Annotated in this window: 53 protein-coding genes (1 of these 53 running past the window's edge); 31 read left to right on the top strand and 22 right to left on the bottom strand. The window is 61.5% G+C overall.

Annotation, left to right across the window (positions count from 1 at the left end):
• On the bottom strand, positions 1–1,495 hold the 5' portion of the coding sequence (locus HX801_RS08700) for an ATP-dependent DNA helicase RecQ (protein ID WP_177021897.1). It extends 443 nt beyond the left edge of the window; the window shows 1,495 of its 1,938 coding nt (coding positions 1–1,495); its start codon is at positions 1,493–1,495; its stop codon lies off the left edge, out of view.
• A 209-nt stretch (positions 1,496–1,704) separates the two neighbouring features.
• Between HX801_RS08700 and HX801_RS08695 the strand changes: the two genes are divergently transcribed.
• The 5 genes from HX801_RS08695 to HX801_RS08675 all read left to right on the top strand — a co-directional run bounded on the left by HX801_RS08695 (position 1,705) and on the right by HX801_RS08675 (position 4,254).
• Complete coding sequence (locus tag HX801_RS08695; RefSeq protein WP_003213201.1) at positions 1,705–1,875, top strand: YhfG family protein; 171 nt, start codon at positions 1,705–1,707, stop codon at positions 1,873–1,875.
• A complete protein-coding gene (locus tag HX801_RS08690; protein ID WP_177021896.1) occupies positions 1,875–2,468 on the top strand; it encodes a putative adenosine monophosphate-protein transferase Fic in 594 nt (197 codons plus the stop codon). Before HX801_RS08695 ends, HX801_RS08690 begins: the two co-directional genes overlap by 1 nt.
• Before the next feature lie 109 nt (positions 2,469–2,577).
• On the top strand, positions 2,578–2,742 hold the full coding sequence (locus HX801_RS08685) for a hypothetical protein (RefSeq protein WP_177021880.1): 165 nt from the start codon (positions 2,578–2,580) through the stop codon (positions 2,740–2,742).
• A 168-nt stretch (positions 2,743–2,910) separates the two neighbouring features.
• Positions 2,911–3,288, top strand: coding sequence for a DUF1493 family protein (locus HX801_RS08680; RefSeq protein ID WP_177021895.1), 378 nt, complete (start codon positions 2,911–2,913; stop codon positions 3,286–3,288).
• A gap of 114 nt (positions 3,289–3,402) precedes the next feature.
• Entirely contained in the window at positions 3,403–4,254 is an 852-nt protein-coding gene (locus HX801_RS08675) for a DMT family transporter (protein ID WP_087692724.1), read from the top strand.
• Between the two features lie 57 nt (positions 4,255–4,311).
• On the opposite strand, the gene HX801_RS08670 is transcribed toward HX801_RS08675, so the two are convergent.
• Complete coding sequence (locus tag HX801_RS08670; RefSeq protein WP_177009301.1) at positions 4,312–5,853, bottom strand: phosphoenolpyruvate carboxykinase; 1,542 nt, start codon at positions 5,851–5,853, stop codon at positions 4,312–4,314.
• Between the two features lie 179 nt (positions 5,854–6,032).
• Positions 6,033–6,935, bottom strand: coding sequence for an Hsp33 family molecular chaperone HslO (gene hslO / locus HX801_RS08665; RefSeq protein ID WP_102367891.1), 903 nt, complete (start codon positions 6,933–6,935; stop codon positions 6,033–6,035).
• Positions 6,936–7,060: 125 nt separating this feature from the next.
• Here hslO and HX801_RS08660 point away from each other — a divergent pair, with 125 nt between their 5' ends.
• A complete protein-coding gene (locus HX801_RS08660; RefSeq protein ID WP_177021894.1) occupies positions 7,061–7,861 on the top strand; it encodes a phosphatase PAP2 family protein in 801 nt (266 codons plus the stop codon).
• A 42-nt stretch (positions 7,862–7,903) separates the two neighbouring features.
• Here HX801_RS08660 and HX801_RS08655 read toward each other — a convergent pair whose 3' ends face one another.
• A complete protein-coding gene (locus HX801_RS08655) occupies positions 7,904–8,311 on the bottom strand; it encodes a S4 domain-containing protein (RefSeq protein WP_177021893.1) in 408 nt (135 codons plus the stop codon).
• A 116-nt stretch (positions 8,312–8,427) separates the two neighbouring features.
• Between HX801_RS08655 and HX801_RS08650 the strand changes: the two genes are divergently transcribed.
• Genes HX801_RS08650 through rimK form a run of 3 tightly spaced genes read left to right on the top strand, consistent with a single transcriptional unit; the run spans position 8,428 to position 10,608 of the window.
• Positions 8,428–9,207 (top strand): EAL domain-containing protein, encoded by a 780-nt coding sequence (locus tag HX801_RS08650; RefSeq protein WP_177021892.1) that lies wholly within the window; start codon positions 8,428–8,430, stop codon positions 9,205–9,207.
• Between the two features lie 34 nt (positions 9,208–9,241).
• Complete coding sequence (locus HX801_RS08645) at positions 9,242–9,706, top strand: ATP-dependent zinc protease (RefSeq protein ID WP_371132397.1); 465 nt, start codon at positions 9,242–9,244, stop codon at positions 9,704–9,706.
• The gene (rimK, locus tag HX801_RS08640; RefSeq protein WP_003213178.1) at positions 9,703–10,608 is read left to right on the top strand and encodes a 30S ribosomal protein S6--L-glutamate ligase; all 906 of its coding nucleotides are present in this window, start codon (positions 9,703–9,705) and stop codon (positions 10,606–10,608) included. The genes HX801_RS08645 and rimK overlap by 4 nt, the downstream gene beginning before the upstream one ends.
• 124 nt (positions 10,609–10,732) lie before the next feature.
• On the opposite strand, the gene HX801_RS08635 is transcribed toward rimK, so the two are convergent.
• The gene (locus tag HX801_RS08635) at positions 10,733–12,046 is read right to left on the bottom strand and encodes an ATP-binding protein (protein ID WP_003213176.1); all 1,314 of its coding nucleotides are present in this window, start codon (positions 12,044–12,046) and stop codon (positions 10,733–10,735) included.
• Between the two features lie 116 nt (positions 12,047–12,162).
• Positions 12,163–12,903: a two-component system response regulator OmpR gene (ompR, locus tag HX801_RS08630; protein ID WP_003213175.1), complete on the bottom strand. Its 741-nt coding sequence runs from the start codon at positions 12,901–12,903 to the stop codon at positions 12,163–12,165.
• A 357-nt stretch (positions 12,904–13,260) separates the two neighbouring features.
• Between ompR and HX801_RS08625 the strand changes: the two genes are divergently transcribed.
• From HX801_RS08625 to tauD, 7 genes are all read left to right on the top strand, one after another.
• On the top strand, positions 13,261–15,585 hold the full coding sequence (locus HX801_RS08625) for a Tex family protein (protein WP_102367889.1): 2,325 nt from the start codon (positions 13,261–13,263) through the stop codon (positions 15,583–15,585).
• Positions 15,585–15,968 carry a PaaI family thioesterase gene (locus HX801_RS08620; RefSeq protein ID WP_177021891.1) on the top strand — a complete coding sequence of 128 codons (384 nt, stop codon included), beginning with the start codon at positions 15,585–15,587 and terminating at the stop codon, positions 15,966–15,968. The genes HX801_RS08625 and HX801_RS08620 overlap by 1 nt, the downstream gene beginning before the upstream one ends.
• Before the next feature lie 214 nt (positions 15,969–16,182).
• Positions 16,183–17,766: a glutamate--cysteine ligase gene (gshA, locus tag HX801_RS08615; protein ID WP_008435798.1), complete on the top strand. Its 1,584-nt coding sequence runs from the start codon at positions 16,183–16,185 to the stop codon at positions 17,764–17,766.
• A gap of 246 nt (positions 17,767–18,012) precedes the next feature.
• Positions 18,013–18,990 carry a taurine ABC transporter substrate-binding protein gene (tauA, locus tag HX801_RS08610; protein WP_177021890.1) on the top strand — a complete coding sequence of 326 codons (978 nt, stop codon included), beginning with the start codon at positions 18,013–18,015 and terminating at the stop codon, positions 18,988–18,990.
• 18 nt (positions 18,991–19,008) lie between these two features.
• Positions 19,009–19,788, top strand: a complete 780-nt coding sequence (gene tauB, locus HX801_RS08605; protein ID WP_023659332.1) for a taurine ABC transporter ATP-binding subunit — start codon at positions 19,009–19,011, stop codon at positions 19,786–19,788.
• Positions 19,785–20,621, top strand: coding sequence for a taurine ABC transporter permease TauC (gene tauC, locus HX801_RS08600; RefSeq protein WP_003213163.1), 837 nt, complete (start codon positions 19,785–19,787; stop codon positions 20,619–20,621). Before tauB ends, tauC begins: the two co-directional genes overlap by 4 nt.
• Before the next feature lie 21 nt (positions 20,622–20,642).
• The gene (gene tauD / locus HX801_RS08595; RefSeq protein ID WP_003213162.1) at positions 20,643–21,479 is read left to right on the top strand and encodes a taurine dioxygenase; all 837 of its coding nucleotides are present in this window, start codon (positions 20,643–20,645) and stop codon (positions 21,477–21,479) included.
• Positions 21,480–21,626: 147 nt separating this feature from the next.
• Here tauD and mgrA read toward each other — a convergent pair whose 3' ends face one another.
• From mgrA to HX801_RS08580, 3 genes are all read right to left on the bottom strand, one after another.
• Entirely contained in the window at positions 21,627–22,664 is a 1,038-nt protein-coding gene (mgrA, locus tag HX801_RS08590; RefSeq protein ID WP_003211877.1) for an L-glyceraldehyde 3-phosphate reductase, read from the bottom strand.
• A gap of 109 nt (positions 22,665–22,773) precedes the next feature.
• Positions 22,774–24,102 (bottom strand): OprD family outer membrane porin, encoded by a 1,329-nt coding sequence (locus HX801_RS08585; RefSeq protein ID WP_177021926.1) that lies wholly within the window; start codon positions 24,100–24,102, stop codon positions 22,774–22,776.
• A 161-nt stretch (positions 24,103–24,263) separates the two neighbouring features.
• Positions 24,264–25,154, bottom strand: a complete 891-nt coding sequence (locus HX801_RS08580) for a LysR family transcriptional regulator (RefSeq protein WP_008435806.1) — start codon at positions 25,152–25,154, stop codon at positions 24,264–24,266.
• A gap of 119 nt (positions 25,155–25,273) precedes the next feature.
• Here HX801_RS08580 and HX801_RS08575 point away from each other — a divergent pair, with 119 nt between their 5' ends.
• On the top strand, positions 25,274–26,005 hold the full coding sequence (locus HX801_RS08575) for an SDR family oxidoreductase (protein WP_177021889.1): 732 nt from the start codon (positions 25,274–25,276) through the stop codon (positions 26,003–26,005).
• Positions 26,006–26,182: 177 nt separating this feature from the next.
• Positions 26,183–26,431: a hypothetical protein gene (locus HX801_RS08570; RefSeq protein ID WP_177021888.1), complete on the top strand. Its 249-nt coding sequence runs from the start codon at positions 26,183–26,185 to the stop codon at positions 26,429–26,431.
• Positions 26,432–26,434: 3 nt separating this feature from the next.
• On the opposite strand, the gene betT is transcribed toward HX801_RS08570, so the two are convergent.
• Together betT and epsC are read right to left on the bottom strand one after the other, a co-directional pair.
• Complete coding sequence (gene betT, locus HX801_RS08565) at positions 26,435–28,396, bottom strand: choline transporter BetT (RefSeq protein ID WP_003211865.1); 1,962 nt, start codon at positions 28,394–28,396, stop codon at positions 26,435–26,437.
• A gap of 449 nt (positions 28,397–28,845) precedes the next feature.
• Positions 28,846–29,772, bottom strand: a complete 927-nt coding sequence (gene epsC / locus HX801_RS08560) for a serine O-acetyltransferase EpsC (RefSeq protein ID WP_003211862.1) — start codon at positions 29,770–29,772, stop codon at positions 28,846–28,848.
• Between the two features lie 166 nt (positions 29,773–29,938).
• On the opposite strand from epsC, the gene HX801_RS08555 reads away from it, so the two are divergent.
• The 12 genes from HX801_RS08555 to HX801_RS08500 all read left to right on the top strand — a co-directional run bounded on the left by HX801_RS08555 (position 29,939) and on the right by HX801_RS08500 (position 41,866).
• Positions 29,939–30,931, top strand: coding sequence for a D-cysteine desulfhydrase (locus HX801_RS08555; protein ID WP_003211860.1), 993 nt, complete (start codon positions 29,939–29,941; stop codon positions 30,929–30,931).
• A 231-nt stretch (positions 30,932–31,162) separates the two neighbouring features.
• Positions 31,163–31,957 (top strand): cystine ABC transporter substrate-binding protein, encoded by a 795-nt coding sequence (tcyJ, locus tag HX801_RS08550; protein WP_003211859.1) that lies wholly within the window; start codon positions 31,163–31,165, stop codon positions 31,955–31,957.
• Positions 31,957–32,622 carry a cystine ABC transporter permease gene (gene tcyL, locus HX801_RS08545; protein WP_003211857.1) on the top strand — a complete coding sequence of 222 codons (666 nt, stop codon included), beginning with the start codon at positions 31,957–31,959 and terminating at the stop codon, positions 32,620–32,622. The genes tcyJ and tcyL overlap by 1 nt, the downstream gene beginning before the upstream one ends.
• A 3-nt stretch (positions 32,623–32,625) precedes the next feature.
• Positions 32,626–33,372: an L-cystine ABC transporter ATP-binding protein TcyN gene (gene tcyN / locus HX801_RS08540; RefSeq protein WP_177021887.1), complete on the top strand. Its 747-nt coding sequence runs from the start codon at positions 32,626–32,628 to the stop codon at positions 33,370–33,372.
• 337 nt (positions 33,373–33,709) lie between these two features.
• On the top strand, positions 33,710–34,495 hold the full coding sequence (locus HX801_RS08535; protein ID WP_177021886.1) for a hypothetical protein: 786 nt from the start codon (positions 33,710–33,712) through the stop codon (positions 34,493–34,495).
• 184 nt (positions 34,496–34,679) lie between these two features.
• Positions 34,680–35,921, top strand: a complete 1,242-nt coding sequence (locus HX801_RS08530) for an SfnB family sulfur acquisition oxidoreductase (protein WP_008435817.1) — start codon at positions 34,680–34,682, stop codon at positions 35,919–35,921.
• Between the two features lie 25 nt (positions 35,922–35,946).
• Complete coding sequence (locus HX801_RS08525) at positions 35,947–37,140, top strand: SfnB family sulfur acquisition oxidoreductase (RefSeq protein WP_003211848.1); 1,194 nt, start codon at positions 35,947–35,949, stop codon at positions 37,138–37,140.
• Positions 37,140–38,492: an LLM class flavin-dependent oxidoreductase gene (locus tag HX801_RS08520; protein ID WP_177021885.1), complete on the top strand. Its 1,353-nt coding sequence runs from the start codon at positions 37,140–37,142 to the stop codon at positions 38,490–38,492. The genes HX801_RS08525 and HX801_RS08520 overlap by 1 nt, the downstream gene beginning before the upstream one ends.
• 143 nt (positions 38,493–38,635) lie before the next feature.
• Positions 38,636–39,451 carry a MetQ/NlpA family ABC transporter substrate-binding protein gene (locus tag HX801_RS08515; protein WP_003211844.1) on the top strand — a complete coding sequence of 272 codons (816 nt, stop codon included), beginning with the start codon at positions 38,636–38,638 and terminating at the stop codon, positions 39,449–39,451.
• On the top strand, positions 39,448–40,566 hold the full coding sequence (locus tag HX801_RS08510) for a methionine ABC transporter ATP-binding protein (protein ID WP_102367883.1): 1,119 nt from the start codon (positions 39,448–39,450) through the stop codon (positions 40,564–40,566). Before HX801_RS08515 ends, HX801_RS08510 begins: the two co-directional genes overlap by 4 nt.
• Positions 40,556–41,200 (top strand): methionine ABC transporter permease, encoded by a 645-nt coding sequence (locus tag HX801_RS08505; protein WP_003211840.1) that lies wholly within the window; start codon positions 40,556–40,558, stop codon positions 41,198–41,200. The genes HX801_RS08510 and HX801_RS08505 overlap by 11 nt, the downstream gene beginning before the upstream one ends.
• Before the next feature lie 39 nt (positions 41,201–41,239).
• Positions 41,240–41,866, top strand: coding sequence for a bifunctional 2-polyprenyl-6-hydroxyphenol methylase/3-demethylubiquinol 3-O-methyltransferase UbiG (locus HX801_RS08500; protein WP_177021017.1), 627 nt, complete (start codon positions 41,240–41,242; stop codon positions 41,864–41,866).
• A gap of 94 nt (positions 41,867–41,960) precedes the next feature.
• Here HX801_RS08500 and HX801_RS08495 read toward each other — a convergent pair whose 3' ends face one another.
• The 4 genes from HX801_RS08495 to HX801_RS08480 all read right to left on the bottom strand — a co-directional run bounded on the left by HX801_RS08495 (position 41,961) and on the right by HX801_RS08480 (position 49,485).
• The gene (locus tag HX801_RS08495; RefSeq protein ID WP_177021884.1) at positions 41,961–44,144 is read right to left on the bottom strand and encodes a glycoside hydrolase; all 2,184 of its coding nucleotides are present in this window, start codon (positions 44,142–44,144) and stop codon (positions 41,961–41,963) included.
• A 120-nt stretch (positions 44,145–44,264) separates the two neighbouring features.
• Positions 44,265–47,318 carry an efflux RND transporter permease subunit gene (locus HX801_RS08490; RefSeq protein WP_087692737.1) on the bottom strand — a complete coding sequence of 1,018 codons (3,054 nt, stop codon included), beginning with the start codon at positions 47,316–47,318 and terminating at the stop codon, positions 44,265–44,267.
• A complete protein-coding gene (locus tag HX801_RS08485) occupies positions 47,315–48,385 on the bottom strand; it encodes an efflux RND transporter periplasmic adaptor subunit (protein WP_177021883.1) in 1,071 nt (356 codons plus the stop codon). Before HX801_RS08485 ends, HX801_RS08490 begins: the two co-directional genes overlap by 4 nt.
• Positions 48,382–49,485, bottom strand: a complete 1,104-nt coding sequence (locus HX801_RS08480) for an efflux RND transporter periplasmic adaptor subunit (protein WP_177009308.1) — start codon at positions 49,483–49,485, stop codon at positions 48,382–48,384. Before HX801_RS08480 ends, HX801_RS08485 begins: the two co-directional genes overlap by 4 nt.
• A gap of 122 nt (positions 49,486–49,607) precedes the next feature.
• Between HX801_RS08480 and HX801_RS08475 the strand changes: the two genes are divergently transcribed.
• A complete protein-coding gene (locus HX801_RS08475) occupies positions 49,608–50,768 on the top strand; it encodes an AAA family ATPase (protein WP_102367880.1) in 1,161 nt (386 codons plus the stop codon).
• A gap of 117 nt (positions 50,769–50,885) precedes the next feature.
• Here HX801_RS08475 and HX801_RS08470 read toward each other — a convergent pair whose 3' ends face one another.
• The 7 genes from HX801_RS08470 to HX801_RS08440 form a co-directional block, all read right to left on the bottom strand.
• Positions 50,886–51,761, bottom strand: coding sequence for a transporter substrate-binding domain-containing protein (locus HX801_RS08470; protein ID WP_177021882.1), 876 nt, complete (start codon positions 51,759–51,761; stop codon positions 50,886–50,888).
• Entirely contained in the window at positions 51,758–52,534 is a 777-nt protein-coding gene (locus HX801_RS08465; RefSeq protein WP_003211829.1) for an amino acid ABC transporter ATP-binding protein, read from the bottom strand. The genes HX801_RS08470 and HX801_RS08465 overlap by 4 nt, the downstream gene beginning before the upstream one ends.
• On the bottom strand, positions 52,531–53,190 hold the full coding sequence (locus HX801_RS08460; protein ID WP_177021881.1) for an amino acid ABC transporter permease: 660 nt from the start codon (positions 53,188–53,190) through the stop codon (positions 52,531–52,533). The genes HX801_RS08465 and HX801_RS08460 overlap by 4 nt, the downstream gene beginning before the upstream one ends.
• Entirely contained in the window at positions 53,171–53,836 is a 666-nt protein-coding gene (locus HX801_RS08455) for an amino acid ABC transporter permease (protein ID WP_003211825.1), read from the bottom strand. Before HX801_RS08455 ends, HX801_RS08460 begins: the two co-directional genes overlap by 20 nt.
• 559 nt (positions 53,837–54,395) lie before the next feature.
• Positions 54,396–55,178 (bottom strand): MetQ/NlpA family ABC transporter substrate-binding protein, encoded by a 783-nt coding sequence (locus HX801_RS08450; RefSeq protein ID WP_003211822.1) that lies wholly within the window; start codon positions 55,176–55,178, stop codon positions 54,396–54,398.
• A 232-nt stretch (positions 55,179–55,410) separates the two neighbouring features.
• Entirely contained in the window at positions 55,411–56,331 is a 921-nt protein-coding gene (locus HX801_RS08445) for a sigma 54-interacting transcriptional regulator (protein WP_003211821.1), read from the bottom strand.
• A 48-nt stretch (positions 56,332–56,379) separates the two neighbouring features.
• Positions 56,380–56,961 (bottom strand): alpha/beta hydrolase, encoded by a 582-nt coding sequence (locus tag HX801_RS08440; protein ID WP_003211820.1) that lies wholly within the window; start codon positions 56,959–56,961, stop codon positions 56,380–56,382.
• Positions 56,962–57,098 lie beyond the last annotated feature (137 nt).

The raw sequence follows: 57,098 nt of genomic DNA, 5'->3' as shown, positions 1-57,098 counted from the left end.
CCTGTGGATCGAAGTCGGTATTCAGCAGGGCGTAAACCTCGGTCATCTGCCGGCTTTCCATCTCGATCAGGCCTTGTTCCTGAAAGTAATCCAGGGCCTTCACCACCCGGTTGCGCTCGGCCTGGTGCTGTTGATACAGCGCGTCGAAGTCCACCGTCGCCCAGGTTTTCGCCCGTTTGCAGACCTGGATAATCGCTGCGACAAACTGCTGCCGCTCGCCGGTAAAACGCGCCAGCAATGCCTCTGGTTCAATCAAATACTTGAAGCGGTATTCGGCATAAAACGCGTAGCGCGGCGCGATCACAGCCTTGAGTTCAAGCTGCACGAGCAAGGTCTTCAGCGGTAGTTCACGGATGTTGCTGTGGTCCGACAGTGAGCGGAGCATAAACTCCCACTGTCCATCGGCACGGACCGCCTGTATTTCCTCCAGGACTCGGCGAATACCTTCCTGTTCCGGCGTATCGCCGTACACAAAGTTTTCCAGGATATTCAGGCTGTCGCGGTTGGCCAGAACCAGACACTCAGACGGCTGCCCGTCACGCCCGGCACGGCCGATTTCCTGGCTGTAGTTCTCGATGGATTTGGGCAGGTCGAAGTGCACCACGTTGCGGATATCGCTTTTGTCGATGCCCATGCCGAAGGCAATGGTGGCGACGATGCAGTTGGATTGACCGCCCATGAATCGCTTCTGAATGGCCTCCCGCTTATCGTGAGCCAGGCCCGCGTGATAAGCCTCGGCCTGGATTCCATTGCGATTCAAATGCTCGGCAATCTGCTCCGCGGTTTTTTGCAGCGTGACGTAGACGATGCTTGGCTGATTGGCTCGCTCCTGCATCCACGTCACCAGCCGTCGTCGCTTGTCCTGGCCACTGACGGGCTCAACCAGCAGGTTGAGGTTGGAGCGGTAGAAGCCGGTGGTGATCACATCGTCAGGGGCAATGGCGAACTTGGCCTGCATGTCGGCGATCACCTTGGGCGTCGCCGTGGCGGTCAGCAGCAGCGCCTGGGAGATGCGGAACTGGCGTTGGTAATCCGGCAGCTTCAGGTAGTCCGGGCGAAAGTTATGGCCCCATTCGGAAATGCAGTGAGCCTCATCCACCACCAGCAGCGAGATCGGCACGCTTTGCAGGAAGTTGCGAAAGCGCTCGTTCTTCAAGCGCTCCACGGAAACCATCAGGATCTTCAGCTCGCCCGAACGCGCCCGGGCCATGACGTCATTGGCATCATCGCGGCTCTGGGCCGAGTCGATGCTGCCCGCCGAGATACCGTGGCGCTGCAGGAAACCCAACTGGTCCTGCATCAGCGCCAGCAACGGCGACACCACCAGCGTCAGGTGCGGCAGCAACACGGCGGAAAGTTGATAACACAGGGACTTGCCGGAACCGGTGGGAAAAATCGCCGCCGCCGAACGGCCGGCCAGCACGGCACTGACCACCGCCTCCTGGCCCAAACGAAACTGTGGATAACCAAAGACCTGTTGGAGGGTGTTGTGCATAAGCTGTCACTCCATTGACCGCTGAACGAGCCCAAAACATAGACCAGCGCATTCAGCGAATCGAGAAAGGTCGCAAGGAAAAAAGAGTCTGGATGATACACAGCCTGGGAAGTGGAGTAGGCACCCGTAAGAATCGTTCCAACCTTACGCGGGACGCATCTCGAAACTCATTGCGCTACAATCAACCTTCGCACCGAGAGGACGCTGTCATGGCCGAACTGACGTTTGAGCAAAAGCAGGATCACTACGACAAGATCCGTCGTTCCAACTACCTGGCCAGCCTGCGCCTGGAAGGGTTCGACACCCAGCCCGCCGACGTCGACAAACCCCTGCCGACCCGCGAAGCCGTCCTCGCCAAGTACCGCAACACCCCACGCTGATGCTCGACAAATATGGCGTGGGCCAGGACCCGTACTGCTACCCCGGTAGCAGCGTCCTGCGTAACCGCCTCGATTTGTTCGACGAAGAACGCCTGCACCAGGCCGAGCGGGAACTGTCTGAAATCGCTGTCGGCAGCCTTCCGCTGTATCCCCCGCCCTACGACCTGGAACGCCTGCAATACATCCACCGCACCCTGTTCGCAGACATTTACGAATGGGCCGGGGAACTGCGTACGGTCAACATCCAGAAAGGCGACACGCTGTTCTGCACACCGGAGCGTATCCCGCCTGAGGCGAGCAAGATCATCCAGCACATGGCGCAGGCGAACTGGTTTGTCGGGGTGACGCAGGCGGAGTTGGTGACGCAAATTGCCGAGGCCTATGGCGACCTCAACGTGATCCACCCGTTTCGCGAAGGGAATGGCCGGGCGCAGCGGATTCTGTTCGAGCAGATCATCGTGAATGCCGGGTTTTCAGTGAACTGGTGGCTGGTGAAGAACGCAGCGTGGATACCGGCGAACATCGATGCGGTGGCGTGTGATTATCGGGGGTTGGAGGCGATTTTCGAGCGGTGTATCAGCACCCCGCGCTAGCCCCGATCGCTCCCTACGCTCCGCGTGGGAATGCCGCCAGGGACGCTCCGCGTCCCGTCATCCGCGCACGACCCAAGCCATGAACACTGGTGACGCGGAGCGTCACGGAATGCATTCCCACGCGGAGCGTGGGAACGATCAGTACATCACCAACGCCCTGTACCTGCTCGTCCAGGACGGTTGCGATCTACTGGAAGCCGCCCAAACCGGCATGATGCAACTCACCACCACCGACGCCGTAAAGCGAACGCCATCTGAGCAGTCGCAGAGCTAGAAATGTGGGAGCTGGCTTGCCTGCGATAGCGGAGTGTCAGACAACACCTTTACCACTGAAACACCGCCATCGCGGGCAAGCCCGGCTCCCACATTTGACCTGTTTCGTTTGAAGGATCACGGTTCGATCGATAAAGTCAGTCGCCCTGCCCACTCACGCGTAACCACCATGAACCTGGCCCCCAACTTTCCTGAAGACTTTGCCATGCAACAGCTCTTGCAACTGCTGCATGAAGAAATTGGCCTGCCTGAACATAAGACGCTGCGCCTTGAAACGGCCATCAACCTGGACCTGGGTTGCGACGGCGCCGAAGCCAATCAATTGATGGAAGCGCTGGAGCAAGGCTTCGCTGTCGACTTGAACGACTACGACGCTTATCGTTACTTCCAACCTCCCGTATTCGACGTCTTCCTGAAACACCGTGCCAAAGGCCGCGGCGACAAAATCCCGCTGACCATCGGCATGCTATACCTCGCGATCAAGACCCAACGCTGGGACACCCAAACCCTGGAAAACCTGAGCGAACACAAACCCCAAACACGCTGAAGATCAACTGTGGGAGCCGGGCTTGCCCGCGATGAGGCCCGGACAGTCAGCACACCTATAAGCCAATACACCGCAGCCTTCAAAAAATAACAAGGACCTTACATGGACGTACTAATGGGCCTGCTGGCCGCCCTGCTCTGGGGCGGCACGGACTTCCTCGTGGGCCTCAACGCCCGAGCTGTCGGCGTCAAACGCGCGGTGTACTTCGGCCAGGCGCTGGGCTTCCTGATCATGACCCTGCTGCTGGTCATATTCCCGGCCTTCCTCGTCAAATCCCTCGCGGCGCCTTTGAGTGTCTGGCTCCTGGGAGCCGCAGCAGCCCTGCTGACCGTCTCCGGCGCCCTTGCGCTGTCCAAGGCCTTCTCGCTGGGCAAAGCGGCCATTGTCGCGCCGCTGGTGACGTCCTACGGTGTCGTGACTACTTTGCTGTCATGGGCCAGCGGCGAACACATCAGCCTGATCCAACTCGGCTGCATCGCTCTCTGCGTAATTGGCGTGATCCTGTCCAGCATTCACAAGGACAATGGCGTCCCTCACAACAGTTCCAGCCGCTCAATCGCCTACGCGATGCTCGCAGCGTTGCTCTACGGCACAAGCTTTTGGGTGCAGGGCCGCTACACCCTGCCGACGCTTGGCCCGGTCACGATGCTTTGGCTTGGGTATTTGGTTGGCCTGTGCGTCCTGGTGTTGATGGTGCTTAAGATCAAAGACGGCCTGAAAATCCCACCGCTGAAAAACTGCGCAACGCTGACCAGCGCGAGCCTGATGAACCTGGGTGGGTTCTCGGCGTTCTCGTGGGGCGCAATGGCGGGGTCGGTTTCCGTGGTGACGGTGATCAGCACCCTGTCCGGTGGGATCGCCGCGATTCTGGGGTTTGTGTTTTTCAAGGAGCGGCTGTCAGCGGTGCAAGTGACCGGTGTGGTGCTGGTGTTAGTGGGAGCCGTGGTTCTGCACCTCGTCGACTGATCCTTCGCCCACAAAAAAGCCGCCCACTAGGGGCGGCTTTTTCACAACGGCCGAATCTTACAACTTCGGACCCGCAGCCTTGATCGCATCGCTCACTTCAAACTTCTTGAAGTTCTCGATGAACAGACCCGCCAGCGCTTTCGCCGCTTCATCGTAGGCAGCCTTGTCAGCCCAAGTGTTACGTGGGTTCAACAGGCCAGTCTCGACGCCCGGTACAGCCAATGGCACGTCCAGGTTGATGGTGTCCAGGTGCTCGGTCTCGGCACCAATCAACGCACCGCTCTGGATCGCTGCAATCACGCCACGGGTGGTCGGGATGTTGAAGCGCTTGCCAACGCCGTAGCCGCCGCCGGTCCAGCCGGTGTTGACCAGGTAGACCTTGGAGCCGAAGCCGCGCACGCGCTTGATCAGCAGTTCTGCGTATTCACCAGCCGGGCGTGGGAAGAATGGCGCGCCGAAGCAGGTGGAGAAGGTCGACTTGATGCCGCCGCCCGAACCCATTTCGGTCGAGCCCACCAGAGCGGTGTAGCCGGACAGGAAGTGGTAGGCCGCTTGTTCTTCGCTGAGGATCGACACGGGCGGCAGTACGCCGGTCAGGTCGCAGGTCAGGAAGATCACAGCGTTTGGCTCGCCACCGAGGTTTTTCTCGGAACGCTTGGCCACGTGCTCCAGCGGGTAGGCGGCGCGGCTGTTCTGGGTCAGGCTGACGTTGGTGTAGTCGGCGTGCTTGGCATCGTCGATCACCACGTTTTCGAGCACGGTGCCGTGCTTGATGGCTTTCCAGATCACCGGCTCGTTCTTCTCGGACAGGTCGATGCACTTGGCATAGCAACCGCCTTCGATGTTGAACACCACACCTTCGCCCCAGCCGTGTTCGTCGTCGCCGATCAGGTAGCGGCTTTCGTCGGCGGACAGGGTGGTTTTACCGGTGCCCGACAGACCGAAGAACAGGGTCACGTCGCCGGCTTCGCCGATGTTGGCTGCGCAGTGCATCGGCAGCACGTCGGAGGCCGGCAGCAGGAAGTTCTGCACCGAGAACATGGCTTTTTTCATTTCACCGGCATAACGCATGCCGGCGATCAGGACTTTTTTCTGGGCGAAGTTGAGGATCACGCAACCGTCGGAGTTGGTGCCGTCACGCTCTGGCACGCACTCGAAGTTGGCCACGTTGAGCACTTGCCACTCGTCACGACCGGCCGGGTTGTACTGGGCCGGGTTGATGAACAGGCAACGACCGAACAGGTTCTGCCAGGCAGTCTGGGTGGTCATTTTCACGGCCAGGTAGTGGTCTTCTGCAGCCCCTACGTGAACGTGGGAAACGAAATGCTCTTGCGCGTTGTTGAATGCCTCGACGCGAGCCCACAGGGCATCGAACTTGTCGGCCGGGAACTTGCGGTTGATCGGGCCCCAGGCAATGGCAGCCTGGGTGGAAGGCTCTTCAACGATGAAGCGGTCGACTGGCGAACGGCCGGTACGGTGACCGGTTTCTACGACCAGCGCACCGGTATCGGCAAGCACGCCTTCACCGCGCTGCAGGGCTTCTTTGACCAGATCGTCAACACTCAGATCGGTGTATACGGCGTTATTGGCTTGCGTCATGAGGTTCCCCGTCGGCCAGTGGCCGAGTGCTCCAAACGTTTTGTAGTAGAAAGTTGCGCACTACTACCGCGAAAAAAGTGGGCCGGATTATGCCAGAAAAGCCCAAAAAGAGTAGGGCCCTCCGGTCAGAACGGCGGAAATCCGGCGTTTGTCAGGTGATTTACCTGTGCTTAAACGTTTTAGTGGCGGGTGCCTGAAGGGGTATCTACGCCCGCGCCGGCGAATAATTGAGCAATATCGGCAGCGTCGAACAGGTAGCGCTGGTTGCAGAACTGGCAGTCGATCTCGATGTTGCCACCGTGTTCCACCACCAGGTCCTGCGCATCTTCCAGGCCCAGGCTGACCAGGGCAGTTGCCGAGCGCTCGCGGGAGCAGCTGCAGTGGAAGCGCAGGGACTGCACGTCGAACAGGCGCACGGCCTCTTCGTGGTAGAGGCGGTGCAGGATGGTTTCGTTATCCAGGCCCAGCAACTCTTCGGCTTTCAGGGTGCCGGCCAGGGCGGTGATGTGGGCCCAGCTGTCGGCGCGGTCTTCTTCGTCCTTGATGCGGTCGGCCGGCAGTTGTTGCAGCAGCAGGCCACGGGCGCGCTTGCCGTCGGCGTTGAGCCAGAAGCGGGTGCCCACTTGCTGGGACATCACGAAATAATTGGTGAAGCAGTCGGACAGGGTTTCGCCGTCGAGGTCGACGATACCCTGGTAACGCTGGCCTACCGTCGGGTCGACGGTCAGGGCCAGCACGCCGTCTGGCATCAGGTCAGCCAGGGTCGCATCGGCGGCGATGCGGTCCGCGTCGTAGCGGGCCAACCCACGGATTTCGCGCTCGCTGGAGCATTCGATCATCAGCAGCGGGATCGGGCCTTCGGAACGGGCCTGCAGGATCAGCAAGCCATCGAACTTCAGGGTGCCCACCAGCAGCGAGGCAGCCGCCATCAGTTCGCCGAGCAATTGCGCGACCGGCTCCGGATAGGGGTGCTTGGCGAGGACTTCGGCATAGCTGCGCTCCAGGGCGACCAGTTCGCCGCGGGCGTCGCTGTCGTCGAAGATGAAGCGTTGGGTGAAGTCGGTATCCGGTAGATCAGTCATAGGTCTGGGTATCTGAATTGATGACAAAAAGATGACAAGGTTTATAGAATTACACGCTTTAGCACCGTTTTGGTGCGGCCTTCTGTGGGAAAACGAAGCGCTTTAAAGCAAAGAGGAAACAGTTTATGAACAATCCGGGTTTGTTCCAAGCCAGGTGGGACCTCGGGCGATTGGCCCTGTGTAATTTACTCGCTGTGGGGCTGTTGTGTTTCTGGCTCTGGCCGGCGGGCCAGGCGCTCTGCACGGTTTTCGACGAGTGGCTGTTTCATCTGCTCAATGACCCGCTGGCAAGCAGCTCGGCGTGGCTGCATGTGTGGGCGGTGGCCAGTTTGCGGCCGTTTGACGCGGTGGTCGGGGTGATTCTGCTGACGCTGTTGGTCCGTGGCGACTGGGTGTTCAAGGCGATTGAAGTGCGCCAGGCGTTTTTCGGCTTCCTGGGCATTTTGCTGCTGTTGCTGTTTATCCGCATGCTGTTTTCCAAGCTGGCGGCGCAAATGGGCTGGCAACACCATAGCCCGTCGATGGTGATCAGCGGCGCGATTCAGATGAGCGACTATTTCCCGGGCCTGGAGAAGACATGGGAGTTGAAGGACCGCTCCAGCCAGAGCTTCCCGGGGGATCATGCATCGGTATTGCTGATCTGGGGGATGTTCATGACCGTGTTTGCCAAGCGGATCGGGCAGGTGCTGGTGATCTGGGGCTTGGCGCTGCTGTTCATGATGCCGCGGCTGGTGGCCGGTGCGCATTGGGGGCAGGACGATTATATCGGTGGGGTGTTGCTGGCGCTGTTGGCGTTGGGCTGGGGTTACTACACGCCCTTTGCAGCGAAGGTTTCGCGGGGGCTGGTGCGAGTGACGAGCCCGGTGTTTGAGTTGTTTCGGCGAGTACCGCTGGTTAATCGCTTGAGCGTGATTCGCAGCGTTTGAGTTGAAATAGCAGGAGCCGACCTGGCTCCTGCGGTCTGCCGATTAATCATCATTGCCACTGCCGCGAAACTTGAACAGGTCGCGCCGCTGCTTCTTGCTTGGCTTGCCGTCGGTGGTCATGCCCAGGGAGCCGGCCTTGCGCATGGCCGCCGCGTTTTCGCGCTTGGCGATGCTGGCTTCGGTCTCGGTATACAACGCCTGCGCCTCGGGAGCGCCCCTTCGCACAATTGAAAGGGCCTGGACTACGACGGTTCGCTCATCAAACCCGGCACGGATCTGAAACTCATCGCCGACGCGTGGCTCCTTGCCGGGCTTGCAACGCTCGCCGCGCCAATGCACCTTGCCACTCTCGATCGCCGCCTTGGCCAAGGCACGGGTCTTGAAGAAACGCGCCGCCCACAACCACTTGTCCAAACGGACTTTTTCTTCCTCTTCCTGCTTCTGAACCACTTGAATTCCTCGCTCTGAAAAATGTCGCAACTTTACCGTTGAAACCCTTCAACGCATAAACCCTTGAGCTCACCTAAGATACGCCAGGTAGCATCCTGTTTTCGCGAGGTTAACGTGTGACCGACTTTCCCATTTCACTGACCTCGCCCAAACAAGCCTGTGCGGGCTGCCAGCAAAGTGAGCCGCTGGGCTTTGAGTTCGCCTTTGCGTATCAGCCTATCGTGGACCTGCGTGACCAGTCGGTCTTTGCCCATGAAGCCTTGGTGCGCGGCGTGAATGGTGAGGGCGCGATGTCGGTGCTGGATCAGGTCAACGACAGCAATCGCTACCGTTTCGACCAGCAATGCCGCACCCGCGCGATCGCCACCGCTTCGACACTCAACATGCAGACGCACCTTTCAATCAACTTCATGCCCAATGCGGTCTATCGACCAGAACTGTGCATCCGCAGCACCCTGGAGGCGGCCCGCGCGCATAATTTTCCGTTGGATCGGCTGATTTTCGAGACCCTGGAAAGCGAGCATGTAGATAACTATCGCCATTTGACGAATATTCTGCGTGAATACCGCGAATTCGGCTTCAAGACCGCCATCGACGATTTCGGGGCGGGCTATTCGGGGCTGAATCTGCTGGCCGATTTCCAACCTGACCTGATCAAACTCGACATGGCGCTGATCCGCGATGTCGACCGTGATCGTGTCCGTCAGGTGATCGTCCGGGGGATTGTCACAATCTGTGAGCAGTTGGGCGTTACTGTCATCGCCGAGGGCATCGAAAGTGCCGGCGAGCGGGACTTTCTCGCCGACTGTGGAATATTTCTGATGCAGGGCTACTGGTTCGCCAAGCCTGCATTCAAAGCCCTGGCCGAGGTATCACCCGCCGCTTGGGCGAATTAATTGCCGGTTATTCATATTGAAGACATTTGACCATTTGACCGTTGTGGGTCTGCGTGAGTGGGTGGCACTTCCCGACTTGGGAGTGGCAGGCCTGCGCGCCAAGATCGACACCGGCGCCAGTACCTCAAGCCTGCATGCCACCGAGATCGAGCCATTTGAGCGCGACGGTGCAAAGTGGGTGCGCTTCACCGCGCACCTGGGCAGCGTGGTGCAACTGCGTCACCGGCGCTGCGAAGCACCGCTGGTGGCGATGAAAACCATTAAAAGCTCCAACGGCCAGGCCCAGGTGCGGTATGTGATCAGCACCACCCTGGCCCTGGGCGATCGGGTATGGCGGGTGGAATTCACCCTCGCCTGCCGCAAGGCCATGCGTTACCGCCTGTTGCTGGGCTCCAAGGCCCTGATTGACGGCCAACTGGTGGTCAGTCCCGGCGTCAAATACGTTCAAGACAAGCCGGTGTTCCCGGTCTCTACTACCTCTGCCACAGGTGCTGCATGAAGATCGCTGTGCTGTCGCGTAACCCGCGTCTGTATTCCACCCGTCGCCTGGTCGAGGCCGGCACCGAACGTGGCCATGAGATGGTGGTGATCGATACGTTGCGCGCCTATATGAACATTGCCAGTCATAAGCCGCAGATCCACTACCGGGGCAAACCGCTGGAAGGCTTCGATGCGGTGATCCCGCGTATCGGTGCTTCCGTGACGTTCTATGGCTGCGCGGTACTGCGCCAGTTTGAAATGATGGGGGTGTCTCCCCTCAATGAATCGGTGGCTATCGCCCGTTCGCGGGACAAGCTGCGCTCGCTGCAGTTGCTATCGCGCCGTGGCATTGGCTTGCCGGTCACCGGCTTTGCGCACTCCCCGGATGACATTCCCGACCTGATCGAGATGGTCAACGGCGCGCCGCTGGTGATCAAGGTGCTGGAAGGCACCCAGGGCATCGGCGTGGTGCTGTGTGAAACCGCGACTGCGGCCGAGTCGGTGATCGAGGCGTTCATGGGCCTCAAGCAGAACATCATGGTGCAGGAGTACATCAAGGAAGCCGGCGGTGCGGATATCCGCTGCTTCGTGGTGGGCGACAAGGTGATTGCCGCGATGAAGCGCCAGGCCAAGCCGGGTGAGTTTCGGTCCAACCTGCACCGTGGCGGCAGTGCCAGCCTGATCAAGATCACCCCGGAAGAACGCATGACCGCACTGCGGGCAGCCAAGGTCATGGGGTTGAGCGTGGCGGGTGTGGATATATTGCGCTCCAACCACGGGCCGCTGGTGATGGAGGTGAACTCGTCACCGGGCCTGGAAGGAATTGAGACCACCACCGGCAAGGATGTGGCGGGGATCATCATTCAGCATCTGGAGAAGAGTGGTGGGCCGAATATGACCAGGACCAAAGGCAAAGGTTGAGGACACCCAACCTGTAAAGCACCGCAAAACCAGTGTGGGAGCGGGCTTGCTCGCGAAGGCGGTGGATCAGTCGACATTTCTATGGACTGACCCACCGCCTTCGCGAGCAAGCCCGCTCCCACATTTAGACCGCGTCCCTGGGCAACATCAGCCCCAACGGCAAGCGCACTCGCGCTTCCAGGCCGCCATCCGGCCGGTTGCGCAATTCGACATTGCCGCCATGCATCGAAGCAATCCGCCGCACAATCGCCAGCCCCAGGCCCGTGCCTTTGCCACCCCGGGCACGGTCGCCGCGGGTGAACGGGTTGAAGATACCTTCCAGTTCCGCCGGATCGATACCGGCCCCACGGTCCATGACACTCAGCACCACGTAAGGCGCACTGGTATCCCCGGAAACGTAGGCTGCTACTTCCACATCGGAACCAGCGTGATGCAGCGCGTTACCAATCAGGTTATTCAGCAGGCGCTTCATCGAAACCCGACGCAACGCGAACGGCTGGATCGGCTCCAGGCGCATGCGCACCTGCTCGCCATTCTGGTTGTAAGGCGCCACCACCTCGCGAACCAGGTCCGTCAGGTCGACCTCTTCCACCACCTCGTCCCGGCCATCGCGGATAAACGCCAGGAACTGGTCGAGAATCGCGTCCATGTCCTCGATGTCTCGAACCATGTCGTCGGTAAGGTCGGTGTGGTTACCCATCAGTTCCAGGGAAAGCCGCAGACGCGTCAGCGGCGTGCGCAGGTCATGGGACACCCCCGCCAGCATCAGCTCGCGCTCGCGCCCCGCCTGTTCGACATCCTCGGCCATCTGGTTGAACGCGCTGTACACCTCGGTCATTTCACTCGGCGTATCGCTGATGGGCAGGCGCACACTGCGGCCCTGGCCCAGCTGGCGTGCGGCAAACACCAGGCGCTTGAGCGGCTGATTGAGCTGGCGCACGAAAATCCAGGCAGACGCGGTGGAAAGCAAGCCAATCGCCAGGAACCAGCCCAGCACGTTCCAGATCTTCTGCCCCCGCAACGGATGCGGATACAGCGGCACTTTCAGCCAGTCCTCCCCCAGGCTCGGCGCTCGCACCCACAGCGCCGGCGACACATGCATGCGCAGCCGCACCTCGGTGTCTTCACCCAGTTCGGCCTGCATCTGGCGCTGGTAGATTTCGCTATAGGGCCAATGTTGCTCGCCCTCGGGCACGCCCGCGCCCGCGACCCGGACCAGGGTAGCGGCCTTGGCGATCTTCTCGCGGTTCTCGGGGTCTGCGGCCCAATAGGCGCGCAAGGTCAGCGCGACACCGTGGCTGTACTGCCGGTCCACCAGCACGTCTTCGTTCATCAACAGATAAACCAGTGTCAGGGCCTTGGAAAACAGTACGACGATGAGCACCAGCCAAAGGGTGCGTGAGAAGAAACTCTGCGGGAACCACAACGGGGTTTTCATAAAAGACAGCTGGACACCTTGCAGGAGCGAGCCAAGCTCGCAGAATTGCAAACGCCGGGCAACCGGCTGACTCTTATCGAGTCATCACCGGCACGCCCGCCTCTGCAAATCATCGGTCACTTGGTTGCAGTGCCATCCGGCACAAACACGTAACCCACACCCCACACCGTCTGGATATAACGCGGCTTGGATGGATCGGGCTCGATCATCCGGCGCAGACGGGAGATCTGTACGTCGATGGAGCGTTCCAGGGCGTCCCACTCGCGGCCACGGGCCAGGTTCATCAGCTTGTCGCGGGTCAGCGGCTGGCGAGCGTTCATCACCAGTGCCTTGAGCACGGCGAATTCGCCGGTGGTCAGCATGTGCACTTCATCGCCACGCTTGAGCTCACGGGTGGCCAGCGACAGCTCGTAGTCACCGAAGGTCACGCTTTCGTCTTCGCTGCCTGGGGCACCCGGTACCGGGGCGGCCTGGCGACGCAGTACGGCCTTGACACGTGCCATCAGCTCGTCCGGGTTGAACGGCTTGGCCAGGTAATCGTCGGCGCCCAGTTCCAGGCCCTTGATGCGGCTCAGCTCATCGCCCTTGGCGGTCAGCATGATGATCGGGATCTGATTGTTGGCGCCGCGCAGGCGTTTGCAGGCGGTCAGGCCGTCTTCGCCGGGCAGCATCAGGTCCAGCACCACCAGGTTGAAGACTTCACGTCCCAACAGGCGGTCCATCTGTTCGGTGTTTGGCACCGCGCGGGCACGGTAGCCCTTGGAGTTGAAGAAACGCTCCAGCAGGCTGCTCAGCCCCGGATCGTCATCAACGATGAGAATTTTTTCGCCTTCAGCAGTTTGTGCAGTGCTGCTCATTAGATGCTCCTCTTATCTCGGCGCGCATTATGGCGTAGCTGCCGTTATACGCACCGTGTGCATTGTTAGCAGATTTTTCCTCTACCGCCAGCGAACCCGCGCCCTACAACCTTGGCGGCAATCCCCCCAAGGGCAGAACGCTGGTTATAATGCGGCGCCTTTGTGCAGGGCAACGTCAGTTCGTTACCGTTTACTGCCAGGGGATTTTTTTCACCCGCTTGTAGTGATTTTTTCGATTTCGAGGGTCAATAGGCTGCCTCTTGACCCAGGCAGCGGCGCCAGACGGGCCGCTCAACCAGCCTCGCGAGCCTTGTTTTCCGGGCCTGCGAGCCTGCTTTCAGAATTTCAGGTGGTTTTATGGACAGCATCAACAGCCGCATCGCCGAGGAACTCGGCGTACGCCCACAACAGGTCGAAGCGGCCGTCGCTCTACTGGATGAAGGCTCCACAGTGCCCTTCATCGCCCGTTACCGTAAAGAAGTCACCGGCAGCCTCGATGATATCCAGTTGCGGCATCTGGAAGAGCGCCTGCGCTACCTGCGAGAACTCGACGAACGGCGTATCAGCATCCTCGCCAGCATTGAAGAGCAAGGCAAGCTGACCCCGCAGCTGGAACGCGACATCAAGCTCGCCGACACCAAGACCCGCCTCGAAGACTTGTACCTCCCGTACAAGCAGAAGCGCCGCACCAAGGGCCAGATCGCCCTGGAAGCCGGCCTCGGCGAGCTGGCCGACGGTCTGTTCAACGACCCGTCCCTGGCCCCGGAAACCGAAGCTGCACGCTTTGTCGATGCCGAAAAAGGCGTGGCCGACGTCAAGGCCGCCCTCGAAGGCGCCAAGTACATCCTCATGGAGCGCTTCGCCGAAGACGCCAACCTGCTGGAAAAACTGCGCAACTACCTGAAGCAGGAAGCCACCCTCAGTGCCCGCGTAATCGCCGGCAAGGAAGAGGAAGGCGCCAAGTTCCGCGATTACTTCGAACACGACGAGCCGCTGAAAAGCATGCCGTCCCACCGTGCACTGGCGATTTTCCGCGGCCGCAACGAAGGCATCCTGAGCTCCGCGCTGAAAGTCGGCGACGAGCTGCCAGGCACCATGCACCCGTGCGAAGGCATGATCGGTCAACAGTTCGGCATCCAGAATCAGAATCGTCCTGCGGACAAGTGGCTCAGTGAAGTCGTGCGCTGGACCTGGAAGGTCAAGCTCTACACCCACCTGGAAACCGACCTGCTGGGCGAGTTGCGCGACGGCGCCGAAACCGAAGCCATCAGCGTATTCGCCCACAACCTGCACGACCTGCTGCTGGCCGCACCCGCCGGCCCACGCGCGACCCTGGGCCTCGACCCGGGCCTGCGCACCGGCTGCAAGGTTGCCGTGGTCGACGCCACCGGCAAGCTGCTGGATCACGCCACGGTTTACCCCCACGTGCCGCACAACAAGTGGGACCAGACCATCGCCATCCTGGCCGCCCTGTGCGCCAAGCACTCGGTGGACCTGATTGCCATCGGCAACGGCACCGCCAGCCGTGAAACCGACAAGCTGGCCGCCGAGCTGATCAAAAAATACCCAGGCATGCAGATGACCAAGGTGATGGTCTCCGAGGCCGGCGCTTCGGTGTACTCCGCGTCTGAACTGGCTTCCAAGGAATTCCCGGACCTCGACGTGTCGATCCGTGGCGCCGTGTCCATCGCTCGCCGCCTGCAGGACCCACTGGCCGAGCTGGTGAAGATCGATCCGAAATCCATCGGCGTCGGCCAGTACCAGCACGACGTGTCGCAGCTGAAACTGGCTCGCGGCCTGGACGCCGTGGTTGAAGACTGCGTGAACGCCGTGGGCGTGGACGTAAACACCGCTTCAGTTGCGCTGCTGGCCCGCATCTCCGGCCTCAACGCCACCCTGGCGCAGAACATCGTGACCCACCGCGACGAAAACGGTGCGTTCAAGACCCGTGCAGCGCTGAAAAAAGTCGCACGCCTTGGCGAAAAAACCTTCGAGCAAGCCGCCGGCTTCCTGCGCGTCATGAACGGTGACAACCCGCTGGATTCCTCGGCTGTCCACCCGGAAGCCTACCCGCTGGTACAACGCATCGCCGCTGAAACCGACCGCGACATCCGCTCGCTGATCGGCGACGCCGCGTTCCTCAAGCGCCTGGACCCGAAGAAGTACACCGACGAAACCTTCGGCGTGCCGACCATCACCGACATCCTGCAAGAGCTGGAAAAACCTGGCCGCGACCCGCGTCCCGAGTTCAAGACCGCCGAATTCCAGGAAGGCGTCGAAGACCTCAAGGACCTGCAACTGGGGATGATCCTCGAAGGCGTGGTGACCAACGTGACCAACTTCGGCGCGTTTGTGGATATCGGCGTGCATCAGGACGGTTTGGTGCACATCTCTGCGCTTTCGGAGAAGTTCATCAAGGACCCGCGTGAAGCGGTGAAAGCCGGTGATGTGGTCAAGGTCAAGGTCATGGAAGTCGACATCCCGCGCAAACGCGTCGGCCTGTCGATGCGCATGAGCGACACCCCGGGCGAGAAAATCGACGGTGCCCGCGGCGCACGCCCGGGCTCGGCGCCACGCCAGTCCCAAGGCGCCGCCCCCCGCAAGGAAACCGCTGCGCCAGCCCCGGCCAACAACGCCATGGCTTCGCTGTTCGCCAACGCCAAACAACTGAAGAAACGTTAATGGAACTGCCAGCCGGCTTGACCCACAGCGCTTTCAGCGAACTCATTGGCTGCCGCCTGCAGCGCCTGGAAACCGGTGTTGCCAAGGTGGCCTTGACCCTGGAACCGCAGTTGCGCAACCGCGCTGGCAAGCTCCATGGCGGGGCGATCTTCAGCCTGGTGGACATTGCCATGGGGCTGGCGTGTTCCAGCTCCCATGGTTTCGACCAGCAGAGCGCGACCATCGAATGCAAGATCAACTACATCCGCGCCGTTTCCGACGGCGATGTGCTGTGCACCGCCCGGGTGATTCACCCGGGCCGGCGCACGCTGGTGGTCGAGGCGGACGTGTACCAGGACGAAAAACTGGTCGCAAAAGCACAAGGCACCTTCGCTGTCCTATAGCTCCCTGTCATCGATTTGAGTTAATTTCGGCGCTTCGAAAGTTGCGCCGAACTTTTCCTCGTGCGCGATAGCCAGATTCAGGGACGAGGGCGGCTCTTTCAGAGTGGGTCAATCCGGCTCAAAAACCAGGCGATAACGCCAGTTTCCACTTCACCCTTGTAGACCGTCCTGACCACCCCCATATTGGGGCGACTGACGCGTGAAGGAATCCAACTTGAGCGAACTTCTCAACCGCCGCCTGGCCCTGCTCGGCAAGCACGAACACCTCTCTTTGCTCGAGCAATGCCTGCACGGCATCGAGCGCGAATGCCTGCGCGTCACCGGTGAAGGCCGACTGGCACAAACGCCGCATCCCGAGGCCCTGGGCGCTGCACTGACCCACGAACAGATCACCACCGACTATTCCGAGTCGCTGCTTGAATTCATCACGCCGGCGTTGCCCAACCCGGCCGATACCCTGAGCAGCCTCGACAAGATCCACCGTTTTGCCTACAGCAAGCTCGGCAGCGAGTACCTGTGGAGTCCATCGATGCCGTGCCCGTTGCCGGCCGAGGAAGATATTCCGATTGCCTACTACGGCACCTCCAACATCGGACAGCTCAAGTACGTGTATCGCAAGGGCCTGGCCCTGCGGTACGGCAAGACCATGCAGTGCATCGCCGGGATCCACTACAACTTTTCCCTGCCGGAAGACCTCTGGCCGTTGCTCAAGGAAGCCGAAGGCTTCGTGGGCACCGACCGGGATTACCAGTCCACGGCCTATATCGCGCTGATCCGTAACTTCCGCCGCTACAGCTGGCTGCTGATGTACCTGTTCGGCGCCTCGCCGGCCCTGGACGCGGGTTTCCTGCGCGGTCGTTCGCACCAGCTCGAAGTGCTGGACGCCGACACCCTGTACCTGCCGTACGCCACCAGCCTGCGCATGAGCGACCTGGGTTACCAGAGCAACGCCCAGGCCGGCCTGACGCCGTGCTACAACGACCTGGCGAGCTACACCGACAGCCTGCGCGAAGCTGTGGCAACGCCCTACGCACCGTACGTCGAAGTCGGTACCCATAAGGACGGTGAGTGGGTTCAGCTCAACACCAACATCCTGCAGATCGAAAACGAGTACTACTCCAACATCCGGCCCAAGCGCGTGACCTACACCGGCGAACGGCCGATCCAGGCGCTGATGGCCCGTGGCATCCAGTACATTGAAGTGCGTTGCCTGGACATCAACCCGTTCCTGCCGATGGGCATCGACTTGCAAGAGTCGCGCTTCCTCGATGCGTTCCTGCTGTATTGCGCGCTGAATGACAGCCCGCTGTTCGCCGACAATGAGTGCGGCAACGCCACCTCCAACTTCCTCAGCGTGGTCAAGGAAGGCCGCCGTCCGGGCTTGCAATTGCAGCGCCGTGGCGAATCGGTGGACATGAAGGAATGGGCGGCAGAGCTGCTGGAGCAGATTGCTCCGCTGGCGGCGATGCTGGACCAGAGCCAGGGCATCAATGAACACAGCCAGGCGCTGGACGCGCAGCTGGCGAAGGTCAAGGATTCGTCCCTGACCCCGTCGGCCCAGGTGCTGGCGGCGATGAGCGAGCGTAAAGAGAGCTTTGCGCAGTTCTCGCTGCATCAGAGCCAGGTGCATGCGGAGTACTTCCGCAGCGAGCCGTTGAAGGCAGAGGAACAGGCACGCTTTGAAGAGCTGGCGCGCAGTTCGCTGGCGCAGCAGGCGGAGCTTGAGCAGAACGAAGTGGGTGATTTTGACGTGTTTGTCGGGTCGTACCAGGCGAGCATCCTCGCCATCAGCAACTAAAAGCCTGACACAGACCCCTGTGGGAGCGGGCTTGCTCGCGAAAGCGTTGTATCAGTCGATGTATTCGGTGACTGATTCACCGCTTTCGCGAGCAAGCCCGCTCCCACATTTGACCTATGCGCCTTCTAGCCTGGGGCGCGAGTTTCTCCTCATAAGCTAATTCGAAAATGTTATTTATTTTCGGATTCTTAGATCATTTAGTCTTCTCACACGCCGACCTCCGGCCGCCTGATGAGGACTTCCCCCTTGAAACTGCACTTCCCCCTTCGCCTCTTGGCGGCGTTGTCCCTGGCCGGTGCCAGCCTGTTTGCCCAGGCCGCCGACGTGACCATCGCTTACCAGACCACCGTTGACCCGGCGAAAGTCGCCCAGGCCGACGGCGCTTACGAAAAAGCCACCAACGCCAAGATCGACTGGCGCAAATTCGACAACGGTGCCGACATCATCGCCGCCATCGCTTCCGGTGACGTGCAGATCGGCTACCTCGGTTCCAGCCCGCTGACCGCTGCCGTGACCCGCAAGGTTCCGGTGGAAACCTTCCTGATCGCCACCCAGATCGGCGGGGCCGAGGCCCTGGTGGCCCGCAACGGTTCCGGGATCAATGGCCCGCAGGACCTGATCGGCAAGAAAGTCGCCGTGCCATTCGTTTCCACCGGCCACTACAGCCTGCTGGCCGCGTTGAAGCACTGGAACATCGACCCGTCCAAAGTGACCATCCTCAACCTCGCCCCGCCGGCCATCATCGCCGCCTGGAAACGTGGTGATATCGACGCCACCTACGTGTGGGACCCAGCGCTTGGCGTAGCCAAGGAAAACGGCAAGGTGCTGATCACGTCCGGCGAACTGGCCAAGTTCGGCGCGCCGACCTTCGATGCCTGGATCGTGCGTAAGGATTTCGCCGAGAAGCACCCGGAAATCGTCACGGCTTTTGCCAAGGTCACCCTGGATGCCTACGCCGCTTACCGCAAAGACCCACAAGCCTGGCTGGCTGACAAAGGCAACGTAGACAAACTGGTGAAGCTCTCCGGGGCCAAGGCCAGCGACATTCCGCTGCTGCTGCAAGGCAACGTCTACCCGCTGGCGGCTGACCAGGTCACCCTGCTCGGCGCACCGACCACCAAGGCTGTCACCGATACCGCCGCGTTCCTCAAGGAACAAGGCAAGGTCGACGCCGTACTGCCGGACTACGCCCCGTACGTCAGCCCGAAGTTCATCACTAACTGATACCAGGAGTTAACCGCGATGGCCTTGCTACAACTGGAGCGCATCAGCGCACAGTACCCAGGCAGCCCGGAGCCAGTACTGGCAGATATTTCCCTGAGCCTTGGGCCCCAGCAATTGCTGGTGGCCCTCGGCCCTTCCGGCAGTGGCAAGACTTCGCTGTTGAACCTGATTGCCGGCTTTGTCGAACCCAGCGCCGGGCGCATCACCCTTGACGGTGTGCCGGTAAAAGGACCGAGCGCCGAACGCGGCGTGGTGTTCCAGGACGACGCCCTGCTGCCCTGGCAGGACGTGCTGGCCAACGTCGGCTTCGGCCTGGAGTTGGCAGGCGTGCCCAAGGACCAGCGGGAAATCCGCGCCCGGGAAATGCTCGCCCTGGTGGACCTCGCCGGTTTCGACAGCCGTCGTATCTGGCAACTCTCCGGTGGCCAGAAGCAACGTGTCGGCCTGGCCCGTGCATTGGCTGCCGACCCCCGCGTACTGCTGATGGACGAACCCTTCGGCGCCCTCGATGCCTTCACCCGCGAACAGATGCAGGAGCTGTTGCTGCAAGTCTGGCGGCGCACGGCCAAACCGGTATTCCTGATTACCCACGACATCGAAGAAGCGGTGTTCCTCGCCACGGATTTGATTCTGCTGGCGCCCAACCCCGGCCAGATCGTCGAGCGCCTGAGCCTGGACTTCGGCCAGCGCTACGCCGCCGGTGAGTCGGCACGCGCGATCAAGTCCGACCCGCGCTTTATCGAAACCCGCGAACACGTGCTGGGCAAGGTGTTCTCCCAACGGCAGGTGTCCGCATGAGCAGTTACGAATTACCGGCCACGGCCACCAAGCCGGCGAGCAAACCCGTCGTGCCCGTACGCCGCAGCCTGAGCACCCGCTGGATCAGCGTGCTGACCCTGGTGACCCTGGTTGCCATCTGGTGGGCCGTGACCGCCAGCGGGCTGATCGAGCCGCTGTTCCTGCCACCGCCTTCGGCCGTGCTGCAAAAAGGCTGGCTGCTGGCGACCACCGGCTATATGGATTCCACCCTGTGGCAGCACCTGGGCGCGAGCCTCAAGCGCATCGGCCTGGGCCTCGGCTTTGCCGTGCTGACCGCCGTGCCGGTGGGGATTGCCATCGGTTCCAACCGCATCGCCCGGGGCATTCTCGACCCGCTGATCGAGTTCTACCGGCCGATTCCACCACTGGCCTACCTGCCGCTGATCGTGATCTGGTGCGGCATCGGCGAGCTGTCCAAAGTACTGCTGATCTACCTGGCGATTTTTGCGCCGATTGCCATCGCGACCGCCACCGGCGTACGTACCGTCGACCCGGCCAAACTGCGCGCCGCGCAGTCGTTGGGCGCTACCCGGGCACAACTGATCCGCCATGTGATCCTGCCGAGCGCCCTGCCCGACATCCTCACCGGCGTGCGGATTGGCCTGGGCGTGGGTTGGTCGACCCTGGTAGCCGCAGAATTGATCGCGGCCACCAGCGGCCTGGGCTTCATGGTGCAGTCCGCCGCGCAATTCCTGGTCACCGACGTGGTGGTGCTGGGGATTCTGGTGATCGCGCTGATCGCCTTCGCCATGGAAATGGGCTTGCGTGCCCTGCAGCGCAAATTGGTGCCGTGGCATGGCCAGGCACACTGAAAAATTTTCGACGAGAATCCCATGAGCAGCCTGACCGTAACACCTCTCAGCACCGCCCTTGGCGCCCAGATCAGTGGCGTCGACATCACCCAACCGCTGAACATTGAAGACCGCGACGCCATCGAACAGGCGCTGCTCAAGCATTCGGTACTGTTCTTCCGCAACCAGCCGATCAACCCGCAGCAACAGGCGCGGTTCGCGGCGAATTTCGGCGACCTGCACATTCACCCGATCTACCCCAACGTGCCGGAGCAGCCAGAAGTGCTGATCCTCGACACCGCCGTGACCGACGTGCGCGACAACGCCATCTGGCACACCGATGTGACCTTCCTGCCCACCCCGGCCCTCGGTGCGGTACTGAGCGCCAAGCTGCTGCCGGAGTTTGGTGGCGATACGTTGTGGGCCAGCGGGATTGCCGCGTATGAGGCGTTGTCCGAGCCGTTCAAGAAGCTGTTGGACGGTTTGACGGCAACCCATGACTTCACCCGCTCCTTCCCGCTGGAGCGTTACGGCAACACGCCGGAAGATTTGGCGCGCTGGGAAGAAGCCCGGCGCAAGAACCCGCCGCTGTCTCATCCGGTGATTCGTACCCACCCGGTGAGCGGGCGTAAGTCGCTGTTCGTCAGCGAGGGGTTCACCAGCAAGATCAACGAACTGGAGCCGGCGGAAAGCGACGTGGTGTTGAAGCTGCTGTTTGCCCATGCAACACGGCCGGAATTCACCATTCGCTGGCGTTGGCAGGAAAATGACGTGGCGTTCTGGGATAACCGCGTGACCCAGCATTACGCGGTGGATGATTACCGGCCGCAGCGGCGGGTGATGCATCGGGCGACGATTCTTGGAGATGTGCCGTTCTAGCAGGCACACCACAAATCAAATGTGGGAGCGGGCTTGCTCGCGAAAGCGGTGAATCAGTCGACATATCCAGTGACTGACACTCCGCTTTCGCGAGCAAGCCCGCTCCCACATTGGGTAGAGGTTGATGCCGGAATCGGGCTCTACCGCTTATTCAGCCGTAGACGGCTTCTCCCACAGGTTAATCCCGCCTTCCTGGGCAAACCGATCAATCTCCGCCAGTTCCTGCGCGCTGAAGCTCAGGTTCTGCAACGCACCGACGTTTTCAATGATCTGCTCCGGCCGGCTCGCGCCGATCAGGGCGCTGGTGACCCGCGGATCACGCAACGTCCACGCCAACGCCATCTGCGCCAGGCTCTGGCCACGGCGCTTGGCAATTTCATTCAGCGCGCGGGCGTGGGCGATGTTGGCCTCGGACAAGTGCTTGGCCTGCAACGAACCACCCCCCGGACGATTGACCCGCGCATCCGCCGGTACGCCGTTGAGGTATTTGTCGGTCAGCAGGCCCTGGGCCAATGGCGTGAACGCGATCACCCCGGCACCGAGTTCTTCGGTGACGTCCAGCAGGTCTTTTTCCACCCAGCGGTTGAGCAGGTTGTAGGCCGGCTGGTGGATCAGCAGCGGGACTTTCCACTCCTGGAGCAGCGCCGCAATTTCCCGGGTTTTCACGCCGGAGTAGGACGAGATCCCGATGTACAACGCCTTGCCCTGTTGCACGGCGGTGGCCAGTGCGCTGGCGGTTTCTTCCAGCGGGGTGTCGGCATCAAAACGGTGGGAGTAGAAGATGTCCACGTAGTCGACGCCCAGGCGTTGCAGGCTCTGGTCGAGGCTCGCCAAGACGTACTTGCGCGAACCGCCGCCCTGGCCATAAGGGCCCGGCCACATGTCCCAGCCCGCCTTGCTGGAGATGATCAGTTCATCGCGGTAATGCTTGAAGTCTTCCCGCAGCAAACGACCGAAGTTGATCTCGGCGCTGCCGTATGGAGGGCCGTAGTTGTTGGCCAGGTCGAAGTGGTTGATACCCAGGTCGAACGCGGTGCGCAGCAAGGCGCGCTGGGTGTCGATCGGGGTGCTGTCGCCAAAGTTGTGCCACAGCCCCAGGGACAGTGCCGGCAGCACCAGTCCGCTGCGACCTACGCGGCGGTAAGGAATAGATTCATAGCGGTTTTCGGCAGCAATGTAAGTCATCGAATCCTCTCTTGGACTTGGGGCAAATAAGGCCCGGGAATAAGCATATTCCCGGGCCTTTTAAGCAGCTGAATCGCTTAAGTCTGCCTATCCCTTTTACAGCAAAGTCCTACCAGAGTGGAACGACGTAGCTTACATAGAAGCGGTTTTCATCTTGCACCGTGGCACCGGTGATATCCGGGCTGGCGTGGGCATTTCGCCAGGTCACGCCCAGGCCTTTGAGGGTGCCGGTGGGCACCTGGTAAGCCACGGTGACGTTACGTTCCCATTCGCTCGTAGTGCCTTGGGTGGTGCGGATGTCATCGCCGTGTGCGTAGGACGTGGCGAAGGTCAGGCCGTTAAGGCCGAGTTTGCCGAAGTCATATTTGTACTGCGCCAGCCAGGTGCGCTCGCCGGCATGCTGGAATTTGTTCAGTTGCATGTTGGTGAGTGCCGGGGTGTCGGCGCCCGAGCCCGGGCCCTGGTTGCTGGCACCGCTGTTCAGGCCGGAATCCAGGTACGGGAAGTCGCTGTCGCCGCTGTTTTTCTGGATGCCCAGGCCGACGGTATGGCCGTCCAGGCTGTAGCTTTCCAACAGGCTGACGGTGGACTGGTTGATGCGGCCCTTGGAGGTGCCATCGCCGTAGAGACCCGCAGCCGAATAGTCTTTGTCGCCCGCGGCGTTTTCACCCACACCCAGGCTGCGGTACAGGCGCACGTCGGTGTCGATCGCGCCGACAGGCAAGGCGTCATGGCGCTTGGCACCGAGGAAGAACTGCTGGTAGTAATCCTCAAGGTTGGAGTACCACAGGCTGACGGTGGTGTCCGGCAAACCTTTGTAGTCCGCGCCGCCGTAGAGGAAGCGATCGCTCTCTTTGGTGCCGCCGGCGGTGATCATGCCCTGGTCGCCGGTTTCGTTGCGGATCTTGGTCTTGAGGATGTCACCGGCGGTAAAGATGAAGTCGGTCAAGTCCTTGGAAACCAACTGCACGCCGGTGTTGGTCTGCTGGTACAGGCGGCCGTCGGTGTTGGCCAGCACCGGGTTGTTGCCGTACAGCGTACCGACGCGCAATTCATCCTGGGCGAAGCGCATCTTGAAGGTCGGGCTGAGCACGCCGAACTGGTCGGCCGACTTGCCGTTATCCAGCGGGAACATGCTGCCGGGGTAGCGGCCCTGGTGATCCTTGTCATTGAGGTCGCCGCCGGAGTCCAGTTTCAAACCGTAGAACGCCTGCAGGTCCAGGCCAAAGCCCACCGGCCCATCGGTGTAGCCGGACTTGAAGTTGAACTCAAAACCCTGGCCCCAATCACGGATGCTGTGGGCCTTGTTATTGCTGTTCACCACATCGCGCCCCTGCTGATTGAGGTAGCGGTTGAGCAGGGTCACGTCGGCGTGGCTGTCATCGATAAAATCGGCGTGGGCGGACAGCATAAAGCTCGCCATGGCGGCACCCACCATGGGGCTTAATAACGTCTTCATTGGTACCGGTCTCCGTCACTGTTCTGAAATGAAAGCGTCAAACGCTTCACACAATTAGGCGATGGCCATGTGACAGTTCGGAGTCAAAACACCCTTTACCCGGATGAAATTAAATTTAAGAAACCCAGTAAAGACGCGGGTTAGCGGGCAGTGGCGAAGATTTCGGCGAGCCAATCGACGAACACCCGCACCCTCGGCGACATGTGTCGGTTTTGCGGGTAGAGCACCGAAACCGGCATGGGCGGCGGTGGTGTATCAATGAGGATTTCCTGCATAACGCCCTGGTTGATCAGCTCGGCGATGCGGTAGTGCGGGCACTGGATAATGCCCAGTCCGGCGACTGCGCTGGCGGCATAAATCTCTGCGCCGAACACCGACAGAGCCCCCTCGATCGTCACTTCCTGCACCTGGCCGTCGACCATGAATTCGAAGGGGAACAGCTTCGCGGTGGTGCGTGAAACATAGTTCACCGCACGGTGCTCGCCCAGGTCGGCGAGGCGCTTCGGCTCGCCGTATTTGCGCAGGTAGGCCGGGCTCGCGCAGGTCACCTGGCGCAGCGTCGCAACCCGGCGACCGATCAACGCCGAATCCCCCAGGGTGCCCGCCCGCAGCACACAATCCACGCCTTCGGCGATCAGGTCGACGAAGCGGTCCGCCTCGCTGATGGACAGCTCGATTTCCGGGTAGCGCGCCATGAATTGCGGCAGCGCCGGGATCACGAAGTACTTGGCCAGTGTGCCGTGCAAATCCACCCGCAGGCGGCCCTTGGGGGCCACCGAGCGGAAGGCCAGTTCCGCCTCTTCCAGCTCCGCCAGCAGTTGCACACAGCGCAGGTAATAGGCCTCGCCATCCAGCGTGGGGCGGACGCGGCGGGTGCTGCGCTCAAGCAACCGCGTGCCGAGCCAGGCCTCGAACTGGTTGAGGGTGTGGGTCAGGGTGGCGCGCGGCAGGTTCAGGTCATCGGCCGCCAGCGTGAAGCTGCTGCGTTCGTAAATCCTCACGAACACTTTCATCGCTTTGACCTGGTCCACGGCGCGTCTCCATTGTTGGCGATTCTTGAACAGTCAAGGCAACTCTGGCGCATTTATCGGCCTGGGTAAACATGTGAATCTGCTTCCACACCCAACCACTGCCCCAAGGAAACCAGATCATGACTACCCTAGTTGCTATCGTTACCGGCGCCTCACGCGGCATCGGCGCCGTGGTTGCCAGACAACTGGCTGCCGACGGTTATGCCGTCGCCATCAACTACGCCAACAGCGCCACCGAAGCGTCAAGGCTGGTAGTGGAGTTGCGCCAGGCCGGCCACCAAGCCATAGCGATCCAGGGCGACGTGGCCAGCGCCGCCGACGTCAAGCGCCTGTTCGACGAGACCGAAGCCCAGCTGGGCAAGGTTGATGTGCTGATCAACAACGCCGGGATTCTCAAGGTGCTGCCGCTGGCCCAACACAGCGATGAGCTCTACAACCAGAACTTCGACATCCATACCCGCGGCACCTTCAACGCCCTGCGTGAAGCCGCCACCCGCCTGAACGACGGCGGGCGCATCGTCAATTTCTCCAGCAGCACCGTCGGCCTCAACTTCCCCGGTTATGCGGTGTACATCGCCAGCAAGGCGGCGGTGGAATCCCTGACCCAGGTGTTCGCCAAGGAAATGCGCGGCCGGCGCATCACCGTCAACGCCGTTGCCCCGGGCCCGGTGGCGACCGAACTGTTCCTGCATGGCAAAAGCGAAGAGCAGATCCAGGGCCTGGCCAAGATGGCACCCCTGGAACGCCTGGGCCAACCGGAAGATATCGCCCGCGTGGTGGCGTTCCTGGTGAGCCCGGCCGGTGGTTGGGTGAACGGGCAAATCCTGCGGGCCAATGGTGGTTTGGTCTGAAGGCCACGCAGCACTCACTCTACGACGCACTAATATTGTGGCGAGGGAGCTTGCTCCCGCTGGAGTGCGCAGCGCTCCCATCTTTTTTGGGGCCGCTGCGCAGCCCAGCGGGAGCAAGCTCCCTCGCCACAGGTTTGGTGTTCATGGAAAATCAGCGGGTATCAGGAGACTTCAGATATGCACACCGCCCTCGTCATCACCGCCGGCCTGATCCTCCTCGCGCTGATGCTGTTCATCGGCCAAAAGCTGGGCGTCAGCCGGCACATTCTGGCCTACAGCTTTGTCGGGATCTGGCTGGTGGTGTCGGTGGTTAACGGCGCGGTAGGTGTGGTCACTGCCGGCCAGCCCCTGGTCTCGGAGCTGGTGATCGGCAGTGGGGTATTCGGTGCGCCGTTGGTGGCACTGGCCCTGTTTATCAGGACCTGAGCGTTAACGAACCAGGTGCAGGAACTGCATGTGCCGTTCGTACTGGTCGAGGATGTCGTTGATGATCTGCTCCTTGGTGTAGCCCACCAGATCGTAGTCCTGACTGCCCTCGCTCAAGTGCACTTCCGCCCGGTAGTAGCGGCGGTTGTTGAGCTGCTTGGAACCCATGCCGCCCCGTGCGAATGACGGGGTGAAATAGCCGCGCATCTGCACCTGATACACAAACGGGTGCTGCTCGCCGTGGCCGATCTCCAGGCTGACGCTGTCGTTGGCCGGGTCAGGCTGGGTGACCACGTTGAGGCCTTTTTCGACAAACACCGCCGTCACTTCTTCGATGGCCGGGCGCACCGTGGTCTCGAGGAAACGGTACACCTCATCCCGTGACGGGAAATGCACCGCCTGGCTCAGGCGCTGGCGCCAACCGCCCGTGCCCTTGCGTGAGCCCGATACCGGCGCGAGGGAATGCATCTGCGCAATCTGCTTCTGCGACTCAAGGTAGAACGCCTTGTGCAGCCCCCACATCATCAGCAGCAGGATCATCGAGAACGGCAGCGAGGTCAGCACCACGGCCGACTTGAGCGAGTCGATGCTGCCGGCAAACAGCAGCGCGCTGGTCACCAACGCGGTCATCGCGCCCCAGAACACCCGCAGCCACTTCGGCCCGTCTTCATCGGCGTTGCCGCCTTTGGCCGACAAGGTCGAGAGCACCACCGTGCCGGAGTCGGCCGAGGTGACGAAGAACACGAAGCTGATAAACACCGTGACCGCGATAACGGTCTTGCTCCACGGGTAGGTTTCCAGCAGCAGGTAGAGGCTCATCGACGGGTCATCAATGGCCGACTGTCCCAGCGCCGTGAGGCCGTGGTTGAGCACCTGGTCGATGGCGCTGTTGCCGAAGATCGACATCCACGCCAGGGTGAAGCCCAGCGGGATCAACAGCACGCCGAACACGAATTCACGGATGGTACGACCGCGGGAAATGCGCGCGATAAACAGGCCTACGAACGGCGACCATGCGATCCACCAGGCCCAATAGAACACGGTCCAGCCGCCCAGCCAGTCGCTCGGTTTGTCGTAGGCGTAGAGGTCGAAACTCTTGGTCGGCAAGGCGCCGAGGTAGTCGCCGATGTTCTGGATCAGGGTGTTGAGCAAGTGCTGGGTAGGGCCGGCGAACAACACGAACAGCAGCAGCGCGCAGGCCAGCAGCATGTTGATGTCGGACATCACCCGCACGCCCTTGTCGACGCCGGAGACCGCCACCAGGATCGCCGCACCCATCATCAAGGTGATGAGGCCGACCTGGATCCACTGGGTGTGGGCCACGCCGAACAGGTAATCGAGCCCTGAGTTGAGGTGCAACACGCCAAAGCCCATATCGGCGCCGAGGCCGAACACCGTGGCGATGATGCCGAAGCCGTCCACCGCATAACCGATGGGGCCGTTGATGCGCTTGCCGATCAGCGGATACAGCGCCGAGCGCAACGCCAGCGGCAGGTTATGCCGGTAGGCGAAGTACGCCAGGGCCATGCCGACGAAGGCGAACACGCCCCAGCCATGCAGGCCCCAGTGCAGAAACAGGATCTGCATGGCCTGGCGCGCCGCGTCACCGTTCAGGGCCTCGCCCTGGGGCGGTTGCACCAGGTGAGTCAGGGGTTCGGACACGCAGAAGAAAAACAGCGTGATGCTGATCCCGGCGGCGAACAGCATGCCGGCCCAGGACAGGTAACTGAATTCGGGCTCGTCGTGGTCGGCACCGAGTTTGATCTTGCCGTAGCCCGATAACGCGGTGACCACCACGAAGACCAGATACAGGGTCATCGCCAGCATGTAGTACCAGCCGACCGTGTTGGCCGCCCAGTTTTGTGCGGCCAGCAGCCAGGCGCCGGCTTGTTCGGGAATCGCGATGACGGTCAGGCCGAACAGCAGGATGAAGCTCGCGGCGAAGTAAAACACCGGCGGGTTCATGCGGACCAGACCGCTGGAAGGTGTGGACGATGCACTCATGTAGGGCGCACCTCAAGGGTATGGGATGTGGCTGTAAAAAACGGACTCAGCAAAGGTAAGCCTCCTGTTGTGAGCGGGCAGCGAACCACCGATTTAACTTGAACGAACAGTCAAGTTAAACATGGATAGGGGTTTGAGGACTAATCGCAGGGCTGAGTGGTAGGTGTTTCCTACACTAGCTCAAGGAAAGGTATGACGTATGGGGATGACGAAACGTTCAGCGATTGCTGAGTGAAATACGGCTCGAATTTGGGTAGTGCGCCTCAAATTTGGAATGCAGACAAAATGTGGGAGCGGGCTTGCTCGCGAATGCGGCGTGTCAGCCAACACTTCTGTCGACTGATACACCGCATTCGCGAGCAAGCCCGCTCCCACATTGGATCTGTGTGATCGTTAGAGAGGGCGCTGCTCTATTTCTGCGTCCCATCATCATGCTGCAGATTCGCCTGGGTCAGGTTCGCCCCCGCCGGCACACTGCGCGTCAGCCACACATTGCCGCCAATGGTCGAGCCCTTGCCGATCGTGATCCGCCCCAGGATCGTCGCCCCGGCATAGATCACCACATCATCCTCGACAATCGGATGCCGCGGATGGCCTTTCTGCAATTGCCCATCCTCATCCGCCGGGAAACGCTTGGCGCCCAATGTCACGGCCTGGTAGATCCGTACCCGCTCGCCGATGATCGCCGTCTCGCCAATCACCACACCCGTCCCGTGGTCGATAAAGAAGCTCGGGCCGATCTGCGCGCCCGGGTGAATATCAATCCCGGTCGCCGAATGCGCGATTTCCGCGCTGATGCGCGCCAGCAACGGCAAGCCTGCCCGATACAAGTGGTGCGCCAAGCGATGGTGAATCACCGCCAAGATCCCCGGGTAGCACAACAGCACTTCATCCACGCTGCGCGCCGCCGGGTCGCCGTGGTAGGCGGCGAGCACGTCGGTGTCCAACAGGCTGCGCAAGCCTGGCAACGCCAGGGCGAAATCCTGGATCAGGTGGATGGCATGGGCGTCGACTTCACTGTCATCCTGGCCACCTTGCCGCGCGGCATATCGCAGCTCCAGGCGCGCCTGGGCGAGCAATGCATTCAGCGCCACATCCAGGGTGTGGCCGACGTAGAAGTCTTCGCTTTCTTCACGCAGGTCCACCGGCCCCAGACGCATGGGGAACAGCGCACCACACAACGCCTCGAGAATCTGCGCCACGGCTTCCCGTGAAGGCAGCTCGCGCCCGCCCTGCTCGCCGCTGACCCGGCCGTTGCGGGTGCGCCACTGGTCCCGGGCGCTGCGCAGCTGGCTGACGATGGTCTGTAATTGCCAATGACTGGAACGCTCACTCACGGTCTTCACTCCTGACGAAATGCCCATCACTTTACGGCAAGGAACCTGAGCGTCCTTAAGAACCAATAGTGCAATGCTAATAACCCGCCGACATAAGCGATTGGCGGTTGCCGACACAAAAGTGCCTGCCTATAGTCCCAGCATCTCTGACCACCCGTGCGTAGCCATGATCAAACAACAGCTCGACCGCTTTAACCGTCTGGAACTGCTGGGCGGCGCCACCGCCCTGGAAAAACTCGAGCGGCTGTCGGCCTGGCTGGGGCGTGACGTCTACGTCAAACGCGACGACACCACGCCGCTGGCGATGGGCGGCAACAAGCTGCGCAAACTCGAATACCTCGCCGCCGATGCGCTGGCCCAGGGTGCCGACACCCTGGTGACCGCCGGCGCGATCCAGTCCAACCATGTACGCCAGACCGCTGCGCTGGCCGCCAAGCTGGGCCTGGGCTGCGTTGCCCTGCTGGAAAACCCGACGGGCACCGAAGACCCCAACTACCTGGCCAACGGCAACCGCCTGTTGCTGGAGCTGTTCGACGCCAAGGTCGAGTTGGTGGAGAACCTGGACAACGTCGACGACCAGCTCAACGCCCTCGCCGACCGCCTGCGCAGCAACGGCAAGAAGCCGTACCTGGTGCCCATCGGCGGCTCGAATGCCCTCGGCGCCCTGGGTTACGTGCGCGCCGGGCTGGAACTGGCCGGGCAGATTGAAGACAGCGGCATCCCGTTCTCCACCGTGGTCCTGGCCTCCGGCAGCGCCGGCACCCACAGCGGCCTGGCCCTGGCGCTGGCCGAAGTGCTGCCCGACTTGCAAGTGATTGGCATCACGGTGTCCCGTACCGACGAAGCCCAGCGCCCCAAGGTGCAGGGCCTGGCCGAACGTACCGCCGAACTGCTCGGCGTGCCGCTGCCGGACGCGTTCAAGGTGATCCTGTGGGATGAGTACTTCGCCCCCCGTTATGGCGAGCCGAGTGCCGGCACGCTGGCGGCGATCAAGCTGGTAGCCAGCCAGGAAGGCCTGCTGCTGGACCCGGTCTACACGGGCAAGGCCATGGCCGGGTTGCTGGATGGCATTGGACGCCAGCGCTTTGAAGAGGGGCCGATCATCTTCCTGCACACGGGTGGCGCACCGGCGTTGTTTGCTTATGATTCGAGCTTTTGATATTCCATAAAGAAATATCAAACTGATTTTATATTATTTTCAAGTCTTAAAAACCGGCTTTATAGTCGCGCCGTAGGCGAGCTTGATGGCGATACGCATGACTGGGCAGATCCAAAACACCGAGTTGATGCAATCGCGGGCAAGCCCGGCTCCCACACACGGCGCTTTTAAGGCAGGATACGACTACCGCGTCACCTGCATCGCTCAACATAAAAAACACAGGGGCTCTTCATGACTATTTCCGTATTCCGTCGCACGTTACTGGTTGGCACATTGGGGCTGGCGCTTGGCGCCGGGTGGCTCGGTCAGGCAGTTGCCGGCGAGCAGTTGGACAACATCAAGAAAGCCGGCGAAATCAAGATTGGCCTGGAAGGCACCTACCCGCCGTTCAGCTTCGTCGACGAAAGCGGCAAGCTCAGCGGTTTCGAGGTCGAGTTGTCCGAAGCGCTGGCCAAGAAGCTGGGCGTCAAGGTCAAGCTGCAAGCCACGCCGTGGGATGGCATCCTCGCCGCCCTGGAATCCAAGCGCCTGGACGCGGTCGTTAACCAGGTGACCATCTCCGATGCGCGCAAGGAAAAGTATGACTTCTCCAAGCCTTACACCGTTTCCGGGATCCAGGCGCTGACCCTGGCGAAGAACGTCGACACCATCAAGACCGCCGACGACCTGGCCGGGAAGAAAATCGGTGTGGGCCTGGGCACCAACTACGAACAATGGCTCAAGGAAAACCAACCGAAAGCCATCGTCAAAACCTACAACGATGACCCAACCAAGTTCCAGGACCTGCGCATCGGCCGTGTCGACGCCATCCTGATCGACCGCCTCGCCGCGCTGGAATACGCCAAGAAAGCCAAGGACACCGCCGCTGCAGGTGCTGCGTTCTCCCGTCAGGAAGCCGGTATTGCCCTGCGCAAAGGCGAGCCTGAACTGCTGGCCGCGGTGAACAAGGCTCTGGACGAACTGCGCGCCGACGGTACCTTGAAGAAGCTGTCCGAGAAGTACTTCAACGCTGACGTTACTCAATAATGGAAGCAGGTTTCCAACTCGCGCTGGACTCCGCGCCCTTTCTGCTCAAGGGCGCGTACTTCACGGTCATCCTTAGCCTCGGCGGGATGTTTTTCGGCTTGCTGCTGGGCTTCGGCCTGGCCTTGATGCGCCTGTCGCGCTTCAAGCTGTTGAGCTGGACCGCCCGCGTCTACGTGTCGTTCTTTCGCGGCACGCCCTTGCTGGTACAGCTGTTCCTGATCTACTACGGCTTGCCGCAAGTGGGCATCGAGCTGGATCCGATCCCGGCAGCCATGATCGGCTTCTCGCTGAACATGGCTGCTTATGCCTGTGAAATCCTGCGTGCCGCCATCGGTTCCATCGAGCGCGGCCAGTGGGAAGCTGCGGCCAGTATCGGCATGACCCGTGCGCAGACCCTGCGCCGGGCCATCCTGCCGCAGGCCATGCGCACGGCCTTGCCGCCGTTGGGCAACAGCTTTATTTCCCTAGTCAAGGACACCGCCCTGGCCGCCACCATCCAGGTGCCGGAGCTGTTCCGCCAGGCGCAATTGGTCTCGGCCCGTACCTTCGAAATTTTCACCATGTATCTGTCCGCCGCCTTGATCTACTGGATTCTTGCCAGCGTCCTGGCGCACGTGCAAAACCGCCTGGAAGCACGAGTCAACCGGCATGACCTGGAGTCTTGAAGCATGATCGTGGTTGAAAAACTGACCAAACAATTCAAGGGTCAGGTGGTGCTTAACGGGATCGACCTTGAGGTCAAGGAAGGCGAAGTCGTCGCCATCATCGGCCCCAGCGGTTCCGGCAAGACCACCTTGCTGCGCTGCCTGAATTTCCTCGAAGAACCCACCAGTGGCCGAATCAAGGTCGGTGAAATCGAGATCGACAGCAGCCGCCCGCTCAACCAACAGCAAAGCCTGGTGCGGCGCCTGCGCCAGCACGTGGGTTTTGTGTTCCAGAACTTCAACCTGTTCCCGCACCGCACGGCCCTGGAGAACGTCATCGAAGGCCCGATCGTGGTCAAGAAGATGCCCCGGACCGCCGCAGATGCCCTGGGCCGCAAGCTATTGGCCCGGGTCGGCCTGGCAGGCAAGGAAGACGCCTACCCACGCCGCCTCTCCGGTGGGCAGCAGCAACGGGTGGCCATTGCCCGGGCCCTGGCGATGGAGCCGGAGGTGATCCTGTTCGATGAGCCGACTTCGGCCCTGGACCCGGAGCTGGTAGGCGAAGTGCTTGCGACCATTCGCAGCCTCGCGGAAGAAAACCGCACCATGGTCATCGTGACCCACGAAATGAGTTTCGCCCGGGATGTGGCCAACCGGGTGATCTTCTTCGACAAGGGCGTCATTGTTGAACAAGGCGAAGCCAAGGCGCTGTTTGCCAACCCGAAAGAAGAACGTACCCGGCAGTTTCTCAGCAAGTTCATCAACAACTAACTTGCGCCGATTCATTGTAAGAAGCTTCGCTTTATAGAGTTGCCGAAAGGCAACTCGCCTCTTTAGTGTTTTTGGGGAAACACCCTTTATTCATTGGGTAAAAGTCACCCTGAAGCACGCACTTGCAGCGCCCTCCCAGTAAGACCCTTCTGAATATTCCATAACCCCCTGTTTGCCCCGCCCAGCCTCTTGACGCCAACTAACCAAGCCTCTTATCTAACGCCCAGAGGATTGGATCCATTCTGGTTTTTTATTAAATCGTTTCTTTCGGACTACGTCGCCTGCCCGCGCCTGATGTCCGGAACGATTGCTGCTGGCTGCACCAAGGAGATTATTTATGAAGCGTATTTCCACCCAGGCGCTGCTCACTGCCCCGACCTTGCCCCAGGCCCATCGAGAAGGCATCAATGCCCTCGCTGCGACAAACCTGCAGGTCGATATCGCGCCTTACTGCGGCATGGACGAGGGCGACCTGATCGAGTTGTTCTGGAACAACTGCTTTGCCGCCTCCCGGCGCATCACCGCCGGCAAGATCGGCATGCCCACCAGCCTGCGAGTGCCGGAGAGCTTTGTGCAAAATGGCCCGGCACGGATTCATTACCGGGTCATGCAGGTCGGCCACGGCCCGGCGCGCTCGGCCATCACCCGGGTGCAGGTCAAGACCGACTACCCCGGCGGCATGCCCTCGGCACTGAGCCTTGATGAAAACCAGAACCTGGCCGCCGTCAGCCTGCCCGAGACCATCCGTCGCCATGGCGTCAACAGCAGCCAGATCCGCCGTGGCGTGCCCCTGACCATCGAGCCGTACCTGAACATGGCGACCGATGACGAGATCACCCTGCGCTGGGGTGACGTGCGCCTGGACCTGCCGAGCATCCAGGCCGACGATGTGGGCAAGGCGGTGCAGGTGTGGGTGCCGTCGGCCATCATTGTCGAGGCCGGGGACGACCATCGCCTCGAAGTGACCTACTGCATTCTCGACCGGGTCGGCAACAATTCAAGCTGGGCGCCAGCCCGCATCCTGCGCATCGCCGCGCTCGCTCCCCAGGCCCCGACCAGCCCCGCCAGGGCCCCGCTGGCCTACCAACCCCGTCGCCCCGGCTCGCCCTGTGAACCGGGGTGACAGACCTTCTATGCATATTCCTAAAAGTTAGTTTATTAAAAAATTTAACACGCTTAGGGTATATGCACCGGACCACCGGACATTCCTGATTTTTTTATCTTTTCAACGGATGTGAGGTAGGTATGGTCAAAATTACCCCGGTGCGTAACGCCAGGGCATTGCGTGCAGCCAAGGAGCGGCGCTGATGTCTAACTTGGCACAAACACCCCCCCAGAGTGATCTGGACGTTGCCCCGCTGTTGTTGCCCGCCAAAGTGCTGCGCAACGACGCCGAGGCCCTGAGCGCCGCCCACGAGCTGGCACAGGCCGCGCGCCTGCAAGCGGCCAGGCGCGATCAGCAACGCAAACTGCCCTGGGCTGAAATCGAACACTTCACCCGCAGCGGCCTGGGCAGTATTTCCATTCCCCGTGAGTACGGCGGCCCGCAGGTGTCCTTCGTGACCCTGGCCGAGGTGTTCGCGATCATCAGCGCGGCCGACCCGGCGCTGGGGCAAATCCCGCAGAACCATTTCGGCATCCTGCACGTGCTGCAAGGTGCGGCCAGCGAGCGCCAGAAAAAGCAGCTGTTCCAGAGCGTGCTGGACGGCTGGCGCATCGGCAACGGCGGCCCGGAACGCGGTACCAAAAACACCCTGGACCTCAAGTCACGCATCACCGCCGAAGGTGACGGCTACGTCGTCAGTGGCCAGAAGTTCTACTCCACCGGCGCGCTGTTCGCCCATTGGGTGGCGGTCAAGGCCTTGAACGATGACGGCAAAGTCGTCATGGCGTTCGTGCGCCGTGGCACCGAAGGCCTGCGTATCGTCGATGACTGGTCAGGCTTTGGCCAACGCACCACCGCCAGCGGCACAGTGCTGCTGGATCAAGTGGCGGTGGACGCCGAACTGGTGGTGGAAACCTGGCGACTCGGCGAAACACCGGGCATCCAGGGTGCAGTCTCGCAATTGATCCAGGCGGCCATCGACGCCGGCATCGCCCGTGGCGCGATCGACGACACCATCAGCTTTGTACGCGAACGCTCGCGGCCATGGATCGACGCCAAGGTCGAACGGGCCAGCGATGACCTGTATGTGATCGCCGATATCGGCAAGCTGAAGATCGAACTGCACGCCGCTGAAGCCCTGCTGCGCAAGGCCGGCCAGGTACTGGACCAAGTCAGCGCCGCGCCGATCACCGCGCAGTCCGCCGCACGCGCCTCGATTGCCGTAGCCGAAGCCAAGGTGCTGACCACCGAGATTTCCCTGCTCGCCAGCGAAAAGCTGTTCGAGCTGGCCGGCAGCCGCGCGACCCTCGCCGAATTCAACCTCGACCGCCACTGGCGCAACGCCCGGGTGCACACCCTGCACGACCCGGTGCGCTGGAAGTACCACGCGGTGGGCGCCTATCACCTGAACGGCACTTTACCTGCCCGACATTCCTGGATTTAACCGACCAGACCTCTGGAGAATACGCATGACCCTTTCTCATCACGTCGCGGTTATTACCAGCGATGAACAAGCCCTCATTGTCGCCAGCGACCTGGCCGAAGACTTCCGCCGCGACAGCGCCTTGCGTGACCGTGAACGCCGCCTGCCCCTGCCTGAACTGGACGTGTTTTCCCGCTCCGGCCTGTGGGGCATCAGCGTACCCAAGGAGTTCGGTGGTGCCGGCGTTTCCAACGTCACCCTGGCCAAGGTCACGGCACTGATTGCCCAGGCGGATGCGTCCCTGGGGCAGATCCCGCAGAACCATTTTTATGCCCTCGAAGTGCTGCGGGTGAACGGCAGCCCGGCGCAGCAAAAACGCCTGTACGCCGAAGTGCTCGCCGGCCAGCGCTTCGGCAATGCCCTGGCAGAACTGGGCACCAAGACCGCCCACGACCGCATCACCAAGATCACCCGCGACGGTGACGGTTTCCGTATCACCGGCCGCAAGTTCTACTCGACCGGCGCGATCTACGCCCAACGTATTCCCACGTCCGTGGTGGACGAAAACGGTGTGCAGCAACTGGCCTTTGTCACCCGTGACAGCGAGGGCCTGAGCGTGATCGACGACTGGAGCGGCTTCGGCCAGCGCACCACCGGCAGCGGTTCGGTGGTGTTCGATAACGTGTGGGTCGCGGCCCAGGACGTGATCCCGTTCCAGAGTGCCTTCGAACGCCCGACCACTGTCGGCCCGCTGGCGCAGATCCTTCACGCCGCCATCGACACCGGCATTGCCCGCGCTGCCTATGAGGATGCGCTGCACTTCGTGCGCACCAAGACCCGGCCGTGGATCGACGCCACCAGCGACAAGGCCACCGAAGATCCGCTGACCCTGAAAAGCTTCGGCCACTTGAGCATCCGCCTGCACGCCACCGAAGCCCTGCTGGAACGCTCAGGCGAATTCCTCGACCGCGCCCAGGCCGACAGCAATGCCGACACCGTCGCGGCCGCATCCATCGCGGTCGCCGAAGTGCGCGCCCTCAGCACCGAGATTTCCCTGGCGGCCGGCAGCACCCTGTTCGAACTTGCCGGAAGCCAGGCGACCCTCGCCGAACACGGCCTGGACCGCCACTGGCGCAACGCCCGGGTGCACACCCTGCACGACCCGGTGCGCTGGAAGTACCACGCCGTGGGCAATTACTACCTCAACGATGAAAACCCGCCACTGCGGGGGACTATCTGATGACGAAGAAAAAGATCCTGCTCAATGCCTTCAACATGAACTGTATCGGGCACATCAACCACGGCCTGTGGACCCATCCACGGGACAACTCGACCCAGTACAAAACCATCGAGTACTGGACCGAACTGGCGCAGTTGCTGGAACGCGGACTGTTCGACGGGCTGTTCATCGCCGACATCGTCGGCGTGTATGACGTCTACCAGAACTCGGTGGACGTGCCGCTCAAGGAAGCGATCCAGCTGCCGGTCAACGACCCGTTGCTGCTGGTCTCGGCCATGGCGGCGGTGACCAAAAACCTTGGCTTCGGCCTGACCGCCAACCTCACCTACGAACCGCCGTATCTGTTCGCCCGGCGCATGTCGACCCTCGACCACCTGAGCCGTGGCCGGGTGGGCTGGAACATCGTCACCGGCTACCTCGACAGCGCCGCCAAGGCCATGGGCCTCACCGAGCAGGTCGAGCACGACCGGCGCTACGACCAGGCCGACGAATACCTGGAGGTGCTCTACAAACTCTGGGAAGGCAGCTGGGAAAACGACGCGGTGATCAACGATCCGCAGGCGCGGGTGTATGCCCAGCCGGAGAAGGTGCACAAGGTCGAGCACAAGGGCGAGTTCTATCAGGTGGAGGGTTATCACCTGTGCGAGCCGTCGCCGCAACGCACGCCGGTGCTGTTCCAGGCGGGCAGCTCCGACCGTGGGCTGCTGTTTGCCGGGCGCCACGCGGAGTGCGTGTTCATCAGCGGGCAGAACAAGGCCTCGACCAAGATCCAGGTGGACAAGGTGCGCGCCAGCGCCGTGGAAGCCGGGCGCAACCCGGACGATATCAAGGTGTTCATGGGCCTGAACGTGATTGTCGGCGCCACCGAAGAAGCTGCGTGGGCCAAGCACGCCGAGTACCTGAGCTACGCCAGTGCGGAAGCCGGCGTGGCGCATTTCTCGGCCTCTACGGCGATTGATTTTTCACAGTACGAAATCGACGAACCGATCCAGTACGTGAAGAGCAACGCCATCCAGTCCGCGACCAAGAACCTGCAGAACAATGACTGGACCCGGCGCAAGTTGCTTGAACAGCACGCTCTGGGCGGGCGCTACATCACCCTGGTGGGTTCGCCGGCACAGGTGGCGGATGAACTTGAATCATGGATCAGCGAAACCGGCCTGGATGGCTTCAACCTGACGCGCATCGTCACCCCGGAAAGCTACGTCGACTTTATCGAACTGGTGGTGCCGGAGCTGCAGCGCCGGGGCTCGTACAAGACCGCGTATGAGACCGGGACGTTGCGGGAGAAAGTCTTCCACCACTCGGCGCACCTGCCTGAACAACACACCGGCTCCACCTACCGCCACTGAACCAAAATGTGGGAGCGGGCTTGCTCGCGAAAGCGCTGTATCAGTCGCCGGATGCATTCACTGACACACCGCTTTCGCGAGCAAGCCCGCTCCCACAGTTGACCGAGTTGTTTGCACTCACACCTTATGACTGGAAATCCACTATGAAAAAAACACTGCTCAGCCACCCAGTCAAAGCACTGGCGCTCGCCCTCGGATTGTTCAGCTCGGCGGTATTCGCCGCTGACGCTCCCTTGAAAGTCGGCACCACCGCCGCCTTCGCCATTCCCCTGGAAGCCGCCGTCGAAGAGGCGGGCAAACAGGGTTTGAAAGTCGAACTGGTGGAATTCACCGACTGGATCGCACCCAACGTCAGCCTGGCAGCCGGCGATATCGACGTGAACTACTTCCAGCACATCCCGTTTTTGGAAAACGCCAAGGCCGCTGCAGGCTTTGACCTGGTGCCGTACGCGCCGGGCATCATCAACAACGTCGGGCTGTATTCGAAGAAGTACAAGAGCATCAACGACCTGCCCCAGGGCGCCAGCGTGGCGATTGCCAACGACCCGATCAACAGTGGTCGCGGCCTGCAACTGCTGGCCAAGGCCGGCTTGATCACGCTCAAGCCAGGCGTGGGCTACAAGGCCACTGAAGAAGACATCGTCACCAACCCGAAGAAGATCAAGATCCTGCAAGTGGAGGCCGTGCAACTGGTGCGCGCTTATGACGACGCCGACCTGGTGCAGGGCTACCCGGCGTATATCCGCCTGTCCAAGACCTTCGATGCCGAGTCAGCGCTGCTGTTCGACGGCCTCGACCACCCGGAATACGTGATCCAGTTCGTGGTCCAGCCCAAGAGCAAAACCGACCCGCGGGTGATCAAGTTCGTCGACATCTACCAGCACTCGCCGGTGGTGCGCGCCGCGTTGGATAAATCCCTTGGCAAGCTCTACCAAGTCGGCTGGGAAGATAAAAAATGACCGCCGCCCACTCTCAACTGCGCGACCTGGGCTTGCCGCCCAGGGACGCCGAGCAGACAGAACTGCACCCGGACCTGAACCGCGCGCACGTGCGCTTTATTAACCTGGGCAAGACCTATGACGGCCAATCCGTGCCCGCCCTGCAAGGCATCGACCTGGCGATCCAGCGCGGCGAAGTCTTCGGCATCATCGGCCGCAGCGGCGCCGGCAAGTCGTCGCTGATCCGCACCATCAACCGCCTGGAACAACCGAGCAGCGGCCGGGTATTGATTGACCAGGTGGACATCGGCGACTTCGACGAAGACCGCCTGGTCGCCCTGCGCCGACGCATCGGCATGATCTTCCAGCACTTCAACCTGATGTCGGCCAAGACTGTGTGGCAGAACGTCGAACTGCCGTTGAAAGTCGCAGGCGTGCCCAAGGAGCAGCGCGAGAAGAAGGTGCGTGAACTGCTGGAATTGGTCGGTTTGCAGGATAAGCACCAGGCTTACCCGGCCCAGCTGTCCGGCGGGCAGAAACAGCGGGTGGGCATCGCCCGCTCACTGGTGCATGACCCACAGATTCTGTTGTGCGACGAAGCCACTTCGGCGCTCGACCCTGAGACCACGCAATCCATCCTCGGCCTGCTGCGGGAGATCAACAAACGCCTGGGCCTGACCATCGTGCTGATCACCCACGAAATGGCCGTAATTCGCGAAATCTGCGACCGCGTGGTGGTGCTGGAACACGGCCATGTGGTCGAGCAAGGTCCGGTGTGGGAAGTGTTCGGCAACCCGCAGCATGAGGTCAGTAAAACCCTGCTGGCGCCGCTGCAACATGGCCTGCCTGAAGAGTTGCAAAGCCGCCTGCAGGCCAATCCGACCTCAAAGGACGCCGCCGTGGTGCTGCGCTTGCAACTGACTGGCAGTGCCGAAGACGAACCCGATCTTGCTGCGTTGTTCAGCGCCCTCGGCGGGCGCGTGCGCTTGCTGCAAGGCGGTGTGGAACGCATCCAGGGCCACGCCTTGGGGCAATTGCTGCTGGCGGTGAGCGGCTCGTCCCTGACCGCCGAAGAACTGCGCAGCCGCGCCGGGCGCTGGGCACAACAGGTGGAGGTGCTGGGCTATGTGGTTTGATCGTTTATTGCAGGGCGCCATCGACACACTGTTGATGGTCGGAGTGTCGTCGTTGATTGCATTGCTGGTGGGGATTCCGCTGGCGGTGTTCCTGGTGACCAGTGACAAGGGCGGCATCTATCAGGCGCCTGCCTTGAATCGGGTGCTGGGGGCGTTCGTTAACCTGTTCCGCTCGATCCCGTTTTTGATTTTGATGGTGGCGCTGATTCCGTTCACCCGGTTGATCGTCGGCACCACCTATGGCGTGTGGGCGGCGGTGGTGCCGTTGACCATCGCGGCCACGCCGTTTTTTGCGCGGATCGCCGAAGTCAGCTTGCGCGAAGTCGATCACGGCTTGATCGAGGCGGCGCAGGCCATGGGTTGCCGGCGCTGGCATATCGTCTGGCATGTGCTGCTGCCGGAGGCGCTGCCGGGGATTGTCGGCGGGTTCACGATTACCCTGGTGACGATGATCAACTCCTCGGCCATGGCCGGGGCAATTGGCGCCGGTGGGCTGGGGGATATTGCCTATCGCTATGGCTATCAGCGTTTTGACACGCAGATCATGCTCACCGTGATTGTGCTGCTGGTGATCCTGGTAGCCGTGATTCAGTTGGGCGGCGATCGGTTGGCCAGGGTTCTGAACAAGAGGTGAGGTATAGTCGGGCCATCTCAGCGCCCGGTATAACCTGCCATGAAACTCGCCCCCGACGACCTCGACCAGATCACCTCCACCACCCTTGGCCACTACAACAAAGTGGCCGAGGATTTTCGTGAAGGCACCCGCGATCACGATGTGAGCCAGAACATTGATGCGTTGCTGCGGCATATCCAGGGCGACGCACCGTTTACCGTGCTGGACTTCGGCTGCGGGCCGGGGCGGGATTTGCAGACGTTTACCCGCATGGGCCACATCGCAGTGGGGCTCGATGGTTCGGAGCGCTTTGCACAGATGGCCCGGGAAGACAGCGGCTGTGAAGTGCTGCAACAGGACTTCCTGAAGCTGGATTTGCCGGCCGGCCGTTTCGACGGGATCTTCGCCAATGCGGTGCTGTTTCATATTCCCAAGCAGGAACTGCCGCGCATTCTTGGGCAGTTGCATGGGGCGTTGAAGGTCGGTGGGGTGTTGTTCAGCTCAAACCCTCGGGGTGAAAACCAGGAGGGCTGGAATGGGCCACGGTATGGCTCGTATCACGACTTGCAGGCGTGGCAGGAATTGCTGACGGCTGCGGGGTTTGTGGAGCTGGAGCATTACTACCGGCCAGCGGGATTGCCTCGGGAACAACAGCCGTGGCTGGCGAGTGTGTGGCGCAAGCTGTAGGTCTTTGTTGTTTGGGCTTACGCCTTCGCGAGCAAGCCCGCTCCCACATTTTGGAATGCATTTCCCTGTGGGAGCGGGCTTGCTCGCGAAGGACTCACAGCCGCCACTCATCCACCTGATACACCACAGCCTGGGCGCCAGGTACAAAAGCGGTAATACGCCCCTCAGCAAAATTCGCCACCAACCGCGTCCCATCGGCAAACGTGGTCTGCTGCACCTGTTTATCTTCCGTCAGCCAGCGAAAATCGGTCATGGCCTGAGTCGCCAACCGCTCATGCAGCGGCCGGAAGAACGCGTCCTGGCGCTGAATCACCGGCAAGCGCTGCTTCACCGTCGCCGCACTCAGGTGATACAGCGGCGGCACGTTGTAGAGCAGTTGCGTCAGCTCGTTTTCGGCCCGCACGTTGCTAAGTTTCAGGCTGTCGAACAGCCAATGGTGGGTGGTGATCACCGAGCCATGGAACACCGCCTGATACAGCGGCAGGCGCATCGTCGGGTCAAAGTAGACCGTGCGAAACGGCTCTTTCAACGGCACCGACTTGAAGAACACCGCCGGCTGTTCCGGCGGGTACCAAGCCCCGACGTAATACGGCGACTGCTTGTCCTTGGTCATCTCACGATCACCCCAGCCCAGCACCGGCGTTTGCATGCCGTGGGCAAACAGGATGCCTCGGGCGGTGATCGCGTTGCCGTCCTCGGAACCTGCCGGCAACTTCAGCGCCGTATTGATCCAGCGGGCCGCATCGATATTGCCTTCGGCGTTTTGTGCCTGGGTCATGCTCGCACCCGTGCGATAGCTGTCGAACAACATGCTGGTGGCATAGGCGTCGAGGAACCAGGCGTTGAACCCGGACTTGGCCTGCACCGCCTTGATCCGCGCCTCCAGCAACGGCCGCACGCAGCGCGGGTCGGTGTAGTGGCCGGACTTCTGGAAGCCTGTCTTGAGCTGGCCGCCCTTCAACACGATCGCGCACTCGCCATAGGCCTTGCTGCCCAGGTGCGCGGTGGTCCAGTCGGGATTTTCAGTGGCCGACAGTGCCGTTTCATAAGAGTCGTAGGGCGCCATCAGGTAACCGGCGTCGACCCCGGTCTTCACCGCCTCAGGATGCCAGAGCCCGCCTTCCCAGCCTTCGCCCTGGGTCACCAGCAGGCGCTTGAGACCGGCGCCTTTCAGCGCGTTGGTGACGGACAAGGTGTTGCCCCAAGTCTCAGGCGTGGCGCTCAAGGCACCCGCAAAAGCCACGGCCAACTCGCGACGCAGCGCACCATAGCCATCAGCGAGTTGGGTCATATTCGGCTCGGTGGAGGGCTGCCAGCTTTGCCGGGCCTTTGTGTTGATCGCCGCGTTCAGGCCGCGCAGCAGGACAGCCTGCTCATACGGTTGCTTGACCTGCCGAACCTGCGCAGCCTCTTTGTCCAGCAAGCCATTCAATTCAGCCGCCAAGCCTTTGCCGCTGCGTAGCAGCTTGAGCAGTTGCGGCCAGTCGCGCACATCCCCCGGAGCCAGCAGACCATTGCCCCACAGGTAGATATGGCTGGCGCCCAGCAGCTTTTCCGCTTCCGGGGTTTGCCGCAACTTGTCCGCCAACGGTTCAAACAGCCCCTGCTCCACCAGCCACTGGTGATAACGCTTGGCGCCGGCCAGCGGGTCGCTTTCGCCCAGGTGCAACAGAACGGTCATCGGTGCCGCGGGGTCCAGCGTGGTGAATTCATGGAAGGCGGACAACGCCAGTCCTTTGCCGTCGGCCTGCCAGTGCAGACGGTTGTTGTAAGGATTGGTCATCAGCCAGTTGAGGGTAAACGCGCCGTGATCCACGCCCCACAGCGGCAAGCTGAGGTCCTGGGTGGTGTTGACGTCGCCCTGCTCCAGCAGGAAGTCCTGCCACACACCATTGCCCGCCGGCACGTAATGCCCTTCGGCCAGGGGCCAGATCAGGCCCTTGCCCATGGCGCTGGCGGGTTGGCGCAGGATCGCCAACTCACCGGCATCACGGGCGGTAATCGTCAGGGCAAGATCCCGTTGCTCGAGGGTGGCGCTCAGGCGATAGGCGCCATCGTCCCATTGCCAACTGGCCTGACGGGTGCTTTGGGAGAGCTGGTTGACCCTGTGCGCAGGGCCTCCGCTTGAAGCCTGCACGGCGGTCTTGTCGCTGGGGATAACGTGGATCGCAAGGGTCGCCGGGTCGATCTCAACCCGCCACAGGGCGTTCTCCAGCACCGTGCCGGCAAGGGCCACGGGCGACAGTAACAAACTACAAACCAGCAGGAAACAACGCATGGGGCAGGCCTTGGCAAAGGATCAGGCCCGGAGGGTAAAACAATTGATCGGGTGCGAAGGGCAAAAAAATGTTTCAGGGAACATTCCCACGTCCGTGTAGGAATGTCACCGCTGTGGCCGTCAGGCTTGTTCTTTCTTCGGCTCGCGAATCTTGTACCAGGCCACGTACAGCGCCGGCAGGAACAGCAGCGTGAGCAAGGTGGCGATGATGATCCCGCCGATCATCGCGTAGGCCATCGGGCCCCAGAACACTTCACGGGCGATAGGGATCATGCCCAGGCTGGCCGCTGCTGCGGTCAGCAGGATCGGCCGGCGCCGGTGTTCGGTAGCTTCCACCACCGCGTCCCACGGCGTGTAGCCGTCGCGCTCGTAGGCGTCGATCTGCGTCACCAGGATCACCGAGTTACGGATGATGATGCCGATCAGCGCAAGGATCCCGAGAATCGCCACAAAGCCCATGGGCGTGCCCGTGGGAATCAGCGCCAACACCACGCCAATCAGCCCCAGCGGCGCCACGCTGGCCACCAGGAACATCTTCTGCACGCTGTGCAGCTGGATCATCAGGAAGGTCGCCATCAGGAACAGCATCAACGGCACTACCTTGGCAATCGGGCCCTGGGCCTTGCCGCTTTCTTCCACGGTGCCGCCGGTGGCGACCTTGTAGCCCACCGGCAACCCAGCACTGAACTTGTCGATGTCCGGCTTGAGCTGTTTCACCAGGTCGGTCGGCTGCATGTCGTCGCGCACCGCCGCCTTGATGGTGATGGTCGGCTTGCGGTCGCGACGCCACACCAACGGCTGTTCAAGCTCATAGCGCACGGTGGCAAACGCCAGCAGCGGAATCGAGGTGCCGTTGGGCGTGACGATCTGCAGGTTCTGCAAGGTTTCCGGCGTACCGCGTTCGGCATCTTCGGCGCGGCCGACCACGTTGATCAGGTAGATATCGTCATGCACCTGGGTCACCGACGCACCGCTGACCACGCTGTTCATCAACTGCGCCACGTCTTCCGACGACAGCCCCAGTTGCCGCGCCTTGTCCTGGGCGATGTCCACCCGCAGGACTTTGCCAGGCTCGTTCCAGTCGTAGATGATCTCGCCCATGTGGGTATTTTTATCGAGCATGGTCGCCAGTTCGATCGCGTGTTTGCGCACCTGGTCGATGTCCTTGCCAGACACCCGGTACTGGATCGGACGCCCCACCGGCGGGCCCATTTCCAGTGGCTGCACAAAGCTGCCCACGCCGACAAAATCTTCCCGCAGGCGTTTTTGCAGGCGCGCAATCAAGGCGCCGCGCTCTTCCAGGCCCTTGCTGACGATCACCAGTTGCGCGTAGTACGGGTTCTCCAGTTGCTGGTCCAGCGGCAGGTAGAAACGGATCGCGCCCTGGCCGATGTAGGTGCTCCAGCGGGCGATGTCCGGGTCGTCCTTGATGATCGCCTCAAGACGGTCGACGGCCTTGCGGGTCTCGTTGATCGAGGCGTTTTGCGGCAGGTTGAGGTCGACGAGAATTTCCGGACGGTCCGAGGACGGGAAAAACTGGTTCTGCACAAACTGCATGGAAAACACCGACGCTACAAACAGCAGCACGGTAATGCCAATGGCCCACCAGCGGTTACGCATCGCCCACAGCATGCCGCCATTGAACGCCCGGCCCACACGGCCCGGCTCGGCATTGTGGGGTTTTACCTTGCTGCTGAGGATATGCACCCCGAGCACCGGCGCGAACAATACCGCGACCACCCACGACACCAGCATTGCCACGGCAATCACCGCGAACAGCGTGAAGGTGTACTCCCCCGCCGAACTGGCGTTGAGGCCAATCGGCACAAACCCGGCGACGGTCACCAGCGTGCCGGTCAACATCGGGAACGCGGTGGAGGTGTAGGCGAACGTCGCCGCCTGCTCCTTGGTCTCGCCTTTTTCCAGGCGCGTGATCATCATCTCCACGGTGATCATCGCGTCGTCCACCAACAGGCCGAGGGCAATGATCAACGCGCCCAGCGACACCCGCTGCATGGTGATGCCGCTGTATTCCATGAACACGAACACCAGCGCCAGCACCAGCGGGATCGAGCACGCCACCACCAACCCGGCACGCACGCCGAGGCTGATAAAGCTCACCACCAGCACGATGATCACCGCCTCGAACAACGCGCTGGTAAAGCCGCCAACGGCCTCCTCCACCACTTCGGCCTGGTCGGAAACCTTGTGCACGCCCACACCCACCGGCAGGTCGGCGGTCAGGTCGTCCATGCGTTTGTGCAGGGCCTTGCCGAAGTCCTGGATGTTGCCGCCCTTCTGCATGGCGATGGCCAAGCCGATGGCGGGTTTGCCGTTGAAGCGGAACATCGGCGTCGACGGGTCGACATAGCCACGGGTGATTTCCGCCACGTCGGCCAGCCGATAGAAACGGTCATTGAGCCGCAGGTTGACGTTGGCCAGGTCCTTCTCCGAGGCGAACTGCCCGGAGGTGCGCACCGAAATCCGCTCCGGCCCGGCCTCGATCACCCCAGCCGGCGTCACCGCGTTCTGCGATTGCAGGCTCTGCACTACCTGGCGCTGATCGATCCCCAACGCTGCGAGTTTGCGGGTAGAGAAATTCAGGTAAATCACTTCGTCCTGCTGGCCGATCATCTCGACCTTGCCCAGCCCCGGTACCGAACGAATTTCGGCGCGCACCTGCTCCACGTAATCGCGCAGCTGGCGCATCGACAGGCCGTCGGCGGTAAACGCGTACACCGAGCCGAACACATCCCCGAACTCGTCGTTGAACGCCGGCCCCTGCAAGCCTTGGGGGAAGCTGCCGCGAATATCGTCGATCTTCTTGCGGACCTGGTACCAGATCTGCGGGATGTCCTTGGCGCTGGTGGTGTCCCGCAGGAACACGAACACCGTGGACTCGCCGGGCCGGGTGTAGCTCTTCACGTAGTCGAGGGAGTCCAGCTCTTCGAGTTTTTTCTCGATGCGGTCGGTGACCTGCTTCAGGGTCTCTTCCTGAGTCGCACCCGGCCAGCGGGTCTGGATCACCATGGTCTTGATGGTGAACGACGGGTCTTCCTCGCGACCGAGGTTCATGTACGAGAACACGCCCATCAGCAGCGCGACGAACATCAGGTACCAGACGAAGGACTGATGCTTGAGGGCCCAGTCGGATAAGTTGAAGCTCCCTTTCATCGCGGGCTGTCCTCGTCGATTTTGACTTTTTGCCCGGGCTTCAGGCTGTTCACGCCGGCACTCACCACCCGCTCGCCGGGTTTGACGCCGGCGTTGAGCAAGGCGCTGTCGGCGTCACGGCTGACGATGCTGACGTCACGGGGCTGTACGGTCTGGCTTTGGGTGTCGATGACCCAGATGCGGGTCTTGCCGTCGGCTTCCTGCAAGGCGCTGAGGGGCAATTCGATACGCGGCGCGATGGCTGAACTCAGGGTCACGCTGATGGCGGTGCCAAGGCGGAACGCGGGCGGTGTTTCCGCCAGGGTCAGGCGGGCGCGACGGGTGCGCGTGGCGCTTTGGGCCTGGGGTTCGATCTCGCGCACGGTGGCAGTCGTGCTGATGTTCGGGTCCATTTGCCCGGCGACCAGGAACACCACATCCGGCGGCAGGCGCTCGGCGAGGCCGGCGGGCAAGTCGATGACGGCTTCCTTGATGTCCGGTCGTGCCAGGGTCACCACTTGCTGCCCGGCGCTGACCACCTGGCCGGCCTCGGCATTCCAGGCGGTGACGATGCCTGCATGGTCGGTGCGCAGTTCGGCGTAGTTGAGCTGGTCCTTGGCCTGGTTGACCGAGGCCCTGGCCTGATCCAGGGAAGCCTGGGAGGTTTTCAAGTCGGTCTGGGCGATGTCCAGCTGGGCCTGGGCGCCGACGCCACGGTTGAACAATTCCTGCTGGCGGCGGGCATTGGCCTGGGCGTTGATCCACTGTGCCTGGACCCGGGCCAGGTCGCCCTGGGCGGCGCGCAACTGGTTCTGTTGATCGGTGGGGTCGAGCACGGCCAACAACGCGCCCTGCTGCACTTCAGCGCCCACGTCGACCGCGCGCCGGGCGATACGGCCTGGCACACGGAAACCGAGATTGCTTTCGTAGCGGGCCTGGATCGTGCCGGCGAAGCGGCCGAGGTTTTCCTGGTCCTCGGCTTTCACTTCAATCGACAGCACCGGGCGCACCGGTTCCGGCGCCGGTTCTTCCTTGGAACACGCCATTAACAGAAGGCTGGCGGCGAGAACACACGTCAACTGCTTCATGGCTGCACTCCCTGGGCCTGGGCCTGATCCGGCGGCTGGGCGATTTCCACGATCATGCCGGGATGCAGCAATTGCCCGCCGGCCACCACGACTTTTTCGCCGCCCTTGAGGCCGTCGCTGATGATCACCTTGCCGGTCAGGTAACGCGCGACCGTGACCTTGTGCAGTTGCGCCTTGCCGTCGCCGTCAATCAGCCAGACAGCCGGCGCACTGATGTCTTTGGTCAAGGCAGCCCACGGCAACTCGATGCTGGCCTTGGCCGGCCCGTTGGCGGTGGCGCTGACCACCGAACCCAGTTGCATGCCCTTGGGCAGTGCGTCGAGGGCGATTTTGACTTGCACCGTGCCGGTATTGGCGGCAACGGCCGGGGTGACTTCGCGCACCTTGCCCACGGCGGTGATCTGCGGGTTTTCCAGCAGGCTGACGGTAATCGGTTTGTCCGGCGGCGGCTCCACCAGCAGCGATTCATAGACGTTGAACACCGCGTCGCGCTCGCCATCCCGGGCCAGGCTGAAAATCGGCACGGTGGCCTGCACCACCTGGCCCACCTCGGCCTGGCGGGCGGTGATGATGCCCGGCGCGTCGGCGACCAGCGAGGTGTAGCCCAACTGCTCGCGCGCATTGGCCAACTGCGCCTGGGCCGCGGTCAGCGCGCTCTGGCTGCTGCGCAACGCGGCCTGGGCGGAGTCGTATTCGCTGCGGCTGGTGTAGCCCTTGGGCAAGAGTTTTTCCTGGCGCACAAACGCGGCGGCGGTCTGTTTGACCCGCGCCTGCTCGGCGACCACCTGGGCCTGGGCGGAGTCGACATTGGTCTGCAAATCTTTCGGATCGAGCTTGGCCAGCACCTGCTTGGCGCTGACGCGGTCGCCGACATCCACCATGCGCTGGATGATCTTGCCGCCGACGCGGAACGACAGATCGGTCTGCACCCGGGCCTGGATATCGCCGGTCAAGGTCACGGCGGCGGCAAAGTCGGTGGACTTCACCGTCTGCACAAACACCCGGGAATGTTCCTTGGGTTCGGCTTTTTCCTGGCCGCAACCGCTCAGCAGCGCCAGCAGGCCAAGGCCGAGGATAAATGTGAGTTTGTGACCGCCCATGCAGGCTCCTTTTGCGTGATGCCGACGTGCCAGTGTCTATGCGACTGTGAGCTTAGAACAGGGTTCCTTATCTGCATGGAGAATCCCATACTCCAGGGGTTCCCAAACCGATAATTTTTCTCATGCTCAAGACCCTCGCGGTGGCCAATTACCGCTCGATCAACAAATTGGTGGTGCCGCTGGATCGGTTGAACCTGATTACCGGCCCCAATGGCAGCGGCAAGTCCAACCTGTACCGCGCCCTGCGGCTGCTGGCGGAGACGGCCCAGGGCGGCGTGATCAACGCACTGGCCCGCGAGGGTGGGCTGGATTCAACCTTCTGGGCCGGGCCGGAAAGCATCAGTCGGCGCATGCTCAGTGGTGAAGTGGCGGTGGAGCCCATCGTGCGCCAGGGCGCCAAGCGCCTGCGCCTGGGGTTTGCCGCAGAGGATTTCAGCTATGCGATTTCCCTGGGGTTGCCCGAGAAGACCTTGTCCTATTTTTCCCTGGACCCGGAGATCAAGAAAGAATGCATCTGGGCCGGCCACGTGTACCGTCCGGCGAGCCTGCTGGTGCAGCGCTCCGGCCCGATGGTACGTGCCCGCGATGGCCGCGCCTGGGATGTACTGGCCCAGCACACGCCGAACTACCACAGCCTGTTCGATCAGGTCGGCAGCCTGCGGGGTTCGCCGGAGGTATTGCTGCTGCGCGAAAGCATTCGCGGCTGGCGCTTTTATGATCATTTTCGCAGCGACGTCGACGCCCCGGTGCGCCAGCCGCAACTGGGCACGCGTACGCCGGTGCTGCATCACGACGGTCGGGATTTGGCAGCGGCGTTGCAGACCATTCGCGAGATTGGCGACCCGGACGCCTTGCAGCGGGCGATCAGCGATGCGTTTCCCGGCGCGCGGTTGAATATCGAGCCATTGCAGGGCGGCCGTTTTGCCATCGAGTTTTATCAGGAAGGGTTGCTGCGGCCGTTATCGGCGGCGGAGCTGTCGGACGGGACCTTGCGCTACTTGCTGCTGGTGGCGGCGCTGCTGACGCCGAGGCCACCGACGATGATGGTATTGAACGAACCGGAAACCAGCTTGCACCCGGATCTTTTGCCGGCGTTGGCGCGGCTGATCATTCAGGTGTCGCAGCAGTGTCAGGTGTGGGTGGTGTCCCATGCCAGCCGCTTGATTGCGGCGTTGCAGCAGGATGAAGGGTGTAATTCGATCGTGCTGGAGAAGGTGATGGGGCAGACGCAGGTGGTGGGGCAGCGGGTGCTGGATGAGCCGGCGTGGCATTGGCCCAGCTGATGATCGTTCCCACGCTCTGCGTGGGAACGCATCACGGGACGCTCCGCGTCCCAGCAGCAGACGCGGAGCGTCCAAGGCGGCATTCCCACGCGGAGCGTGGGAACGATCATTGACGGGTCAACCCTGCCACTTCCCGCCTTCAACAATCACACTCTCAGGCTTGGTGTCATCGCTCAGTTCCTTGCGAACATACTGGTCATACAGCTTGAGCAAATACTTCTCTTCGCCCAACTTCGCCAGCTCGGCATTCACCCAATCCCGCAATTCGATGTTGCCCTTCTTCACCGCCGGCGCAATCGGCGATTCATCCCCCAGTTTCTGCTCCAGCACGCGATAGCCCGGGTTCTGCTTGGCCCAGCTGAACAGCACCAGGTTGTCCTGGGCATAGGCATCACCACGGCCCGCCGACAACGCTTGCAGCGACTCGGAATTTTTCTCGAACTTCAGCAGTTTCCAGTCCGGGTGGTTCTTGGTCAGCCAGATATCCGCGGTGGTGCCGGTGGTGACGATGGTGGTGCGGGTCGCCAGGTCGTCCAGGCTCTTCACCGAGCTGTCCTGCGGCACCAGGGCCTGCACCGCGACTTTCAGGTTCGGGTTGGTGAAGTCCACCGCTTCCTTGCGCTCCGGCGTCACCGTCATGTTGGCGAGGATCAGGTCGACCTTGTCGCTTTGCAGGAACGGAATGCGGCTCGCCGGCTCTACGGCGACGAATTCAACCTTGTTCTCGTCGCCCAGCAGGTCCTTGGCGAAACGGCGGCCGATGTCGGTATCGAAGCCGACATAGCGGCCGGACTCATCCACGAAACCAAACGGCGGCTTGTCGGTGAATACGCCGACGATCAGCTTGTCCCGCGCCTTGATCTTGTCGATGTAGCTCACCGCAGCGGGTGCCGGGGTGGCAGCGGCAGCCGTCTTGGCGGGCTCTTCGGATTTATTGCAGCCGGCCAGCAAAGCGAGGCCGAACAGGGGGAATAACAACTTGGCAGTTTTCATGACAGCTCCAGTTCCTTGGTTCTTTTGGGCAGTGTTGAAACGAAGGAGAACTTCTCCAGGAACTGCTGCGCGCGTGCGGTTTGCGGGTTCGTAAAGAATGCCTCGGGGGTGTTTTGTTCGAGGATGCGGCCGGCCTCCATGAACACCACGCGGTCGGCGACGGCGCGGGCGAAGGCCATTTCATGGGTGACGATCAGCAGCGTCATGCCGTCCCGGGCCAGGCCCTGGATCACTTCCAGTACTTCCTTGACCATTTCCGGGTCGAGGGCGGCGGTGACTTCGTCAAACAGCATGACCTGCGGGTTCATGCACAACGAGCGGACGATGGCGATGCGTTGCTGCTGGCCGCCCGACAGCTGGCGCGGGTAGGCGTCGCGTTTGTCGGAGAGGCCCACCCGTTCCAGCAGTTTTTCAGCCTGGGCCCGGGCTTCGCGGGGCTCGCGTTTTTGCACTTTCAGCGGGCCGAGCAGGAGGTTGTCGAGCACGCTCATGTGCGGGAACAGGTGATAACTCTGGAACACCATGCCCACGTCCTGGCGCACCTGGCGCCAGTCGGTGGCCTTGTCCAGCAGCTCCTTGCCCGCAAAACGCAGGCTGCCGCTGTGGGCCACTTCCAGGCCATTGAGGCACCGCAGCAAGGTGCTTTTGCCGCAACCGCTGGGGCCGAGGATCACCACCACTTCGCCGCTTTGCACACTCAGGTCGATGCCGTCGAGCACCTGCTGGTCGCCGAAAAACTTGTTGAAACCCTGGAACTCGATCAATGCGCTCATGCTTGGGCCCAGCGCCGTTCCAGCACCTTGGAGGCGGCCGACAACGGGTAGCAGATAAAGAAGAAAAACAGGAACAGCGCGCCGTAGATCAACACTGACTCGTAGGTGCGCTCGATGATTTGCTGGCCGACCTTGATCACGTCCACCACACCGATCAGCACCGCCAGGGAGCTGGTCTTGATGATGCGGGTGAAGACGTTGATGGTCGGCGGGGTCATGCGTTTCAGGGCCTGGGGCAACAGCACGTAGCCGTACAGTTGCGGGTCCGACAGGCCAATCGACAGGCCGGCTTCACGCTGGCCTCGGGGCAACGAATGCAACGCACCGCGCACCACTTCGCCGACTTCACTGGCACCCCACAGCGACAACACCAGCACGGCGCACCAGAAGCTCGGAATGCTCAGGCCAAAGAAAATCGGCAGGCCGAAGAACAGCAAGTACAACCACACCAACACCGGAATGGCGCGGAACAGCTCCAGGTAAATCCGCAGCACCAGGTTGATCGCTTTCGAATTCAACGTGCGCAGTACGCCATACACCACGCCGCCGACGGTGCTGAAGGCGATGCTCAAGAACGAGATCGACAGGGTTTGCGCCGCGCCCTTGCCCAGTTGCGGCAAGGACACCCAGAGTAATTCAAGACCCGAACTGGCCATGCTGGAGCCTCCTTTCAAGGCGGCTGAGCAGCAGCGACAGCGGCAGGAATAACAGCACGCAGATCAACGTGAGCACCGCGAGCATTTCGTAGGTTTTGTAGTAGAGGGCGATATAGCTTTTGGTGGTGTAGAGAATCTCCGGCACCGCCACCGCCGACACGATCGTGGTTTCCTTGAGCAGGAAAATAAAGTTCGCAAACAGCGCCGGCAGGCTGAGGATCCCGGCCTGGGGCAGGATCACATGGCGCAGCAGTTGCCAGTGGGACAGCCCGATGGACTTGCCCGATTCGATCTGTGCCAGCGGCACCGCCTCGACACCGGCGCGCAACACTTCCGTGAGGTAGGCGCCGCCGAGAAAGGTCATGGTGATGATTGCCGCCCAGAACCCGGAGATATTCAGCCCCAGGGCCGGCAACGCGAAGTAGACGAAAAACAGTTGGATCAGCAGCGGTGTGTTGCGCGCCAACTCCACGTACAGCGCCACCAGGCGCCACACGTAGGGCGTGCGAAACACCAGCAGCGCGGCGTTGATCAAGGCCACCAGCATGGAGGTGCCAATGGCGATCAGGCCGACTTGCAGGGTAACGCCCACGGCCTTGAGAAACGCCGGCAGCGTGCTGAGGATAAATGCGTAATCGAAGGTCATCTGAAATCCCTGACGCCGCAGGGGTAAAGCGGCGTTGGTGCGGTCCGGTCCAGCGTGGGTAACGCCGGGTAGCGCCGACTTTAAAGGTATAAAAAGCAAAATTTAAATACCGAAATAGCATATTGATATCACCCAAATAGATAACCTGCGAATTCGCGGTGCAGATGGATGACAGCTACTGTTCCCGGGGAAGTAGGAAGGGTCTTTTTATCGGAGCTGCACTTCAGGGATAGGCAGCGCGTGGCCAGACTGACGGCCAACCAACAGCGAGGGAGTGAACGATGAACGAGGCAAAACCGATTGATCCGCAGGAACTGGTGAAGTGGCTGGTGGCGCTACGCAGGGCCATTAACAGTCGAAATATCTGAGCTGACACAGTCCCAAATGTGGGAGCGGGCTTGCTCGCGAATGCGGTGTATCAGTCAGCAGATGTGTTGGCTGACCCACCGCATTCGCGAGCAAGCCCGCTCCCACATTTCGATTGTGTTCCAGCCATAAAAAACGCCGACGCTGTAGAAGCCGTCGGCGTTTAAACCTTGAAGGAGGTTTTTGGGTTCGATCAGAACGCCGGCACGACCGCGCCGTTGTATTTCTTCTCGATGAAAGCTTTCACTTCAGGGCTGGTCAGGGCTTTGGCCAGCTTCTGGATCGCGTCGCTGTCCTTGTTGTCCGGGCGGGCAACCAGGAAGTTCACGTACGGCGACTTGGCGTCTTCGATGATCAACGCGTCCTTGGCCGGGTTCAGGCCGGCTTCCAGGGCGTAATTGGTGTTGATCAGGTCCAGGTCAACCTGGTCCAGGACGCGTGGCAGCAGCGCCGATTCCAGCTCTTTGAATTTCAGGTGTTTCGGGTTGCTGGCGATGTCTTTCGGCGTGGCCAGGGCGTTGGTCGGGTCTTTCAGGGTGATCACGCCAGCCTTTTGCAGCAGCAGCAGGGCACGGCCGGAGTTGCTGCCTTCGTTCGGGATGGCCACGGTGGCGCCATCTTTGAGCTCAGAGATGTTTTTGATTTTTTTCGAGTAGCCGCCGAAGGGTTCAACGTGCACACCCACTACGGTGACCAGGTTGGTGCCTTTACCCTTGTTGAAGTTTTCCAGGTACGGCAGGGTCTGGAAGTAGTTGGCGTCCAGACGCTTCTCGGCCACCTGTACGTTCGGTTGTACGTAGTCGGTGAAGACTTTGATTTCCAGGTCCACGCCTTCTTTGGCCAGGGTCGGCTTGACCAGCTCAAGGATCTCGGCGTGCGGGATCGGGGTAGCCGCTACCACCAGTTTCTCGTTGGCCTGGGCGAAGCTTGCAGTCAGGGCAGCCGCCAGTGCGGTAAACAACAGAACCTTTTTCATGCAGTGTCCTTATCGAAAATCCGGGTCGTCTGGGACGGCCGCTTTTTTAGTGGATGCCAGCGAAGTGCTATCGCGGCGTGCAGCGGACAATACCGAGGTTTTTTATTCCAGAACAATACTTTTTATTCACTTTGATATTCCATTTTGTTCATGCAGGAGCCCGGCTTACCGGCGATGGCGGTCTTGAGCCTTGCGATGCTCCTGAGGACGCCATCGCCGGCAAGCCGGGCTCCTACAAAACAGCGTGTTCTTTCAGATAGCTTTTCAGGGCTTCAACCTCGGCGGCGCTGGCGTGGCCAAGAATTCGCCGCACCTGCTCCACAGGCGAACCCGCCACGGGCAGGTTCAAATGCTCAGGCAGAATCTCGTCGCCACTGCTGACCAGCAAGGCAAAGTGAATCACGTTCTCCAACTCCCGGGTGTTGCCCGGCCAGCTGTGATGCTCCAGCACGCGCTGGGCTTCGTCGCTGATCAGCGGCACCGGCAGGTCGAGGCGCTGGCTGTAGATGCCGAGGAAATATTCGGCCAGTGACAGGATGTCGCCCACCCGCTCGCGCAGTGCGGGCAGCTCCAGTTGGCCTTCGCTGAGGTAATGGAACAGGCGCTCATGAAACTTGCCGGCCGCCACGGCCTGGGCGAGATCGATGCTGGTGGCCGCCACCAGCCGCACATCCACCGGGCTTGGCTGATGGGCGCCGACGCGAGTGACTTCGTGGTTTTCCAGCGCCGCCAGCAGCTTGACCTGGATTGGCAGCGGCAAGTCGCCGATTTCATCCAGGTACAACGTGCCGCCGTTGGCCGAGCCAAACCAGCCGGCGCGGCTGCTGGCTGCGCCGCTGTGGCTGCCTGCGGCGTAGCCGAACAGTTCGGCGTCGGCGTATGTCGGGCTGATGGCGCCGCAATTCACCGAGACAAACAGGCCGGTGCGGTCGCTGCCACGGTGGATATGCCGGGCGAGCAACTCCTTGCCGCTGCCGGTTTCGCCGCGGATCAACACGGGCAAGGCACGGGGGGCGAGGTTTTCGAGGTCTTCACGCAGTTGCCGCGAACGCGGGTCGACAAACACCAGCGCCTTGGCACGAATGCTCAGGGGGCTTTTTTCGGCGTCGGGGAAGGTCAGCAGGGGCTGACCGAAGGTTTCATGCAGGCTCATGGCAGGCTCCCGCCCCATCCACGAAGGGGAAGGGGCGTTTAAAAAATTTTATGCACGGCGCCGGGAGTGATGTTCCAGGCGATTTTGCAGGCGATAGAGGTAGGCGAAACCCTGTTCCCAGCGTTGATGGCCGGACTTCACGTTGATGTGCCCGGCGCCCGCGAGAATTCCCGCTTCGGCGCCCCAGTTACGTGCCAGTTCCAAGGCGCGGGTGGCGCTGACGGCGCTGTCGTTGTCGGAGCTGACGACCTGGCTTGGGAAGGGCAACAGGTGGCTGGGGATTGGCGCAAAGTTACGCAGGGCGGGTGCGCAGGCAGGGCGTTCGACATCGGCCGGGGCCACCAGCAGGGCGCCGCGTACCTGACGCAGGAACTGCACCGGTGCGGTGGCCGCCCAATGGGCGACGGTGATGCAGCCCAGGCTGTGGGCGATCAGAATCACCGGGGTGCTGTCGGCGGCGATGGCTTCGGCCAGGGCTGCCACCCAGTCTTCGCGGCGTGGGGTGAGCCAGTCGGCCTGCTCCACACGAGCGCTGTTGGGCAGGCTGTTCTGCCAATGACTTTGCCAATGATCTTCTGGCGATCCTTGCCAGCCCGGCACGATCAGATAACGAATCGACTCGCTGTGCATGGGTGTGCCCTCCTGCAGCGTTTAACGTTGTGGGTCAGTATAGGCACGGGGTATATATTCGTTAAGGAATAAGAAGCTATTTATTAATAACCAAAAATCGAGTGTTAAAAGCCAAATCAAAAACCAGAGCGAAAGCA

The sequence above is a fragment of the Pseudomonas sp. G1002 genome, assembly GCF_013385455.1.
GTDB lineage: Bacteria > Pseudomonadota > Gammaproteobacteria > Pseudomonadales > Pseudomonadaceae > Aquipseudomonas.
Note: the sequence above shows the minus strand (reverse complement) of the source record. Positions and strands in the feature narration are given on the sequence as shown.

Bases quoted from the DNA above. Each gene is read 5' to 3' on its own strand.
- HX801_RS08695 (WP_003213201.1), top strand. From the start codon at position 1,705: ATGGCCGAACTGACGTTTGAGCAAAAGCAGGATCACTACGACAAGATC.
- HX801_RS08690 (WP_177021896.1), top strand. From the start codon at position 1,875: ATGCTCGACAAATATGGCGTGGGCCAGGACCCGTACTGCTACCCCGGT.
- HX801_RS08685 (WP_177021880.1), top strand. From the start codon at position 2,578: ATGCATTCCCACGCGGAGCGTGGGAACGATCAGTACATCACCAACGCC.
- HX801_RS08680 (WP_177021895.1), top strand. From the start codon at position 2,911: ATGAACCTGGCCCCCAACTTTCCTGAAGACTTTGCCATGCAACAGCTC.
- HX801_RS08675 (WP_087692724.1), top strand. From the start codon at position 3,403: ATGGGCCTGCTGGCCGCCCTGCTCTGGGGCGGCACGGACTTCCTCGTG.
- HX801_RS08670 (WP_177009301.1), bottom strand. From the start codon at position 5,853: ATGACGCAAGCCAATAACGCCGTATACACCGATCTGAGTGTTGACGAT.
- hslO (WP_102367891.1), bottom strand. From the start codon at position 6,935: ATGACTGATCTACCGGATACCGACTTCACCCAACGCTTCATCTTCGAC.
- HX801_RS08660 (WP_177021894.1), top strand. From the start codon at position 7,061: ATGAACAATCCGGGTTTGTTCCAAGCCAGGTGGGACCTCGGGCGATTG.
- rimK (WP_003213178.1), top strand. From the start codon at position 9,703: ATGAAGATCGCTGTGCTGTCGCGTAACCCGCGTCTGTATTCCACCCGT.
- HX801_RS08635 (WP_003213176.1), bottom strand. From the start codon at position 12,046: ATGAAAACCCCGTTGTGGTTCCCGCAGAGTTTCTTCTCACGCACCCTT.
- ompR (WP_003213175.1), bottom strand. From the start codon at position 12,903: ATGAGCAGCACTGCACAAACTGCTGAAGGCGAAAAAATTCTCATCGTT.
- HX801_RS08625 (WP_102367889.1), top strand. From the start codon at position 13,261: ATGGACAGCATCAACAGCCGCATCGCCGAGGAACTCGGCGTACGCCCA.
- HX801_RS08620 (WP_177021891.1), top strand. From the start codon at position 15,585: ATGGAACTGCCAGCCGGCTTGACCCACAGCGCTTTCAGCGAACTCATT.
- tauB (WP_023659332.1), top strand. From the start codon at position 19,009: ATGGCCTTGCTACAACTGGAGCGCATCAGCGCACAGTACCCAGGCAGC.
- tauC (WP_003213163.1), top strand. From the start codon at position 19,785: ATGAGCAGTTACGAATTACCGGCCACGGCCACCAAGCCGGCGAGCAAA.
- tauD (WP_003213162.1), top strand. From the start codon at position 20,643: ATGAGCAGCCTGACCGTAACACCTCTCAGCACCGCCCTTGGCGCCCAG.
- mgrA (WP_003211877.1), bottom strand. From the start codon at position 22,664: ATGACTTACATTGCTGCCGAAAACCGCTATGAATCTATTCCTTACCGC.
- HX801_RS08585 (WP_177021926.1), bottom strand. From the start codon at position 24,102: ATGGTGGGTGCCGCCATGGCGAGCTTTATGCTGTCCGCCCACGCCGAT.
- HX801_RS08575 (WP_177021889.1), top strand. From the start codon at position 25,274: ATGACTACCCTAGTTGCTATCGTTACCGGCGCCTCACGCGGCATCGGC.
- HX801_RS08570 (WP_177021888.1), top strand. From the start codon at position 26,183: ATGCACACCGCCCTCGTCATCACCGCCGGCCTGATCCTCCTCGCGCTG.
- betT (WP_003211865.1), bottom strand. From the start codon at position 28,396: ATGAACCCGCCGGTGTTTTACTTCGCCGCGAGCTTCATCCTGCTGTTC.
- HX801_RS08555 (WP_003211860.1), top strand. From the start codon at position 29,939: ATGATCAAACAACAGCTCGACCGCTTTAACCGTCTGGAACTGCTGGGC.
- tcyJ (WP_003211859.1), top strand. From the start codon at position 31,163: ATGACTATTTCCGTATTCCGTCGCACGTTACTGGTTGGCACATTGGGG.
- tcyL (WP_003211857.1), top strand. From the start codon at position 31,957: ATGGAAGCAGGTTTCCAACTCGCGCTGGACTCCGCGCCCTTTCTGCTC.
- tcyN (WP_177021887.1), top strand. From the start codon at position 32,626: ATGATCGTGGTTGAAAAACTGACCAAACAATTCAAGGGTCAGGTGGTG.
- HX801_RS08535 (WP_177021886.1), top strand. From the start codon at position 33,710: ATGAAGCGTATTTCCACCCAGGCGCTGCTCACTGCCCCGACCTTGCCC.
- HX801_RS08530 (WP_008435817.1), top strand. From the start codon at position 34,680: ATGTCTAACTTGGCACAAACACCCCCCCAGAGTGATCTGGACGTTGCC.
- HX801_RS08525 (WP_003211848.1), top strand. From the start codon at position 35,947: ATGACCCTTTCTCATCACGTCGCGGTTATTACCAGCGATGAACAAGCC.
- HX801_RS08520 (WP_177021885.1), top strand. From the start codon at position 37,140: ATGACGAAGAAAAAGATCCTGCTCAATGCCTTCAACATGAACTGTATC.
- HX801_RS08515 (WP_003211844.1), top strand. From the start codon at position 38,636: ATGAAAAAAACACTGCTCAGCCACCCAGTCAAAGCACTGGCGCTCGCC.
- HX801_RS08510 (WP_102367883.1), top strand. From the start codon at position 39,448: ATGACCGCCGCCCACTCTCAACTGCGCGACCTGGGCTTGCCGCCCAGG.
- HX801_RS08505 (WP_003211840.1), top strand. From the start codon at position 40,556: ATGTGGTTTGATCGTTTATTGCAGGGCGCCATCGACACACTGTTGATG.
- HX801_RS08500 (WP_177021017.1), top strand. From the start codon at position 41,240: ATGAAACTCGCCCCCGACGACCTCGACCAGATCACCTCCACCACCCTT.
- HX801_RS08495 (WP_177021884.1), bottom strand. From the start codon at position 44,144: ATGCGTTGTTTCCTGCTGGTTTGTAGTTTGTTACTGTCGCCCGTGGCC.
- HX801_RS08490 (WP_087692737.1), bottom strand. From the start codon at position 47,318: ATGAAAGGGAGCTTCAACTTATCCGACTGGGCCCTCAAGCATCAGTCC.
- HX801_RS08485 (WP_177021883.1), bottom strand. From the start codon at position 48,385: ATGAAGCAGTTGACGTGTGTTCTCGCCGCCAGCCTTCTGTTAATGGCG.
- HX801_RS08480 (WP_177009308.1), bottom strand. From the start codon at position 49,485: ATGGGCGGTCACAAACTCACATTTATCCTCGGCCTTGGCCTGCTGGCG.
- HX801_RS08475 (WP_102367880.1), top strand. From the start codon at position 49,608: ATGCTCAAGACCCTCGCGGTGGCCAATTACCGCTCGATCAACAAATTG.
- HX801_RS08470 (WP_177021882.1), bottom strand. From the start codon at position 51,761: ATGAAAACTGCCAAGTTGTTATTCCCCCTGTTCGGCCTCGCTTTGCTG.
- HX801_RS08465 (WP_003211829.1), bottom strand. From the start codon at position 52,534: ATGAGCGCATTGATCGAGTTCCAGGGTTTCAACAAGTTTTTCGGCGAC.
- HX801_RS08460 (WP_177021881.1), bottom strand. From the start codon at position 53,190: ATGGCCAGTTCGGGTCTTGAATTACTCTGGGTGTCCTTGCCGCAACTG.
- HX801_RS08455 (WP_003211825.1), bottom strand. From the start codon at position 53,836: ATGACCTTCGATTACGCATTTATCCTCAGCACGCTGCCGGCGTTTCTC.
- HX801_RS08450 (WP_003211822.1), bottom strand. From the start codon at position 55,178: ATGAAAAAGGTTCTGTTGTTTACCGCACTGGCGGCTGCCCTGACTGCA.
- HX801_RS08445 (WP_003211821.1), bottom strand. From the start codon at position 56,331: ATGAGCCTGCATGAAACCTTCGGTCAGCCCCTGCTGACCTTCCCCGAC.
- HX801_RS08440 (WP_003211820.1), bottom strand. From the start codon at position 56,961: ATGCACAGCGAGTCGATTCGTTATCTGATCGTGCCGGGCTGGCAAGGA.